Raw genomic sequence first — 57061 nt, forward strand, 5'->3', positions numbered from 1 at the left:
GTGACGAGAGCGGGCAGAAGCCGACCGACACGGCTCGCGTTCGCTACTGGACGAGCCCGAGTGACACGTCGGTCTCGACAGTCACGTCCTCGTCACCGGGCTGGGCGAACCCCGCGGTCGTGTTGTCGAACACGAGCCAGTATTCCGTATCCGGCTCCAACGTCACGGTGGCCGCGTCGCTCTGCGATAGATACGCCTCCCAGATGTCCGGGCTCCCGAACTCACCGTCACGCTCGTACCGCTCGAATCCTTCCGCGCCGAAGACGCACGCATCGATTGGCGTGCCAGACCGCGTCTCGAAACTGATCTCGAGGTCGGTGTAGACGCCCGTCTCGATGCGATATCCGCCATAATATCCGGAAGGCAGCCGGAACGTTTCGGTCCGCTGCTCGTCGCTCAGCATCGACTCGATTCGCTTCCGGCGATAGTATCGCTTCCCGGCCCTCGCCAGGTCGTCGATTCCCGACGCCGACGACCCACCTTCGTCACCGGACCGCGCGCCTCTGGCGAGCAACTCGTCGGCGCCTCTGGCGAGCAGCCGCGCCGCTTCGTCACTTCCCTTCACTGCGACCACGCCCACCCCGGCGAGGAGCGTCAGGATTCCGCGTCGTTTCGACCCCATACGGTCACGATTCGCACCGTCGGTATAATAGTCGCGTTACATTTCCGCGGTCGGTCTCAGCCGTCGGCGCCCGGTGCCAGCACGACGAGGGCTCGAGCGTCCGTGAGCGCGGTAGGTGCGACCTCGCGTTCGCCGTCGAACCGGAGGACGTCGCCGGCCGCCACCGTGGTCGACTCGTCGTCGAGTGCGACCTCCATCTCGCCGTCGAGGACGTGGAAGAGCACGTCCTTCCCGGGGTGCGTGTGGGCGGCGACGCCGTCGCCGGCGTCGAGCACGAGGCGGACCGTCTTCGGTCCGGATTCGAACACCGCTGCGTGCGGTCGTCCGTCCAGGTCGTCGAGTGTGACTTGCTCCATGGTCGACGAGACGAGACCGGCGTCCGTGGACGTTCCGACGAACATGTTCGGGGGTGTCCTCTCGGTGCTCTGGCACCTCGGTTCGACCATGAGCGACGCACACACCGTCGACGACCCCGATTCGAAGAGCGACCGCGGTGCCGACGACCCCGACTCGAAGAGCGACCGCGGTGCCGACGACGTCGAACCCGTCACCGACCGCGACCACGACGGATCGTGGTCCGCGAACCTCGAACGCGACCAGTACGCCGACGACCCCGACCTCGTCGTCGCCCACGCGCTCGACGCCATCGACCACACCGCGAGCGGGACCCACGTCAACCTCGTCACGCACCGCGCGCACGGCCACCCCGAGACGTACCTCTACCCCGCGCTCGACGACGCCAGGGGCGACGCGCTCGACCGACCCGTCGACTACGAGTACGTGAAGCAGTGCGGGTGCGGCGGGCACGTCACGCGTGTTCACCGGCCGTAGCGTCGTCGAGGAACCCGCGGTAGCGGTCGCGGACTCTCGCGACCCCGGCGCTCCGAGGTCGACCGCGCGGGTTCGGACCGGTGCGGTCGGTCAGGACGCCGGTGGGTTCCGGACGACCACCACCGGGACGGGCGACTGCCGCATCACCGCCTCGGCGGTCTCGCCCGGTAGCACCTCGACGAACCGCGACCGGCCGTGGAGGCCGACGACGACGAGGTCCGCGTCGAACGCGTCGACGGCGTCGAGTATCTCCGCGACGACGCGACCGACACCGACGCCCGTCTCCAGGGTCGCGTCGTCGTTCACGACGTCACGGGCGTCGGCGAACAGCGCTCGGGCGTGGTCGTCGCGATCCGCGAGCCACTCCTCCCACTCGCCGGGGTGGTCGCCCCATCCCTCCGACGCCGTCGGGTCCGTCTGTTGGTCGATGACGTAGAACGCTATCGCCGTCGCGTCCGGGAACGCCGTCGTCGCCCATTCCAGTGCGCGCCGAGACAGCGGCGATCCGTCGAACGGAACGAGTATGCGGTTCACGATAGGTCACGTCTGGTGCGTCGAGTGGATTGGTATAGGGACCGTACGCTATCCGTATCCTGACTCGAACGCGACGAGCAATCAACGCGCCGATGGATCCGTGGAGCGGGCGAGGGTCGACTGTTCGGTGCCACTGTCGCCACGTTCGGGTGCGTTCCAGCGTCGTGGGAACGACCGAGACGTAAGTGGGGGTGGCGTCCCGAGTCGGCGGTATGGAAGCGCCAGCCGAGCGCGTGACGGTCGCGGAGCGGCCGCGCGCCGACGAGGGAACCGCATTCGAGGTGTTCGTGCGCGACGACTCCGAGGACCCGCTCCGGCACGTCGGGAGCGTCACCGCGGAGGACGCCGAGGGCGCCTACGAGCGTGCGACGCGGTTGTTCGCGTGGTACGCCGACGACGTCTGGGTGTGTCCCGCGGGCGAGTTCTCGCGGTTCTCGACGCACGACCTCGACGCCGAGGGCGAACCGGCGCCGGGGGACGTCTCGGGGTTCGATGGGGGCGAGGACTACGAGGAACCGCGGCAGCGGGAGTTATAGATGATATCGGTCAGCAAACTCCTCTGCGGGCTCGACGCCGAGGGGGACGGCCTGCGGTACGACGCCGCCGACGAGGCCGACGAACCCCAGATATCGGAGGAGAAGCAGCGGCGCCCCGTCGTGGTGTGGAACACGACCAAGCAGTGCAACCTGTACTGCGAGCACTGCTACGCGGGCGCTGACGACGGCTGCGCGCCCGCCGAGCTCTCCACCGAGGAAGGCGAACGACTCCTCGAGGACCTCGCGGAGTTCGGCGTCCCAGTCGTGCTGTTCTCGGGTGGTGAACCGCTCGCGCGACCGGACCTCGAGCACCTCGTCGCGTACGCCGACGACCTCGGTATCCGACCCGTGCTGTCGACGAACGGGACGCTCGTCACCGAGGAGCGCGCCGAAGCGCTCCGCGACGCCGGCCTGAAGTACGCCGGCGTGAGCGTCGACGGGACGCGCGAGGTCAACGACGCGTTCCGCGGCCAGGAAGGCGCCTTCGACGCTGCCATCCGCGGCATCCACTGCTTCAAGGACGCCGGCGTGAAGACCGGACTCCGGTACACGATAACGGAGCGCACCGCGCCCGTCCTCGAGGACGTCGTCGACCTCCTGTACGACGAGGGCGTCGACCGCTTCTGCTTCTATCACCTCGACTACGGCGGCCGCGGCATCCCGGACGCGGACCTCGACCCCGCCGACAAGCGAGAGGCCGTCCGCAGGGTCTGCGACCTCACCCGCGAGTACCACGCCGACGGCGAAGACATCGAGACGCTCCTCGTCGGGAACTACGCCGACGCCGGCTTCCTCGTCGAGTACGCTCGCGACGAACTCGGCGACGCTCACGCGAGCATGGTCCGCGAGTACCTCCGGCGGAACGGCGGCGACCCCGCGGGCGAACGCGTCGCCGACGTCGACTACCAGGGGAACGTCCACCTCACGCAGTTCTGGCAGGACTACAGCCTCGGGAACGTCCGCGACCGCGCGTTCGGCGACATCTGGAGCGACGACACGAACCCGCTCCTCGGCGCGCTCCGCGAGCGCGAGCAACACCTCCCCGAACGCTGCCAGTCCTGCGACTACGTCGACGTCTGTCGCGGCGGCTCTCGGCTGCGCGCGCTCGGCGCAACCGGCGACCTCTGGGGCGAAGACCCCCAGTGTTACCTCACCGACGAGGAGATCGACGTGAACGCCTCCGGAACGCCGGGCGCGATGGACGCGGACTGATCGAAGCCCAGCCGGGAGCCCCGGATTCGTCTGACCGAACTGAAAGTCGCCCAGACCGACACACTTTATCCAGTTGGATGCGCGACAATATCCAGAGCGAGCCAGCATGAAAGACGAACGGAGCACGCGTCGACGGATTCTCGCGGCCGTCGGCGTCACGGGGACGATAGGGGTTTCGGGTTGCCTGCGACTCACCGGGAGCGAGGAGCCGACGAGCACGGCGACGTCGATCAAGGACTCGGACGGCGACGGCGTCATCGACAGCGAGGACTACGCGCCGCGCGACCCGGACGTCCAGGAGGAATCGGACGTCGAGAACGACGACGCGACCACTGCAGACGCGGACCCCACGGAGACGGAGACGGAGACGGAGACGCGGACCGAGGAGACAGCCGGCGCCGCCAGTTTCGGCGACGACTTCGAGGACGGGACGTACGACGACACGTGGGCGGTGACGCGATACCACGAGGAGGAAGAGTTGGAGGAGTCCGGCGGCGTGCTCCGGTACAACTCGCCGGTTGCGGCGACCCAGTACGCCTCGGACATGGCGGTTCGGACGAAGGCGACCATCGAAGCCACGGGCACGCACCGGTTCGAGGCGACGCATCGCGTCACGCACACGGAGTACGACGGCATCCCCATCTTCCGGGTGTTCGCGACCGGGACCGATTCGCTCGTCGAGATCCGCGAGCACCGGTGGAGCAGCAAGGACCGCTTCTACGTCCGCGGGCCGGACACGGGGAAGGTCAGACTCGACGAGTCGGTCGACGACACCGGGTGGATGGAGTACGCGATGACCGTCGACTTCGACGAGAACGTCGTCCGGTCGGTCAGTCGCGACGGTACCGAGTACGACGTCGACGTCTCGTTCGCGCCGGCGTTCGAGTCGTACACGCTCGGTATCGGGGACGGCGGCGGCGAGGACGAGTACGAGGCCATCAGCGTCGAGCGGGTCTGAGCGCGCTGGCTCGGGGAACCCGCGCTGTCGGTCGACGACCGGTTCGCCGCGGTCGAGGGTATTTTCCCGACGCATCGGCTACGAATCCAATATCTCAGAGAACGACGACGACCGACGTCTGCTGACGCGCCGACGCCTCCTCGCCGGCGTCGGCGGGACGCTCGGACTGGCCGGTGCAGGTGCCTTGTACGTCCAGCAATCGCTCCGGGGCGACGACGGCGACCTCGTCGCTCCCGAGGACTATCCGCGGCTCTCGACGCGCGGCGTCTTCGACGACGAGGGCAACGTCAACGCGGGCGTCGACGACCCGACGGTGACGCGGGAGGGCGCGTGGTCGACCGAGGACGCCGATGCGCTCGTCGTGTACGTCCACGGGCTCGGTGCAGCCGAATCCGAGGCGCTGAACCAGGCGTACACGACACGGACCGCGCTCCGCGACCAGAACGTCCCACATCCCGTGGTGTCGTACACGTGGGACTCCGACCGGGACTGGGCGCCCGCGAAGCGGACCGCGGACGCGAACGGGCCCGCGCTCGCCGACTGGCTCGCTCGCTGGGCCGACGATGACGGCCGCCCCGTCCACCTCGTCGCACACTCCCTGGGGGCGCGCGTCGTCTGCGAGTGCCTCCGGTCGCTCGCCGACGCCGGGCGCGAGAACGCCGTCGCGACCGCGTCGCTCCTCGGCGGCGCGATACCGAAGGAGAGCGTCGAGACCGACGGCCGGTACGGCGACGCTATCGAGGCCGCCACCCCGAGCCTCGTGAACTTCCACAGCGGTCGTGACGAGGTCCTCGGGTGGCTCTACCGGTTCTCGGACGGCACGAACGCGGTCGGTCACGGCGGCATCTGCGACCCGGCCGACGCCCCCGCGACGTACCGGGACGTCGACGTCACGGACCAGGTCGCGGACCACTACTCGTACTACGAGCCGGACGCGGGCTGTGCGCCCCGGATAGCGGACGTCGTCCGCTGACTCACCCGAGTTCGGCGACGCGGAAGCGCGCGTAGCTCGCGGCGAGCGCGACGACGCCCCACGCGGTCATCGTCGCGTAGTTGAACCAGTTCTCCTGATAGATCTCTCTGGACCCTTCGACGGCGTAGTTCCGGGTGACGCGCGGGTAGTCGCCGCTCCCGATGACGCCGTCGTACACGGGTTCGAGCCCGGAGAGGTACGCGGTCGTCGGGGAGGCGGCCGTGATCCATCCTCGCGTCGACTCCGAGACGGTCGCGCCGAACAGGTCCGCGACGGTCGTGACGACAGTCTGGAGGCTGACGACGGGGAGGAACCCGAGCCAGAACGGCCCGAGGAGGAAGTACAGGCCGATGACGCCGAACATCGCGCGGGAACGGCGGCTGGTGAGCGTCGAGCACGCGACGAAGATCGCGGTCATCGACGCGACGAACAGGCCGGTGATGGCGGCGAACGTCGCGAACCGCGCGACGTCGACGCTCCCGTCGTACATCCCCAGCCCGATGAGGAGCGCCGCGAGGACGGACGCGAGCACCGCGCCGAGCGCGACCGCGGTCCGGGAGACGTACTTCCCGAGGACGTACTCGGCGCGCGTGTTCGGGAGGCCGAGCGTGTGCTTTATCGACCCGTGCTCGCGGTCGCCGGCGACCGAGAGGTACGTGAGCGGCACGAGGATGAGCGGGAACACGAGGAAGAAGAAGAACGAGACGTCGAACAGCGCGCGGAACGCGTCGTCGTGGAACTCGGCGACCGAGTACGTGATGAGGGAGACGAACCCGGTGAGGGTCGCGATGACGCCGAGGACGACGTACGAGCGCCGCGTGTTCTTGAAGTCGTCGCGGAAGACGGTCGCGAAGCTCACGCGGACTCACCTCCGTCGGCGGCGGCCCGTTGCTCGGCGGCCGGCGCCGACTCCGTCGTGGTCTCGTTCGCGCTCCCGTGCCCGGTGTACTCGTCGAAGAGCGCTTCGAGCGACGCGTCGTCGATGCGGACGTCCTCGACGGTCGCGCGGTCGTCGAGGTACCGGAGGGCGTCCATCTTCGCCGCCGACGACGACACCTCGACGTCGACGGTGCTGTCGGTCACGCTCGCCGTCCGGACGCCGTCGACGCTCGCCACGTCCAGCGGTTCGGGGACGGCGTCGAGTTGCGCCGAGACGGTCGCGCCCGTCTGGAGTTCGCTCCGGAGGTTGTCGATGGTGTCGAGCGCGACGAGTTCGCCCTGGTTGAGGATGCCGACGCGGTCGCAGACCTTCTCGACCTCCTCGAGGATGTGACTGCAGAAGAAGATGGCCGCGCCGCGCTCGGTCTCCTCCTGGATGATGCTCCGGAGGAGCGCGACGCCGTCCGGGTCCAGTCCCGTCGACGGCTCGTCGAGGATGATGAGTTCGGGTTCGCCGACGAGCGCGACGGCGAGACTCATCCGCTTCGCCATCCCCGTGGAGTACTCGCTGGCGGCGCGACGCGCGTCGTCGGGGGCCAGGCCGACGCGCTCCAGCAGTTCGTCCGGGTCGTCGTCGGCGGCCTTCGCGTGGATGGCCGACTGGACGTGCTCGCGTCCGGTGAGGTTCTCGTAGGGCTCGTATCCCTCGGGGAGCAGGCCGATGCGCTGGCGGATGGCGAGTGACTCGCGGGTCACGTCCATCCCGAGGACGGAGACGGAGCCGGACGTGGGCTGGAGGAACCCGAGTATCATGTTGATCGTCGTGGACTTCCCGGCGCCGTTCGGGCCGAGGAATCCGAACACTTCGCCCTCGCGTACTTCGAGGTCGAGGCCGTCGACGGCGAGGACGTCCTCGCCGAAGCGCTTGGTCAGGGCGTCCGTTTGAATCGCTGTCATCAACGTAGTCGTCACCTGCCACTCGTATTAAATCAAGGGGGTGATTGCAGAGCCAGCAACCGTGGCTACCTCCCGCGAAGCCGTCGAGGCGTATGGCGATTTCCAACCGCAACGGACTGCCGTGCGGGCGCGTTCCCCGTCACACCTCGGTCGCTTCGAGCGCACTCGCCGGTCGAGCTCGTTCACTGCATCGGCGAGCCACGGGATTTTACTCGCCGGGGGGCGACTGTCGCAGCACGTGCCCGTACTCGAAGCGCGAGCCCGCATCCTCGGCGGGCTCGCAGTCGCTCTCGCCGCAGTGACCTTCACGGTGGCGACGCTCGCCGGGACGGACGTCTTCGTCGGCGTTCCGAACGTCGCCGCGTTCGTCGCCGTCGTCGCCCTCCCCGGATTCCTCCTCGGTCGAACGGGCGTCCCCGAGCGACTCGGCCCCGTGCTCTACGAACTCGTTATCGCGTACGTCACCGCTGGCATCGTCGCCGTCGGCATCCTCGTCACCGGTACGTACGTGCTCGCGACCGCCGGCGGGCTGTCGGCCGCACTGGTGGCGTTCGTCGCGACGCTCGCATCGTCGTGGGCGCCCTGGGGGCTCGCTGGATACGTCCTCGGGCTCGCATCCACGCTCGTCGAGTGACACCACTGTCCCCATCCCTTCCCCGCCCCCGCGACCACGACCGCGAGTGCAACGGCCAGCGATGGTTGGTCAGTCCCAGCCACGGCGTCGCAGCGCCAGTTCGAGGTGCGTGCTGTCGCGCGCCATCGGCCCCGCGTAGGTGCCGACGCGTTCGCGCCGCCACCAGTCGCCGGTCTCGCGTCGCTCCGCGGGCGTCGCGTACCGGTACTCGTAGCGGAGCGCGCGAACGTGCTCGGGCGGGTCGCCGTCGAACGGGTCGGTGCGGACGAGCGACAGCGTCCCCTCGTCGGCGTCGAGGAGTTTCGCGAGGAAGTGCAGGAATCACGGGTTCCGCGAGAGCGGCTGCATCGCGGCGAACCAGAGCTGCCAGTCGAGCCGCAGGTGGTACGGCGCCCACTGCGGCGGCCGCCGGGAGACGTCCGTTGGTTTGCCGTGGAACTCGTAGGTCTCCCACTCGGTGTCGTCATCCACGACCTCGTCGGTGGTGCCCTGGACGACGAGCTCGTAGCGCGTCTTCGTAACGTGGCCGAACGCGCCGTACGTGTTCACGAGGTTCAACGGGTCGAAGCTCGTGTTCATCCGCTGGCCCGTAGAGAGCATGTTCCGAACCGGATGGTAGCTGAGCGCGAGCACGACGACGGCGTACGCCCACGCTATCGCCGTGAACCAGTTCGAGGGCGCGGCCACCGGGACTCCCGCGATGACGTCGACGCCGGCGAGAACGGTCGCGACGGCGGCGAGCGACTCGGCGACCGCGGCGAGCTGGGGGTCGGCGAACAGCGAGAGCGCGAGCACGACGGTGAGCGCGTTCAGCCACGAGAAGTTCCCCGTCAGGAGCAGCCAGCCCATGAACGCGACCGTTACCGCGCCGGCTATCGACGCGAACGGCTGCGGTGCGAAGTACAGCAGCGGGACGGCGAGTTCGACGACGTGATTCCCGGCGACCTCGACGCGATGGAAGCGCTCGGGGAGGTGGTGCGCGAACCAGCTCGCGGGGTTCGGCATCGGCTGGGTCTCGTAGTGGTAGTCCATGCAGGTGAGGTCGCGCCAGCAGTCGTCGCCGCGGAGCTTGATGAGGCCGGCGCCGAGCATATTCCGGAAGAGCAGCCACCGGAACAGCCAGACGGTGACGGCTGGCGTGGCGACGTCCCAGCCGCCGAGGAAGACGGCGAGCGCGCCGGCCTCGCAGAGCATCGACTCCCAGCCGTACCCGTAGAAGAGCTGTCCGGCGTTCGCGAACGACAGGTACAGCGCCCAGAGCGCGAGCCAGACCGCGACGGCGACGGGCGTGCCGAGCATCGATGGGACGCCCAGGAGTGCGAGCGCGCTCAGCGCGATACCGGCGCGTGCGAGCCACGCCGCGGTTCGGTCCGTCGGCGAGAGGTAGAGGAGGCTCGGGCGCTCCCGGAACGCGAAGCGGTCCACGTAGTCCGCGATGGGGAGCAGCCCGTCCTCGCCGCAGAGCGGGCGGAACTGGCGGAGCGCGACGACGAACGCGACGAGGTAGATCGCTGCGACCCCGCGCTGGAGCGCGAACCGCGTCAGCCAGTACGTCCCCGGGTCGTAGAACGGGACGTCGACGCCGAAGACCATCGCAGCGGGGTCGACGGCCCCTCGCCAGAAAACGGTTCCGTCGAGACGGTCGCAGGCGGGTGATACGGCTCGCGCATACCCTTTTTCCGTCGTCGCGTCGTCAGAGTCGTCATGGAACCCATACCAGTGGTCGTCTCGACGGTCCTCCAGGTCGGTCGGCCGTTCGACCCCGTCGGCGTCGACCCGACAGTCGGGCTCGGGGGTGGTGCCGTCGGGACCTTCCTCTCGACGCTCGTCGTCGGCGCGCTCCTGCTCGTGCTCGCGCCCGACTGGACGCGCTCGCGCATGCGTGACGTCGCTCGGAATCCCATCGGCTCGTTCGCGTACGGGGTCGTGGCGCTCCTCGTCGTCATCTTCGTCGTCGTCGTCCTGTTCGTTACCATCCTCGGCATCCCGTTCGCGCTCCTCCTCGCCTTCTTCCTCTACCTGGCCTGGGTCGTCGGCGCCGTCATCGCGTACCTCGCCATCGCCGACCGGTTCGTCGACGTGGACGACGACTGGGTGGTCGCGCTCGTCGTCGCCGCCGCCCTCAACGGCGTCCTCACGCTCACCGGAATCGGCGCGCTCCTCTCGTTCTGCATCGGGGCAGCCGGGTTCGGGACGCTCCTCCGCGGTTGACCGCCGCACGCACGGCCCACCGGGTGTCTCGCGACCGGTGCTCGGCGACGGAACGCGGACGGCACCGATGCGTCGCCCGCGTCGATCCCCGGTACGACTATCCCTCGTCCACACAATTGCTACCGTATGGCACACGTTCCGGAGTCAGTCACGATGTACGTCTGCGAGAACTGCCAGGTCGCGCACGCGGGCACCCCGATTCACGTCGACACCGCCCAGCACACCTTCGAGGCGCCCGACGAGTGCGGGTGCTGCGGTGAGACCGCGTTCGTCGACCTCACGAACTGGGTGCACCACCACGACTGACCGGACCGCGCACGCAGGCACCGCACCGGCCGGCCAGCCGAGCCCACCCGAACGTGCCGCAACCTGTTTAACTCGCTCCGCTCGTACGTTTCGTCGAACGTGCAACTCGGGCTCGTCGTCGCGTGGACGTCCGTCGTCGTCGGCGCGGCGAACCTCGGCCTGCTCGCGTACCTCCGGCGGCTCTCCGAGCGACCGGGCTTGACGTGGTTCCAGGGCGTCATCGCCGCACAGACCGTCTTCTGCGCCGCCTACGGCGTCGGACTCCTCCTCGGCGAAAGCCCGCTCCGCGACCCGCTCCTCGTCCTCTACTGGGTCGCCGCCATCTGGATCGGCGTCGCGTACCTCGGGTTCGCACTCGTCTACACGGGTCGGGCCAGGTACGTCCACTCCCGTCCCTTCCAGGGTATCGTCGGCTTCCAGTCCCTCGGCACGCTCGTCGTCCTCACCTACCCGTTCCACGACTACGGCCCGACGAACGTCGAACTCGTCGAGTACGGCGGCGTCCGCGTCCTCGAGTACACGCACAACGCGTTCGTCGTCTTCGAGTTCCTCACCGTCGTCTCGCTCGCCACCCTCGGCGTCGTCCTCCTCATCGACACCGTCGTCAGCTACGGGCCGCTCTACCGCAAGCACGCGCTCGCCATCGCCGTCACGCCACTCCCGCCGACGGTCGCGTTCAGCGCGTGGCTCCTCGAAATCGGGCCGTTCTACCCGCTGAACCTCACCGCCATCGCGTTCTTCCCGCACCTCGTCCTCGACCTGTACGCGCTGTTCGGCGAGGACATGTTCGAGTTCCCGCCCGCGACCCGTCGACGCGCGGAACGCGCCGCGGTCGAGGACCTCGGGAATCCCGTCGTCGTCGTCGACCCGGACGACCGCATCGTCCGCCTGAACGCCGCCGCCGTCGACGCGCTCGGCGTCGACGAGACCGTCGTCCTGGCGACCGACATCTCGAGGTACCTCGAACCGGTCGACGACGGGTTCGACGGCGACCACGTCCGCATCGCCGACGACACGCGAGCGCGGACGTACGCTCGAACCCGGAACCCGCTCGACGACGGCGCCGGCGGCGTCGTCGGGTACACCGTCGTCCTCCAGGACGTCACCGCCGAACGGCGCCGCGAGCAACGCGTCGGCGTCCTCAACCGCGTCCTCCGACACAACCTCCGGAACGACCTCACCGTCGTCCTCGGGAGCGTCACCGCGGCCGCCGAAGCCAGCGACGACCCGGCGGTCGTCGACCTCCTCGAGACCGCGGCCGACCAGACCCGCGAGCTGTCCGCGCTCGGCGAACGCGCTCGCGAGGTCGAAGCCACGATGTCCGGGTCGGTCGTCGCCGACGAGGTCGTCGACGCACACGCCGTCCTCGAAGCCGTCCGCGACGACGTCACGGGCCGACATCCTGCGGCGACCGTCGACGTCGACGTCCCCCATGACTGCCGCGTGACCGCGGACCCGGACGTCCTCCGCGTCGTCTTCGAGAACCTCGTCGAGAACGGCGTCGTGCACGACGACGGCGACCCGCGCGTGTCCGTCGCCGTCACCAACTCCGGAGACGCTGTCGCCGATGGAGTGGACGGGAACGGAACCGTCGCCTCCGCTGCCGACGGTGGCACGGTCACGTTCGCCATCACGGACACGGGCCCGGGCATCCCCGGCCACGAACTCGACGTGCTGGACGCTCGCGAATCGGCGCTCGAACACGGCAGCGGCCTCGGCCTCTTCGTCGTGAACTGGGGCGTCAGCACCCTCGGTGGCGACGTCACGTTCGACGCCACCGACGACGGGACGCGCGTCCTCGTCACGCTCCCCGGCGCCTGACGCCGTCGGCCCCGACGCCGGGCGAGCCAAGCGCGGCGTTCGCGCCGGTACCCCTTTCGTGGCGCGCGCCATAGGACGCGCAATGTCATCGCCACGCGTCGTCGTCTGTCGGAACGAGGTCGACCCAGCGCACGCGTACCACTGCGACGCGCTCGCCGCGTCCATCCCCGATGCGGTCGAACTCGACTACGCCGCCGGGGAACGCCCCGACCTCGGGGAACTGGACGCGGTCGTCCTCACCGGAAGCACCGCGGGCGTCTACGAGGCCGACGAGTACCCGTGGATGCACTCGCAGATGGCGCTCGTCGAGACGCTCGTCGAACACGAGATTCCGACGCTCGCGGTCTGCTTCGGCCACCAGCTCGTGAACGCCGCCCTCGGCGGTCGCGTGGAGGCCGACGAGACGACGGCGCGTCTCGTCGACGTCGACTTCGCGGACGACCCGCTCTTCGACGGCGTCTCGCCGGTCGTCCCCGCGGTCCACGGCGACAAGGTCGTCGAGCCCGCGCCCGAGATGGAGGTCATCGCGACCACGGACTACTACGACGCGTTCGCGACCAGGCACCGGTCGGCGCCGCTGTGGAGCACGCAGTTCCACCCCGAGTTCACCGCCGCGCACCGCGACCGACTCGACGCCGACTACGGCTGGAGCGACGGCGAGTACTCGTTCGCCGACGTGAACGCCGGTCGCGTCTACGCGAACTTCACGCGCATCGTCGCCGACGGCGACTGTTGACGCACCGTCCCAGTCCGGAACTCCGCGCTCGTGTCGTCCAGCGGCCCTGAGAAACCGAACTGACTGGCTGGTGTTACCGACGAGTTACACCGGCTCGACGAAGCCGTCGGGGATGCCCGAGGTCCGGCCCTGCTCGAACAGCGCGACGACCGCCTCGTACTGGTCGTCGCCCTGCGCGAGCAGGTGCCGGCGGTCGACCGCGGGGAACTCGTCGCTCCCCAGGACGTAGGTGTTCGTCCCGACGACGTAGTCCCGGTTTCCATCGATGGGCTCGCCGTCGACGCGAACCGACTCGACGGTCCCGTCGTCCGCCACCCCGAGCGTCGCACCGGCGACCTGCAGCCAGCACGCGTACGCGCCCGGTCCTCGTGCCGCGCGGTCGTCGGTCACCACGCTCTCCCGAAGCAGTCGCGAGAGCGTTCGCCCCGACACCTCGATGCGACAGAGCGGCGCCGCGAACGGAACGAGGCCGACGACGTCACCGCGCGACACCGTCCCCGACAACCGCGGGCCCTCGCGGATCGCGAGCGTGTCGAGGACGCCGACGTCCGCGCTCGCCCCCTCCCGGTACGCGGTCGCGACCAGCGACCCCGCGCGCTCCCGGCCCACGAGTCGCTTCGCCGTGTCGCGGACGAGCGGCTCCTCGAGGTAGCCGACCGTGTCCTCCAGCCCGACGCGGTACCGCTCGGCCTGCAGTATCTCCGCGACCGACTCGTCGACGACCGCACGCTCGACGTCGTGGTCGTCGGTCGTCACGCGCTCCCCGTCGAAGTCGAGCTCCCACACCACCTCGCCGTTCACGCCCGGTCGGACGATGGGCGTCCCCGACACGCGCTCGCGGCCGACGCGATGCACGTGCCCGGCGGCGATGGCGTCCACGCCCTGCTGGCGCGCGACCGTCCGAACGACGTCGTCGCCGGCGTGCGCCAGCACGAGCACCGCGCGAACGCCGTGGTCGCGCAGCTCCGAGACCGCCGTCCGCACCGCTCGAATCGGGTCCTCGACCGCGAGCGAATCGGGGACCGACGCGTCCGGGTCCGTGATACCGACCACGCCGAGCGCACCGTCCGCGCGGTCCACGATCGTCCACGGCGCCGCGTCCCCGAACGGCTGCCCGCCCTCCATGACGTTCCCCGTCACGTACCGCGCCGGCGACTCCCACGTCACCTCCCGAGCGGCCGTCCGCCCGTGGTCGAAGTCGTGATTCCCGAACGTCGCGACCGCCGGCGACACCGCGTCCTGGAACGCCAGCGCGTGCTTGCCCTTCGTCGACAACCCCAGCACGCCCGGCGCGAGCGTGTCCCCACCGTCGGTGACGACCGGGTCGTCGCCGCCCTCCTCCCGGAGGACGGTCGCGAGCCGGCCCGCGCGCTCCGGGCTATCCAGTCCGGCCTCCACGTCAGCGTAATGCAGCACTCGCACGAGTTCGTCTCAGCGACTCGTACCCGGCGGGGGGCCGTAAGCCGTGCGGTCGCGCACGTAATTCGCCGCACGCTCTGGACCCCCGGCTCGCGGCCGGCCCTCGGTCGCGACTGAGCGCGTCGACGCAGGCTCGCATCGCCGGACCGAAAAGGACGGAATGTTGGTATGAACTATGAACAGACATACTCCAGCTTTGATGAACGCGGCCGCACTCTCGTTGATGATTACAGCATGGCTCGTAGTTCCCAGAATAACAGATGATGGTTTGTTCGGTGATGTGTTATTCCTCGGTGCGGCTATGATCGGCATAACTGGTTCGACGCTGGCTCTCCGAAACATACGCGCTGACTGAGGTCGGTACGTTCGCGAGCCACGATACGGACGAGGACGGCGTCGAGGTCCTCCTCCCCCGCGTCGTTCAGGTTTCGTCGTCGAAAACGATTCTGACGACGAACTCGCCGTCGTGCCGCTTCGAGGAGTAGACTGGACTGCGGCCGATGGCGGTCAGGCCTCGGGAGCGTCCTCGCGCGGTCGCTTCCCGACGACCTCGAGGTCGTCGCCGACGGCGAGTTCGCCGCCGTCCTCGCTCTCGTGGACGCGACTGAGCGCCATCACCTGGTAGTAGTGGTCGAGCGCGTCCGCGTCCGCCCAGTCGGGCATCGTCGCCTCGCGGCGCTCGACGAACCGCGCTTGGAAGTCCTCGATGACGTCGCCGGTGTCGGGGTCGCGGCTCGGGACGACGCAGCGCGCGCAGCACCCGGCGCCCTCGAACTCGACGTCGCCGATGCGGAACGCGACGACCTCGTCCTCGCCCGTCCAGAGGCGGTCCTCCCAGAACGGCTCCGCGTCGACGACGACGTTCGCCCGGAACCGCCGCCGGACGTTCACGGGGTCGAGGTCGAACCAGTCGCCGATGGCCTCGAGCGTCCCCGTCGAGATGACCGCGGGCCCCTTCGCGTAGTCGCGGTCGACGAACCCGCCGCCGGCGTCGCGGACGAGCGCGACCGGATAGTCCAGGAACTCGCTGAACCACGCGTTCGCGTCGCCGCGCTCGCTGTCGAGCGCGAACGACACCGCCTCGTCCGCGGGTTCGTCGTGCTCGCGGACGGTGAGCGTGCGCGTCTCCGGGTCGTAGGAACTGCGGACGCGGTGGAGGGCGGGTTCGCGCGTCGCGTTCACGAGCTCGCGGTCGTCGTCGAACAGCGCGAACTCGCGGTCGTACCGCAGGCGGCCGCCGACGAGGTCGGCCGTCTCGACCGGCATCGGGTCCAGGGACTTCACGGGATGGGTCACGAGCGCGTCGACGGTCGGCATACCAGCACTCCCGGGCGCCGACGGCGTGAACGCTTCGGTCCCGGACCCCGAGCCCGCGTTTTCTCGATAACTCACTCCGTACCGTGTGCGTTCGCTTCGAGCGTCTCCAGCGACACCTCGTCGAGCACGGACTCGTTCGTCGCTTCGAGCACGACCGGCGGCGCAGCACGCGCGTCCAACGCCTCCAGCCAGCGCGGCAGACACACGCACCACCGGTCACCCGGCTCCAACCCCGGGAACGATAGCTCTGGGCGTGGCGTCCGCAGGTCGTTCCCCATCACGTCCGTGAACTCGAGGAACCGCTCGGTCATCACCGCACACACCTCGTGGCGGCCCGGGTCCCGCTCCGGGAGCGCGTGACAGACGCCGTCGCGCTGCACGCCCGTCTCCGGGTCCGTCCCGCACGACGCGAGCGGTTCGCCGTTCACGTTCGACTCCGCGGTCGTCTCGTCCGGCGCGTTCATATCACGTCGTTGCGACCGCTCACGGAAAACCCTCCGCGGTCCGGAAGACATGTCGGGGTCGGGGCTCAGCACTTCGAGTACGACTGCGACCCAGCGATACCGGTCGGCTGTAGTCGCACCTTCGTCACCGCACCCTGGGGCGTCGCCACCGTGATGGTCGCTTCACCGCCGTTCTCCAGCGGTGCTCGCGTTCCGTTCAGTCGCGCACCACGTATCTCCGCGACGTCGAACGTCATCCGGACCATCCGCGACGTGTTCGTCAACTCGCGGACGTGCTCGCCGTCGTCGACGAGCGTGTACCGCGACGCGTTCGCGGTCTCGTTGTCCAGGCTGAGTTCCGCGTGCACGTCCCCGTCGGTGTACAGGACCGTCGTGTTCGACATGTTCACCATCGTTCCTCCCGGGCGCAGTCGGACGTGCACCCAGGCCTCGTCGACGCCTGGCGGGTTCGCGCTGACAGTACAGGTGCGGTCTTGGACCTGGACGCCGCCGACGACCTGCCCGACCGCTTCCTCCCCGGCGTCGGTCGCACGATCGCCCATCATGCCCGCCATGTTCACGATGACGCCCGCCGCGATCGCGGAGACGATGATCATCGCGACGAACATCACGATGATACCGATACCGACCTGCCCGCGGTCGTCCACGACGGCGAGCGTCCCCAGTTCCCGGCCGCTGTCGTCGAACTCGGCGCGGCCTCGCCCGCGGTCGTCGTCCCCATCGACGCTCGCGGACCGGGTAATCATGCAGACCCCTTACGATTGCACCACGAAAAGCGTTCTTGCCGCGACGACCCGTCAACACCCGACGTAGGACTGGTCCTCGCTGAGTCCGTTCGGTGCGCGAACGCTCGCCGCGTCGACCGTGCCGCCGTCGACCACGAGTTCCAGGGATGCACGCATTCCGGATTCGAGCGGCGCACCACGAATCGTCTCGACGGGAACGACGAGCGTCAGCGTCTCGCCTTCGACGATGCTCGCGTCGAACGCACCGGTGTCGTTCACGAGGCGAGCGGTCGTCTCGGACGCGTCGACGCCGACGTCGAGGGTGGCGGTCGTCGTCTCGTCGCCGTACCGGACCGTGGCGTCCGAGAGGTCGACGCTCCCGTTCCCCGTGTACCGGATCGACGCCGTCACGGTCCCGATGCCGGTCGTCCCATCGTCCGCGGAGACCGTGCAGCGACTTGCCGAGAGGCCGACCTCCGCCGGGTCACCCGTCTCCCCGCCTTCGGTCGCGACCACCCAGAACGAGCCAGCGAGGAGCGCGGTGACGATCGCGAGCCCGAGGAATACGATGCCGACGGTGACGGCGCTCGCGCGGGTTCCAGCGACCGCGCCGTCACCGTTTCGCGCCTCGTCTCGTCGCGGCATTCGTCAGGACGAACGCTGTCGCACCCCCTAAACTCACGCTTCGGTTCAGCGCTCGAAACGAACGCCGAACCCGAAGCATGCGCCACGTTGACATCCATCCCATAGTTTTTTGTCATTCGGCGATTTTTGTTGGACTACCCTGCGACGCCGACCCCTCAGTCGGCGTCCAGAGCGAACCCAACCATGTACATCGACCACATGAAGTCGGCGACCACTCGCGGTGTGAGTGGCAACGCCGTCACCGGGGAAGGTGACTATGCCTCCCCGGTCGACGGCGCCGACGAGCAGTGGTCCGATGTGCGGGCGAACCAACGGGGTCGCTCCTTCGCTCGGTCCGTTCTCGTCGGCGCCACGTGACACCGATCGTGACGTGAGCCCGGCTCGACGCTGACACCGTCGAGGCGACGCCACGTCCGTCGCCGACGCCCGGACCGAGAATCCTTCTCGGCCACTCGTCGTCGACGGCCAGGCTCCGTCACTGGTCGTCCTCACGTTCCGACTCACCACCGAGCACGGAGTCCGCCGTCCATCGCAGCGCGCGACGGCAGACCCCCTGGACGAACGCGACCGCGTCGACGCTGGATGCGGACGCGACCGCCCCGGCCTCGAACCGGGGTCGAACAGTCGCATCGCTCCCCACCGACCAGCCCCAGCGCCGTCCACCCACCGGACGCCCCGACGGCCCGCAAGCCCCCACCCACGCACGGAGGAACCGGCGGCCCAGTGGCCGCCGGATGCTCGTGCACGCCGCACCGCTGACGCAAGCCCCCACCCACGCACGGAGGAACCGGCGGCCCAGTGGCCGCCGGATGCTCGTGCACGCCGCACCGCTGACGCAAGCCCCCACCCACGCACGGAGGAACCGGCGGCCCAGTGGCCGCCGGATGCTCGTGCACGCCGCACCGCTGACGCAAGCCCCCAACACGCCGCGACCGTGGATGAAACGGCATCCCGCGACCCCGCTCGGGTCGTGCGCGTTCGACTCGCGACGGGCGCCTATGGTAGCCCAAACCATCAGGCACCGATTCGAGACGACAGCTCACCTCACCGTCCGCGTCCCCCACGGCGCCGACGGCGACATGACCACCGGTGCGCGCACCGTCCTCCGACGCCTCGACGCGCTCGACGGCGTCGAGATCGAGCGCGTCACCGGCATCACGCCCGGCCTGAACGCGCTCGAGGTCGACGTCGAGGTCACCGCGACGCTCGTCGTCACCGAGGCCGTCGACGACGACGAAGCCCGTGCCACGCTCGAAGACGGCACCGGTATCGAGGCCGTCCACGACGTCGCCATCGAACCAGCAGCGAGCGCGTAACGATGTAGGAACCACCCGCGACGGACCGAGACCGGTCCGTCACGAACCACAGTCAGTCCCGCTCCGTGGGCAACAGACAGCCGCGCCGAGCCGTCGACAGTCGACTACAGCGACCTGAACGGTAGCGTCGCGAGCGACCCGGCGTCGTACGCGAGCGCGTCGCGCTGCGTCGTCCCCGTCGGCGTGACGAGGTCGACGACGCGCGGCGCGTCGTCGGCCGCCCCGCTCTTCGCACCGCCGAACTGCCACTGGGTCGCGTTCTCCTGCACGTTCCGGAACGCACCGTAGTCCTCGGAGCCGACGACCGGTACCACCTCGCCGTTCGGAACGTCGACGTCGCTCAACGTCGCCTTGTCCACGGACACCGTCGCGGTGTTCGCGGCGCGGTCCACGACGAGCGTCGGCGCGCCGACCTCGTTCCCCGACGCGTCCGTGACGTGCTGGTCGTAGCCGCTCGCGGCGATCCGGTACTGCCAGGCAGCAACGAACTGGGCGGTCACGGAGAGGTCGCCGAGTTCCGTCGTTCGGCCGCCGGACGCCGCCGGGTCTCGCAGCCAGACCGCCAAGAAGTGCGGGCTGAAGTTCCCGGAGTCGTACGCGTCGTAGAGGTTCGCGACCTCGAACGTGAAGTCGTACGTCGACGCGGTCTCGCTCACCTCGAACCCGCGGAGGTCGAACGCGCCGTCCTGGAACGACGCGTCCGTCGGATACGTGTACGCGCCAGGGCCGTCGTCGTCACCGGCGACGTCGTCGAAACTCGCTATCGTCACGCCACTGCTATCCGCGGGCCGCAGACGCATCGCTGCGCCGCCGCTCGCGCCCAGCGAGAGCGTCCGCGAATCCCCGGCTTCGACGCGGTAGTCGGAGATGGCGACCTCGGTCGGGTTCGACTCGACGCCGGTCCCCTCGGCGTCCACGTACTCCGTGACCGCCCACCCGTCAGCCTGCGCGGAGAGGAAGTCGAGGTTCACGGTGACGTCGCGCGCCGTCCCGTTCGTCATCGCACCGAGGAACCACTCGCTCCCCGAGCGCTTCGCGGTGACGACGTACTCGCCGATGCTCGAATCCAGCACGCGCGTCTCGTCCCAGTCCGCCACCGGGAGGTTCTCGATGAAGTCGAACTCGGGCACCGTGTCGTGGTTCTCCTTCGCGGGGTCGACGTTCCCGTACTCCGCGGCGACCGGCGAACTCCCGCCTTGCTCGCTGACCGCTATCGTGTTCAGGTTGAACCCGCCGACGTCGTCGGCCCCGAGCTTCACGGTCACCGTGTTCTCGCCCGCTTGCAGTTCGACGGGCTCCGTGTGAACCGCCCAGTCGTCCCAGTAGTCCGTGTACGCCGGCTGGATGGTGCGCTCGCTCCCGTTCACGACGAGCGTCGCCTCCGGGCCACCGTTGTCGACGACCGCTTGTGCGTTCTCCTCCGCGTCGCTCGCGTACCGCAGGTGGATGTCGTACGTGCCCGCGCTCTCGACGTTCTTCACCGTGAACGAGGCCGTCGCGCCGTCGGGTTCGCGGTTCGGGTCCACCGGGACGTAGTGCGCGCCGTACGCGTTCCGCCACTCGTCCGCCGTGATCATCCCGTCGAGCTCGCCCGATTGGGCTTGCACGAACTCGCCGACCTCCAGCGTCGGGTCGACGTACGCCTCGATGCGGTCCGCGGCCATCTGGATGCCGCCGAGGTACGTCGGGTACATCGCGAGTTGCTTCGCGCGCGTCGTCTGGATGCGGCCCGAGTCGTCGTCGTTGAACGTCACGTCGAAGATACCGGGCTGGTAGCTCGTCGGCCCGGCGAGCATCCGCGTGAACGGCAGGAGGACGTGGTGGTCGCGGCCGACGTCCGCGCCGAGTTCACCGAACCCGTCGTACTCCTGGGCCTTCACGACCTCCCGGGCCGCGACGTTCGGGTACGTCCGTATCTCGCCGGTCGGCTTGATGCCCTCGTGTATCTCGAGGAGCTGGCGGTTCGCCGCCGCCCGCCTGATGGCGAGTCGATGATGGTTCACGGCGGTCTGGCAGTGCTGGTTGTGCGTCGCGTACGACCCGTCGCCCTCGAACCCGAGCCCCGGGTCGGAGACGTACCCGTTCTTGATGGAACGGACGCCCTCGGCCTCGTATTCGTCGAAGACGCCGGCGTTCTCTATCTCGTCCTCGTAGTTCACGATATTCCCGGCGGTTTCGTTGTGGATCGTCATCTCCACCGGTGTCGGGAGGTTCGCGCCGTAGTCGGTGACCGTCGGGACGTCGAAGTCCGGGTACGAGTCCGCGACGCCCATCTCGAGGCCGGTGCCGTCGCCGGGGTACGTGTCCCAGCCCTCGTTCCACCCTTCGACGAGGACGCTGTCGATGCCGTGCTCGCTCGCGAACCGCATGTACCGCTGCATGCGTTCGGTGCGCGCGCCGTGGACGTACGACGCGGGGTCGTTCCCGTTGCTCTCTATCTCGCTGTCTGACTTGTACTCCCAGTTCGCGCTCCCTGCAATCATCGTCCACCAGATTCCGACGTAGGATTTCCCGGTTATCCAGTCGGTGTCGACGCCCCCGCTCCCGTCGCCGGGAAGCACCGAGTCGTCGCGGGCGTCCGCGAGCAGCGGGACGAGTTCGGACTCGACGAGGTCGCCCGGTCGGTCGCCGACCTGGAACGTCCGCCACGGCGTCACGTGCGGCGCGCTCGCCTGGACCTTCGTGCCGTCCGGGAGCGGCGCGAGTTCGACCGCGAGTTCGTTCCCGCCCGCGTCGTTCTTCGCGGCGAGACTCATCGTCGCGTAGTCGTCGAGGTTCGACTCGTGCACGGAGAGGTACGTCCCGTCGTCGGCGCGCATCGTCAACGGCGTGTGGACGCCCTTCCGGACCGTGTTGTCGTTCGGCCGGATGGTCTTCGACCCCGCGGGGACGTCGCTGAGCGCCGTCTCGCGGTACTCCTGTTCGAACCGCGGGTTCACGAACTCGTTCGCGATCCACCACGACGTGTAGTCGCCCGCGACGTTCACCTCGGTGTTCTCCGAGGTGATGGTGAACTCGCCGAAGTCGTCGTCGAACGCGACGCGGAACCCGACGCCGTCGTCGAACGCGCGCACCTGGAGGTTCGCCGACCGCGAGGGCGCACTCGTCTCCGCGAGGCCGATGGTCCGGTACGCGTAGTCCTCGCTGACGACGTCGTAGTTCCCCCACTCGGGCTCCCAGGTCTCGGTGGCTGTCCCGCTCTCGCTCCCGGTGACGGTGACGTCCGGCCCCGAGCCCGCGATGCCGGTACCGAACGTCGCCTGATTCGCGAAGTTGAACCCGATGGGTGAGGCGTCGACGTGCGTGGTGTCGTCGTAGCTGATACTGTACGTCGGGACGCCCGTGGAGACGTCGACGGTGACCTCGACGCGACCGTCGGGGGAGGTGACCGTCTGGACGTCGGACGCGTCGCCGCTCGTCACCTGCGCCGTCGCGTCCGTCGGGACGGTGGCGCTGTACGCGGATGCGGCGATGAGGCCCGTGAGCCCGCCGAGCAACCCACGTCGGCTGTGTAAGTTCTTACTCGCACGCGAGTTATCCTCTGTCATGCCATCAAGCGTGATGACCGTGTTCGTAATAAATTTTCATCCAGTCCGTAGCTGGATGACACGAACTCCACCGGGACTGGACGGTTCCCGGGCACCGCGACGGTCGGGCGAGCGGTAGATGCTTCACGATGGCCCGAGACTACCCGGGCACCACTGGGGCCGGAGCGAGATGCGGCCCCGCCGCCGCAACCAACTACCCAAAGATTTACTATTTATCCCCGTGAAGGTGGAGTCGTTATGGCAGACGAGCAAGACCTTCGCGAACAGATGGAAGATGCATTCGGTGGCGCCGACTACCCGATCTCGAGCCCGATGGACCTCGTCCCGGCGCTCCCCAACGGCCCGGGCACCCGCTTCGAGTCCGGCGACTTCTCCATGACAGCCATGGAGCTCCAGACGAAGCTTCCCGGCGGCGACTTCCCCTACGACGACGTCGAATCCTTCGTCGACGACGTCATCGAGAACCTCAAGGACGAAGGCCACATCTGAGGGCCCGCTAGCGTCCACCGCGACGGGCGCACACCACGCACCTTCTCTCGAAGTCACCCAGTAGCGACCGCTCAGCCACGACCCGTCGTCGGAAACCGGGACGTGGTTGCGAGCTCGGATGCGCTCGCGAACCCGAGCGTTCAAGCGCACGACGAGCCAAGGACGGCCCAGCACCGTGGCCTCTGACACGCTCCCTGCCGTCACCGTCGTCGACACCGAACTGCTGGGGACGCCCGGCGCGCACTCCGCGTTCCTCCTCGAAGCGCCAGCGCCTGTGCTCGTCGACGCCGGCGCAGCACCCGCCGCGGACGTCGTCGAAGCCGCACTCCACGACCGCGGCGTCGGCGCGCACGACCTCGCCGCCATCGTCCCGACGCACGTCCACCTCGACCACGCCGGCGCCGTCGGCGACCTCGCAGCGCGATTTCCGGACGCGACCGTTTACGTCCACGAACGCGGCCTGCCCTATCTCACCGACCCCGACCGCCTGGAGCGACTCGCGGCGAGCGCACGACGCGCGGTCGGCGACGAGATCGCCGACCAGTACGGCTCCCCGGTCGTCGTCGACGACGACCGCACGGTCGCGCTCACCGACGGCGATACAATTCCGGCCGGCGACCGCGACCTCGACGTCGTCCACGCCCCCGGCCACGCCCCCCACCAGGTCGCGCTCTCCGACCCCGAATCGGGCGCGCTGTTCGTCGGCGACGCCGCGGGCATGCACTACGGTGGGGCACTCCTCCCGACGACGCCCGCGCCCGACTTCGACCTCGACGAGTCGCTCGACACCATCGCTCGCCTCCGTGACCGCGAACCGTCCGCGCTCTGCTACGGGCACTTCGGCGTCCGCGAGGACGCCACCGACGCGCTCGACGCGTACGCCGAACTGCTCCCCGAGTGGGTCGCGGCCGTCGAGGCCGCGCTCGCGTCGAACGAATCCGCGGACCGAGCGGAGTTGGTCTCGGCGCTCCGCGAGGACTGGGCGAGTCCGACGCTCGAACGCGACGTCCAGGGCGTCGTCCACGCGCTCGACGCGGACCGCTGACCGACGGCGGTTGCCGCGACCCGACAACCGTCACACACCTTTATCGGTCCGACGAGCGCACTGTCACGCATGCACGTCCTCGTCCCGTACGACGACTCGGAAGGCTCCGAGCACGCGCTCGAACACGCGCTCGACCAGTACCCCGACGCCACCGTCACGCTCCTGCACGTCATCGACCTCGTCGACGCCGGGTACGCCAGCCCCGTCGACGGCACCCTCCCCGGGTTCTGGGAGGAGTGGTTCGAGAACGAGCAGGCCGCCTCCGAGCAACTCTTCGAGAGCGCTCGCGAGAAAGCCGGTGACGCGGGCGCGGACCTCCGGACCGAGTCCGTCGTCGGCCGGCCGACGCGCGCCATCAACGACTACGCCGAGGACAACGACGTCGACCACATCGTCATGGGGAGTCACGGTCGCTCGGGCGTGACGCGCGTCCTCCTCGGGAGCGTCGCCGAGGGCGTCGTCCGCCGCGCCCCCGTCCCCGTCACCATCGTCCGATGACGCTCAAACTACGGGGCGACCCCGACCGCGACTGGACGGACGCGTTCCTCGACGACAACCCCATCCCCGTCCGCGTCGCCACGCGGACTCCCAGCGGCGGCCTCTGGATGCTCTCGCTGTGGTACGGGTACGACGCGGACGACGCCACCCTCCACCTCGCGACGTCGGCGTCCGCGCGCGTCGTCGAGTACCTCGAAGCCGACCCCGAGGTCGCGTTCGAGGTGTCGACGAACCACCCGCCGTACCGCGGCGTCCGCGGGCAGGGGACCGCGACGCTCGAACCCGACGACGACAAGGCGCTCCTGCGGACGCTCGTCGACGACTACCTCGGCGACCGCGACTCCGACCTCGCCCAGTGGTTACTGCGCGACGACCGCGACGAGGTGCACGTCACCGTCGACGTCGAACGAGCGTACGCGTGGGACTACGGCGACCGGATGCGCGACGTCGATGCTCGCCGACCAGAGTGAGGTGGCTCCGGGAGTACCCCGACCGGTGCCGTTAGGGCGGTTCGGTCCGCACGTCGAGGCATGCCCGAGCTGCCGGACGCCGGTTCGCTGCCCGCGCGATTGACGCCCCGGGACTTCGACCACTGGAACGACCTCGTCACCGCGAGCGACGACGCCGCCGACCGCGAGGTCGTCGCACCCTACACCGGCGACGCCTTCTGCACAGCACCGGAATCGACGCCCGACGACGTCGCGACCGCCGTCGCGGACGCGGACGCCGCCCAGTCGCGGTGGGCCGACCGCGGGTTCGACGCCCGCACCGACGTCCTCGAACGCTTCCACGACCTCGTCCTTGACCGCCGCGAGGAACTCCTCGACCTCATGCAACTCGAGACCGGGAAGGCGCGCGGCGACGCCTACGAGGAGGTCATGGACGTCGCGATGACGTCGCGGTACTACGCGACCCGCGTCGCCGACCAGCTCGCGAGCGAACGCCGTCGCGGCGCCCTTCCCTTGCTCTCGACCGCGCGCGTCCACTACGACCCGGTCGGCGTCGTCGGCATCATCGCCCCCTGGAACTACCCCCTCACCCTCGCGGTCGGCGACGCCCTCCCCGCGCTCCTGGCCGGGAACAGCGTCGTCCTCAAACCCGCAGAGGAGACACCGTACACGGCGCTCGCCACGGTCGAACTGCTCCGCGAAGCCGGGCTCCCACACGACGCGTTCCAGGTCGTCACCGGCGATGGCGCGACGCTCGGCGACCCGCTCATCGAGCGCGTCGACTACGTCTCGTTCACCGGAAGCACCGCCGTCGGGCGGAAGATAGCCGCGAAAGCGGGCGAGGAACTCGTCGACTGCTCGCTCGAACTCGGCGGGAAGAACCCCGTCTACGTCCGCCCGGACGTCGACGTCGACACCGCTGTCGACCGCGCCATCGGCGCGTGCTACACGAACGCCGGCCAGCTCTGCATCAGCGCGGAACGGCTCTACGTCCACGAGGACGTCTACGACGAGTTCTCCCGGCGGTTCGTCGACGCCGTCGCCGACCTCGAACCCGGCACCGAGTACGCGTACGGCGTCCCCGTCGGCTCGCTCATCTCCGAGTCGCAACTGGAGCGCGTCGAGGCGCACGTCGAGGACGCCCGCGACCACGGTGCGACCGTTGAGACCGGTGGCCGCGTCCGCGACGACGTCGGCCCGTACTTCTACGCACCGACCGTGCTCACGGACCTCCCCAGGGACGCGACCGCTGCCTGCGAGGAGACGTTCGGGCCCGTCGTCAACATGGAACCGGTCGCGAGCGACGCCGAAGCCGTCCGGAAGGCCAACGACACCGACTACGGCCTGCACGCGTGCATCCTCTCCGGCGACGTCGACGTCGCTCGCGCCATCGCTCGCGACATCGACGCGGGCACCATCTCGATCAACGACGGCTACGTCACTTCGTGGGCCGCCCACGACGCCCCGATGGGTGGCATGAAGGACTCCGGACTCGGCCGCCGGCACGGCGAGGACGGCGTCGTCCGATTCACCGAGAAGAAGGCGGTGTCGACCTCCCGCGGCCTCCCCTTCGACCCCGTCACCGGCCCGACCGACCTCGAAGCGAAGGTCCTCGCAGCAGGGCTCAAGCTCTGGCGGCACGTCCCCTTCCTGCGATAGACTCCGGACAGCGGGAGTCACTGGTTCTATTACCCCTCCCGCCGTGGTCGCTGGCAAGTCACAGCGTCGGCGCGGCCGTGGCTCCCGACCCACACCATCCATGACAGATTCCACGTACGAAGCGGACGACACGGGCTCGACGACGGTCGCGGGCGAGACCGCCGAGGAGACGCGCGAGGAGTGGACGGAGTTCGAGTTCGAGGGCGACGCGAAGTTGAGCGTCGAGGACCTGAACGTGTGGTACGGCGACGACCACGCCTTGAAGGACGTCTCCATGGACATCCCGGAGAATTCCGTCACCGCCCTCATCGGGCCGTCTGGGTGTGGGAAGTCGACGTACCTGCGGTGTCTGAACCGGATGAACGACCGCATCAAGGCCGCCCGCATCGAGGGCAGCGTGAAGCTGGGCGGGACGGAGATCTACGACGCGAACGCGAACCTCGTCGAACTCCGCAAACGCATCGGGATGGTGTTCCAGGCGCCGAACCCGTTCCCGAAGAGCATCAAGGAGAACATCAGCTACGGGCCGCGCAAGCACGGCGACATCGACACGGGACTCCTGGCACGCCTGTTCGGCCGCGACGACACCGAGCGCGAGCTCGAACTCGTCGAGCGCGCGCTCAGGCAGGCGGCGCTCTGGGACGAGGTCTCGGACCGACTCGACGACAACGCGCTCGGCCTGTCTGGTGGGCAACAGCAGCGGCTCTGCATCGCTCGCGCGCTCGCCGTCGACCCGGAGGTCATCCTCATGGACGAACCAGCGTCCGCGCTGGACCCCATCGCCACCTCGAAGATCGAGGACCTCGTCGACGAACTCTCGAAGGAGTACACGGTCGTCATCGTCACCCACAACATGCAGCAGGCCGCCCGCATCTCGGACCAGACCGCGGTCTTCCTCACCGGCGGCGAACTCGTCGAGTACGACGACACCGACAAGATCTTCGAGAACCCCGAGAGTCAGCGCGTCGAGGACTACATCACCGGCAAGTTCGGGTGATGTCGGTCGAATCCCGCATCGAGGCCCTCCACGGGAGCGTCCGCACGATGAGCGAGGTCGCTCGCGAACAGCTAGACCTCGCGCTCGCCGCGTACCGGAGCGCCGACGGCGCACTCGCCCGGACCGTCGTCGACGGCGACGAAGCCCTCGACGCCCTCCACCGCGAGGTCGAACGGGACTGCATCAACCTCATCGCGCGCCACCACCCGGTCGCGACCGACCTCCGGTTCGTCGTCGCGACGTTCAAGGTCGCGACCGACCTCGAACGCGTCGGCGACCTCGCGGTGAAGATCGCGAAACGCGCGCTCGTCGAGGACTGGGCGCCGACGCTCGGCGACGACCTCGACGACGTCGGCGACCTCGCCGCGGACCTCGTCGAGGACGCCGTGCACGCGTACCTCGACCGGGACGCGGACGCGGCCCGCGAGGTCGCCGCGCGCGACGACGAACTCGACGCCGCGTGCGAAGCCCGCACCGAAGCGCTGTTCCGCGACCTCGTCGGGTCCGGCGGGCCGACGATGACCGACGTCTCCTCGTACCTCCTGACGGTCCGCGACCTGGAACGCGTCGGCGACCACGGCGAGAACGTCGCCGCACGAACCGTGTACGCCGTCGAGAACGACGCCGCACTCCTCTACTGACCGCCGGCACCGCCCGCCTTAGGATTCGTCCGCGCCGTCGCTCCCGGTGTCCGCGAGGTACGCGAACCCGACGAGCGCCACTGCGAGCAGCGCGAGCGCCGTCATCGCGCGGTCCTGCGGGACCGCCGTCATGAGCGGGACGAAGAAGTGCGTCGCGAGCGACGCGACGAGGACCGCCGCCAGGCCGACGGCGACGGTCGCGATGACGTGCACCGCTTCGACCGAGCGCGTCGACGCCGCCTGCCCGACCTCCGCGCCGAACTCGACGGCGTACTCGCCGACGTCCCAGACCGCGATCGCGGCCGCCATCGCGACGAACACCGCGGGCGCGGGTGCGCCGGCGAACGCGCCAGCGACCGCCGCGACGAACAGCATCGCCGCGCCGAACACGAACCCGCTCGCGTGCTCGGGGACGAACGGCAGTCCGAACGCCGCCATGTAGAAGAACAACCCGATACCCATCACGACGAGCACGCCGGAGACGCCCCCGAGGACGGCCGGCCCGAACCCGTAGAGGTCGACGATAGCGGTCACCGTGCTCTCGCTGCCGGCCAGCCACGTCACGAACCCGTCGAACCCGGGGATGCTCGAGACGAGGACGACGACGATTGAGAGCGCGACGCCGCCGGTCGCGAACGCGAGCGTCTTCGGCGCTCGATTCCCGAAGACCGCGACCGCGGACCGACGGACGGCCGCGACGACCGGGAGGACGGCGAGGACGGCGAGCACCACGAGCAGCGCTCCGTGGAGGTAGAGGTTCGAGAGCGCCATCGCGGCGATGTCGCCGGCGGGGCCAGCGACCTGGATCAGGTACTCGAACGGCCCGGACCCGCCGGGGAACGCGAGGAGGACGACCTCGATACCGAGCAGGACCCAGAGGGCCGCTGGGACGTCCCGGATTCCGACGACGTCGACGTCCTCGGGGTTCCCGGACGGTTCGAGCGTCGCCGCGGCCCGACCGGCACGTCCCGCGAGCAGCCCGAGGAGCACGAACTCGAGTTGGAGCGCGACGAACCCAGCCATCGGCGTGCTCGCGAGCGCGAGCGTGAACAGCGTCCACGACCCGAACACGAGGTTCGAGAAGAGGTTCGCGTACAGCGCGCCAGCGAGGAGCGTCCCGAGTATCGTCGCGACGAACGACCGACCGAGCGCCGCGAACACCGGCCGTACCGCCTCGTCGGGGTCCATGCGTGCGGCGAGCGTCGTCACGCCCATCGTCGCCGCGATGGCACCGACGAGGACGGCGTCGACCGCGTTCGCCTTCTCGAGCGCGAGCGCCGCGACCACGAACACGGACGCGACCATGAGCAGCGAACTCCCGCGGATGCGAGCGCGAAGCTCCTCCTGCGCGACGTCCCGCGCCGCGTACCCGAACGCGATACCGCCGATGACACCGAGCAGCGTCTGGAGTGCGTACCCCGCGCTCACGCCGAGGACCGTCGCCGCGACCGTCGCGATGACGACCGCCGTCTTCGACCCGAACGCCGTCCGCGACCCGTCGAACTCGTAGGCGTCCGTCACTTCGACCACCTCCGGCGTGCACGGTCGAACGCCGACCGTAACGGCTCGTCGGGCGACCACGCCACCACCTTCACGCCGGCTTCCCGAACGTTCCCGATGCGTTCGAGCCACTGGATGCGGTCGACCGTCGACCCCGGCGTCTCCGTGCTCGTCACGTCGGGCGCGAGCATCCGGACCTGGTGACCCGAGGCCTGGAGGCGCCGCGCGGTCTCCGCGGGCTCGTCGTCGGGTACCGCGGACACGAACATGACCTGCGCGCCGTCCGGGAGCCGTCGACGCAGCCAGTCGACGCGCCGGTCGTCGTCGTACGTCCGGAACCCGCCGTCGGTCACCACCGGGAACGACGATTCGGTGCTCGTGTCCAGAGCGTTCCGGATGCGGATGGCGTGCCCGTCGCCGACGCCCGGCGGCACGTACTCGCTGTCGTACCCGTAGAACGCCAACCCGACCTGGTTGCCTTCGTCGAGGAGGTGCGAGACGAGCCGCGCCGCCGCGAACTTCGACAAGGTCACCGCGTCCGGTTCGTCCTCGCGTCGAGCGACCCGACATTCGTCGCGGACGTCCACGAGCACGACGACGTTCGCCGCGCGTTCCTCGCGGAACTCGACGGTCGTCAGCTCTCGCGTCCGCGCGTACCGCTTCCAGTCCACGCGATTCATCGGGTCGCTGTGATGGTAGTCCCGCGACTGATAGAACTCCACGCCCTCACCGCCGACGTCCGTCGGCACCATCCCCGTCTGCGGGATGGTCTGCTGGGCGAGCGGGACGTCACCGACGTCCGCGCTCACCGAGAGCGTCGTCTCCGCGCTCGCCGTCGACCGCGCCTCCGCGTCGCCGCTGACGTTCCGAGCGACGACCGTCGCATCGTCGAACTCGTGGCGGCCGCGGCGCGCCCGCACCACGTACGAGTACGTCGTCGACCCGCCCGCCTGGAGCGTCGCGGAGTGCCGCGGCGACCCGTCGACGACGCCGATGCGGTCCGGGACGCCGTCGACGACCCGCACGTCCGGGACGAGCGAGTCGCTCGCGTTCCGTACCGTCACCGTCACCTCGACGTCCTGCCCCGCGGTCGGCGTGTCGTCGGAGAGCGTCCGCGACACCGCGAACGACGGGTCGTTCGGCGACGTCGCGAACCCGTACGCGGCGTACGTGAGACCCACCACCGCGGCCATGAACAGCACGGTGTTGTTCCCGACGATGCCGAGCGCGCCCGCGACGAGCGCGACGAGCAACCCAACCTGCCAGCGGTCGTTCAGTATCACTTCGTTCATCAGTCCTCACCTCCGCGCTCCGCGGCGAGCTCCATGCTCGCATCGTCGCCCGCGGACGGCGTACCGTCCGAGGGACTCGTCTCCGATCCCGTCCCAGTCGATGCCGCGTCCGCGGTGGCTGCTGTCGTCGACGCGTCGTCCCCTTCAGGAGGTGCGTCGAGTCGCACGTCCGCCATCGACGTGGGGCCGTCGTCGCTGCTCGACGACGCGTCCGGTGCGAGCTCTGCGGCGGCCGCCCTGATGCGTTCGGTCTCGGACGCGGTATGCACCGGGAGCGCCGACCCGGTCGCCGTCCGTCCCTGCCCGTCGGCGCCCTCGCCCGTCGCGACGCCCGCGTGCCGAGCGATCGCCTCGACGGTCGCCTCCACGCGCCGCTGGTAGGCCTCGCCACTCAACCAGTCGAAGAACTGGAGTTTGAGCGGGAGGTCCGGCGTGTCCGTACCGAGGAACGCGCTCGCTCGCGGGTCGTCCGTCCACTCGCCCGTCTCCACGAGTCGCGTCGCCGCGTCAGCGCTGACGTCGTGTTCGCTTGCGAGGACGCGCGTCGCGACGCCCTCGAGCGACGACTGCACGTCGTTCTTCTCCCGGTACGTCCACCAGTCCTTCGCGTTGGACTCGGGGAGTTCCCCGCCGACCGCTTCGACGGACTTGTCGATGTCGTCGCCGGAGATGGCGTTCTCGTCGTAGTGCGCGCGCTCTGGGTTCAACCCGACGAGCGGGTTCGGTTCCGGTTCGCTGGTGCCCGTCCGGTAGAGCTGAAGGATACCGTACGCACCGCCGCCGAGCGCGACGAGGACGACGAGCACGGGGCTGCCGACGAAGACGCCGACGGTGCTCGCGACGACGCCCCCGATACCGGGCACGAGCGCGGCGACCAGCCCGAGGACGAGCGCGGCGACCGCCACCGTCGCGACGATCGGTCGAAGTGCGCTCTCGTTCCCCTCCTGTCGGAGGAACGACGGTCGGCTCACGACGACTCACCCTCCAGCGCTCGACGAACCCGCTCGTAGGCGTCGCGCGCGACGCTCACTCGTTCACCTTCGTCGGGACGGCCGCCGTATCGGACGTCGCGGAACGCGGTCGTCAGCGACCGGATGGCGTCCGTGGGGAGGCCGCGGTCGATGGCGCGACGAGCGATCTCGCCGGGCGTCTCGCCGTCCTCGCCGGAGACGCCGAGGTCCTCCTGGAGTCGGTCGAACGCTTCGCGTACCGACGCGGGCGGGTCGGGCGGTTCCGGCTCGGGTTCCGCGTCCGGCGTCGCGCTCGCGCCGTCGCGCGGGTCGTCGTCGGGTCGGTCGTCGCTCCGGCCGAGGAAGCTCCCGGACCCGATGGACGAGAGCGCGCCGAACCCGAGCGTGATGGAGCCGAGGCCGCGACCGAGGCTTCCGATGCCCTTCAGGACGCCACCGGGGACGGTCGCGAGGCCGCGACCGAGGCTCGCGCCGAGCGTCCCGAGACCGGTGGTCAATGCGCCGACGCCGGACGTCGCGTTCCCGACGCCGTCGGCGAGTCCGTCGAGGATGCCGGGGGCGTTCGACCCGGCGAACATCACGAACGACAGCGACGTCTGCGGGATGCGTCGGAGGTACTCGACGACCCGGAGGTGCGGGGCCGACGGGAGGTCCCATTCGCCGGGGTACCGACGTCGATGGTGCCGTCCCAGGCCGACGCTGGCCAGGATGACGGTCGCGCCGGCACCGAAGAGGATGGTGACGAACGCGAGCAGCGCGCCCTGGAGGCCGCCGTCAGCGGCCGCATCGCTCCCGGGAGCCTCGGTCGTCGTCGTCGTGGTCGTCTCGGTCGATGCGTCTGACCCGCCCGAGTCTTTGGCGGCGGTGGTCGTCGTCGATTCGTCCGCGGACGTGCTTGCGTCGGTCGTGGACGACGTGCTCGTCGTCTCGTCGGCCGTCGTCTCCGCGACGGTGGCGGTCCCCTGGTCGCTGGGGCCACCGCCGCCGCCGGAGCCGGGCGCGCTCCCGTTGGCGATGCCGCCGGCGGGCACGGGGTTCGTGCCGAAGCCGGTGGCGGGGAACAGGCTGGCTCCGAGGACGACGGCGAACACGCACGCGATGGCGAGTGCCGCTCGGTACAGGTCGTGGTCCACATCTTGGCCTACACACGAACGGTTAAATATATTACCTTTGATACGTGTTCGGAGGGAACGAAAGCACGGCCGGATGGCGTGTCAGGACGGAAACCCTTTTGGTGCGCAACTTCATTTCCACGACGTACGGCATGGAACGCGACAGGAACCTCATGCGGGACATCCTCCTCACGCTCGCCCTGATACTCGCCATCGACGCCGTCGTCGTCGGCGTGTTCGCACTCCTCGCGTACCCCTGGCTGACGTTCGTCCACGCCCCCATCGCCGCCGTGGTCGGCACGACCGCCGCACCCGTCGCCCGATGGCTCGTCGTCTTCCTCCCCGTCCTCGCACTCTTCGTGTGGGCGCAACTCCGATTCACGCGCCAGGAACTCCTCGCCGACGTCCCGGCCGGCGACGCGACGCGCGACACCCACCCGGACCTCCACGCGCGATTCGTGCGCCTCTGCAAGCAAGCTGACATGCAACCGCCCGACCTCGCGGTCGTCGACAGAGACGTCCCGAACAGTTTCGCCGTCGGCGGCGTCACGAACGCCACCGTCGTCGTCTCCGAAGGCCTCCGAGACGCGCTCTCGGACGACGAACTCGACGCAGTCCTCGCCCACGAACTCGCGCACGTCAAGAACCGCGACGCGACCGTCATGACGCTCGCGAGCTTCCTTCCCGCGCTCGTCAGCGACGACCGCAAGATACTGAACGTCGACGGCGGCGCGAACCTCCTCGTCTGGTTCGTCCTCACGTTCGTCCTCTACCTGCTCGCGTCCCCCTCGCTCCCCGGCGCGCTCTTCTCGGTGTCCTCCGTCGTCGGATTCGTCACGCTCGTCGCCATCAGCGTCCTCGGCGGCGGCATCATCCTCGGCGTCCTCACCGCACCGGTCGTCCTGCTCTCCCGGCGGCTCTCAGAGAGCCGCGAGTTCGTCGCGGACCGCGCCGGCGCCGTCCTCGTCGGCGATCCGAGCGCGCTCGTCACCGCGCTCGAGAAGCTCAGCGACCGCGGGTTCGAACTCCCCGACACGGACGCTCGAACGCACTACACGGGCGTCGACGGCCTCTGCTTCCTTCCCTACGGCCTCGACGACACCGACGCCAGCACGGACGAGGACACGTTCACCGTCGAGACGCGGTCGCATCCGCCGACCCACGAACGCGTCGCGAACCTCCGCGCGCTCGTCGACGAACTCTGAGACCGCGTTCCTGCCGGAACGCCTCGCGGAACACCAGCCAGCATCGTTAACTCGCCCGCCGAGCTAGCCTCGTCCGTGCGAAGCATCCTCGTCCTCCTCGCTGCCCTCCTCGTCGTCCTCCCGGCCGCGAGCGCCACCGGTGGGGCCGCGTCGACACCAGCCTCCGGGGTCACGACGGCGACCGCCGATTCGCTGTCTCGCGTCGACGCCGCGAGCGACCGCGGTGACTCGCTCGCGGCCGCGGGCAACGCCAGCGACGACCCGGTTATCGTCGAACGCATCACGGTGAACCGGACGCCCGACAGAGCCGGGTCCGTCCGCGTCGACGTCGCGTACGACCTCCCCGAGAACGTCGTCTCTTTTACCGTGGAGTCCACCCGCCTCCAGCGTGACGCGGTGTCCCTCGCCGCCGCGACCGGGTTCGACCGTCGATCCGACGGGTCGTTCGCGTGGGACGAACGCACGGCCGCACCGACGCTCTCGTTCACGTACGACGTCGCCGAGACGTACTCGCGGACCGTACTCGGCGTCGAGGGCGACGACTGGGCGTTCGTCTCCCTCCCGAACCCGTACGTCTCCTGGCGGTATCGCGGCACCGCGCCGACGTTCGAGACCGAACGCCGAACCGCCGGCACCGGTCACGCGAGCGGCTCGTACGCGCTCGACGGCGCGGACTCGACGACGTCGCGGACGGTCGGCGACGTGAACCTCACCGTGGTGGTCGCGCCGACCGCACGCCCCGAAGCGACCGCGGACGCGTACGCCGCGCTGTACAGGGTTGGACTCCGCGAACTCGACGCCGGGTTCGAGTACGACGCGAGCGGGCTGTTCGTGCTCCCGACGGCTAGCGTCAGCGACGACGTCGCGCTCGGGACGTCGACGCGCTACAGCTTCTGGGTGCAGGACGAGTACTCGTCGGTCGCCGGCGTCGAGAACACGCCCGCTCACGAGTTCGTTCACACGCGGATGGGGTCGTTCGGGGCCGGGTCCTCGCGCTGGTTGACGGAGGCGACCGCGGAGTACTACGGGCACGTGCTCGCGACGAACACCGGGGCCGGGTCCTGGAGCGAGTTCCGCGACGCGGTGACCGTCGAGCGCGAGGCGTTCCGGGACGCGACGCTCGCGGACGCGTCGACGTGGCGCGACGAACTCGTCCCCTACGAGAAGGGCGCGCTCGTCCTCGCCGCGCTCGACGCCGAGATCGCCGCGCGCACCGGCGGCGTCCGCTCGCTCGAGGACGTCCTCGCGTACCGGTTCAGCGACGACGACCCGTACGGCGACCTGGAGACGTACGAGAACTTCTCGGCGGCGGTGGTCGCGACGACGAACGACGAGTCGATGCGCGAGTGGCTCGACCGGTACGTCGCCGGCGGTGAGACGCCATCGGTTCCGTCGGACCCGGACGCGTTCGTCCTGAACGACTCGATGGATTCCGACGACGACGGCGTGCCGAACGGCGACGAGGTGCGGACGAACCCGTTCGACGCGGACACCGACGACGACGGGTTCGACGACGCTGCGGACCCGTACCCCACCGACGACACGCGTCCGGCGGATACGACGACGTCGACCACGACCGACGGTTCGTCATCCATGGGGGCGGAGACGACGACGGAGTCCTCGACGTCCACGACGCGCGCGCCGACCGCGACGTCGACCGCATCGGGCGACGCCGGCTCCACGACGGAGCAGGGTTCGGTCGTGGATTCGATTCCCGGGTTCGGACCGGCGCTCGCCGGGTTCGCGGTCCTGGCCGTCGCGCTCGCGGTCGCGCGCCGGGAGTGACCGCGGTCCCGAGCCCCGCCCAATCGAGTTCTCCACACCACGACGTCCGCTGTAATCTTGCTCGAAAGCCACTCAGGATACGGTTTCGTCCACCAACGCGACGACGTTCGACCCCACCGTGTCCGGAGTAACCGGCAGTGCTTGCCGACGCACGTGCCGGGACAGCCCCGAGTCGCGTTCAGTACGAGAAGAGGTCCGCACCACCGGTGACGCCGATGACCTGCCCGGTCACGTACCGCGCCTGCTCGCTCGCCAGGTAGCACACGAGCGGCGCGACGTCGTCCTCGCGACCGAGCTCCTTCATCGGCGTCGCCTGCCGGATGCGCTCGAACTGCGGGTTGAACGCCTCCAGTTGCTCGGGTTCCATCTCCGCGAGGTCCTCGATGACGATGTTCGGCGTCAGCACGTTCGACGTCACGCCGTACTTCGCGCCCTCCAACGCCAGCGTCTTCCCGAACCCGATGAGGCCCGACTTCGTCGTCGAGTACGAGATCTGCGCGAAGCTCCCGCGCCACCCCGCGATGCTCGCCATCGTCACGATACGTCCCCACCCGCGCTCCTTCATCCCCGGATACACCGCCTTGGTGACGTTGTACGCACCGGTGAGGTTCAGTTCGACGTCGCGGTCCCAGAGCGCGTCGTCGAAGTCCTCGAGCTTCGCGACCGCGTCCACGAACCCCGCGTTGTTCACGAGGACGTCGATACCGCCGGTCTCCTCCTCGACCGCCTCGATGGTCGCGGCGACGTCCTCGCGGTCCGTGAGGTCGCATTCGACCGCCATCCCCTCGCCGGACGCCTCGGGGTCGTCCGCGATCTCCTCGACGACGCGCTCCGCGCCGTCGCGGTCGACGTCCAGCACGACGACGTCCGCGCCCTCTCGGGCGAGGTGCTTGCAGTCTTCGCTCCCGAGTCGACCCGCACCACCCGTGACGAGGGCGGTCCTGTCGTCCAGTCCGAAGTCCATGCTAGCAGGCCACGAACCCGCCGTTCATAGTTGTTGGCGTCGCGGCACGGAGGTGGACGGGCTCTCGTCGCCGCAACAGGCTGGCGGGCCCGGCCCGTTCCCCTCACGTATCACGAGAGGTGGACGAGGCCGTGTGTGCGAGTGTACTGAACACCGATTCCACGCTCAGTTGAACGCATGTTTCGAGTCACACGCATATGGCAGGCGTACGTGCACTCTATACGCTCCCTACTCGACGGTATGTGGAAGGAATACTAGGAGTAATGGGTGATATGGGCATCAATACTAAGTAAGAGTCCGTGGTCTCCCGTGACATACCTCGGTCCGGTCGACGACGCCCCCGCTCGGACCGCGGCGCTCGAACCGGCCGTCGGGAACCACGACCCGCGACGTCGAGTCGAGGCCCCGACCACGCGCCGCGGACCGACACCACCAGCGACCGCCGACGTTACACGAACCACCCTCATGTCACAGCGCAACCATCCGCTCCCGTCCACCGATGCCGTCTCGCTCGACGACCCACCGCTGGCCGCCTCCACGGTCACGCCGCGACCGACGGTCCCGGCGAGCACACCGACTGTCAACCCCGAGGCGACGACGTCCTCGCGGAAGGTCTGTGCGTACGTGACGCGGAACGACTCCGAGCTCCTCGTCTTCGAGGGCCCCGGTCACGAGGGACTCCAGATACCGAAGGGTACCGTCGAGGGCTCGGAACGGCTCGACAGCGCGCTCCTCAGGGAAGTCCACGAGGAGAGTGGCCTCCACCCTCGTGGAGCGCCCACGCGGCTGGCGAGCGACGTCTGGATGCGCCGGAACCACCCGCCCCGGTACTACGTCCGACACTTCTACCACGTCTCGGTCGACGAACCACGCGACGCGTGGACCCACACCGTCACCGGCACCGGCGAAGAGGCCGGCGTCGAGTTCACGTACTCGTGGGTCCCCATCGACGCCGCGGCCGACTTCGCGCTCGATCTCGACGACTACGTCCCGCTCCTCCGGGATCGCCTCTGAAACGAGCGCCGTCGACCGCTACTCGCACCAGGTCGACGGAGCGGTCAGATTCGATTCCTTCGAGTCATCCGAGGTCGCTCCGCGCGAACGTCGCGTACCCACCGAGGAGCGGGAGTGCCGTCCAGAGCGCGAGCACGACGACGAACACCGCCCAGTGGAGGTACGCCGGGGTCGGGCCGGCGACCGCACCCGCGATTCCGGGGAACGACGGTTCGGTCGCGTGGACGACCGCCTGAACGAGTGCGCTGTAGGCTCCGGACGGACTCAGGCCCTGCAGGAGGACGAACCACCCGGGGACGGTCCCGGCCGGTGCGGCACCTTCGACGACGAGGTGCGCGCCCTGCGGGACGAGGTCCCAGAGGAGTGCGAGCGCGAGGTACGCGCCGATGCCGAGCGTCATCGCTCGCCCGCGCGTCGCGGCCGCCGCGGACACGCCGACCGCGAGCCCGACGAACGCGACGCCGAGCGCGCACGTCAGCACGACGATACCAGCGAACGCGACGACGGGGAGGCCGCCGTACGCGACCGCCGTCGGGACCGCAGCGAGCGCGAACCCCGCGGTGAGGCCGACGACGACGACGGCCGCACGGCCGAGGAACTTCCCGAGGACGACGGTGCCGCGTCGCGGCTCGAGGCCGAGGAGCACGCGGATGCTCCCGGACTCGCGCTCCCCGGCGATGGCGAGGTACGCCGCGACGAGCGCGACCACCGGAACGAGCATCGCGGCGAACTCGGTCGCCGCCCCGAGCCCCGAGAGCACGTTCGCCTCGAACTGCGGGATGGCGAGGGGCACGAGGGACGTGACCGCGACCATCACGGCGACGAGCGCGACGACGGCCCAGACGACGCGTGACTGCACGGCGTCGCGGTACTCGCGTCGCGCGATGACGCGCCAGCTCATGCCGTCACCTCGCGACCGCGGCCCGCCACCTGGTTCATGCTTCCACCTCGCGACCGCGGCCCGCCACCTGGTTCATGCTTCCACCTCGCGTCGCGTCTCTCCGACGTCGCGGTGCGTGTACGCGGCGAAGAGTTCCTCGAGCGACGGGTCGTCGATCCCGATGTCGAGGACGGTGCAGCCGGCGTCGCGGACGCGGTCGACGAACGCCAGTTTCGCCGTCGGTTCGACGCACGTCCCGACGACGGCGTCGTCGGTGACTGTGACGTCGACGAGTCCCGGGACGTCGTCGACGGTCAGGTCGCGTGGCGGGTGGTCGACGGTGACGGTGACCGTCGCGCCCGTCCCGACGGCGTCGCGGAGGCCGTCGATGGTGTCGACGGTGACGAGCCGGCCGTCGTCGAGGATGGCGACGCGGTCGCAGACGGCTTCGACCTGCGAGAGGACGTGACTGGAGAAGAAGACGGTGCCGCCGTCGGCGGCGTGGTCGCGAGCGATGGCTCGGAGGTCCCGGATGCCCTCCGGGTCGAGGCCGCTGGACGGTTCGTCGAGCACGAGGACGTCGGGGTCGCCGACGAGCGCCATCGCGAGTGCGAGCCGCTGGGTCATGCCCTTCGAGTACCCGCCGGCCGTGCGGTCGGCGGCGTCGAGGATGCCGACGCGGTCGAGGAGCGCCTCGGGATCGTCGTCGGCTCCCTTGAGGTCGTTCGCGAACTCGACGTGCTCGCGTCCGGTGAGGCGGTCGTAGAGGCTGTAGCCGTCGGGGAGGATGCCGACGCGGTCGTGGACCTCGGACGCGGAATCCTGGGCGTCGTACCCGAGGACGCTCGCGCTCCCGGCGGTCGGCCGCACGTAGTCCATGAGGACGTCGATGGTCGTGGACTTCCCCGCGCCGTTCGGCCCGAGGAACCCGAACACCTCGCCCTCTCGTACCTGGAAGGAGACGTCGTCGACGGCGTAGACGTCGTCGCCGTAGCGCTTGGTGAGGTTCTGGACGTCGATGGCCGTCATCGTCGTCCCCGACTCCGGGGTCGGTTGTCCTGGCTTGCTGGTGGTCGTTCCATACTGGGACGTGGTCACCGACCGGTGAAATAACTTGTTGAATAAGTGATAACTTGTCGGTCTGATAACTCAAACATTCTTGAGAACCGAACGACACCGCCGACCCACCACGACCACGCCATTCGACGCCGCCACGACACACGACGCAGTCAGCGACGTCACCACCTACTCCGCGCCAGTCGACGCGACGACCGCCACCGACAGGTCAGCATCCATCGACAACGCGAGCGACTCGCCAGCGTACCTGACCGTCACCGACACCGACGGCTCCCCCGACTCCAACCCCGTCACCTCGACGTCCCACGCGTCCAGATACCGACCGATGTCCCAGAACGGAATCGCCGTCGAATCCACGCCGTGACGCCAGTAGAACGCGACCACAGCCGGATGGAACAGCACGTGCGCCGCCACCGGCGCGAACACCCTGTTGTTGCAGCGCTCGCAGTGCGCCACCGCATAGGCATCCGTCCGCCCCCGGGACTCGCGCTCCTCCACCCGGACGGCCGCCACCCCACCGCACTTCGCGCACGTCCCACCGACCGCCACCGCGTACTCGTGTCGAACGCGGCTATCGCAGGCCTCCAGCACCTGTCGCTCGCTCCGCCCGACGACCGCCGCCGGCGGCAGGTCGTACGTCACGATCCGCATCTCGCAATCGACGCACCGTACCGTCAACAACCCATCCTCGTACGTCGCCTCGAACGCCGTCCCCGGACACCCCGGGCACTCCCCGGACAGCGAGAGCGGCTCGAACGTCGGCGTCTCCGTGAACGACCCCGCCAGTACCGCCCGCATCACGTCCTCCCCAGCCCGATTCAGCGCGTACCCCTCCTCGGAGCGCCGCAGGAACACGCCCTCCAGGTGGTCGAGGTGATACGAGAGCTGGGACGTGCTGTCCAGTTCGAGCGCGTCGTATATCTCGGTGAACGAGAGCGTCCGGTCGCCGTCGCGCTCGGCGTCCGCGAACGCCCGCAGCACGGCGACGCGATGCTCGCTCGCGAGCGCCCCGAACGCGTCCGCTGGCTCCACGGGTGACTCGCCGCCGACGTCGGTCATAGCACGCCGTTCACGTCCGTCCGGGAAGTGCCTACTGCTCCACCCACTCGAACTCGTCGAGCGTCGCGTTCTCGCCGGCGTCTCCGTACCGGCCCTCGTCACCGCCAGATGCGTCGTCGCCGAGGTGCCTATCGAGCGCGTCCGGCGTCGGCGCGGGGAACTCGAGCGCCGGGAACGGACCCGTAGCCTGCTCGCGAACGCGCTCGACCTCGTCGAATATCGGGTCGTCGACGCCGGAGAGCGACGCCCACGCCTGCGTTCGCGTGAGTGCGACGAACAGCTCGTTCCGTCGCGTGACGAGGTCCGCACGCCGACCGTCGTCGGCGACGCGGTCGACGCCGGCGACGTGCACGGACGCGGCCTCGTTCCCCTTCGCGCGATTGATGCGCGAGACCGTGACCGCGCCGTCCTCGCGGAACGTGTCCACGTCGCCCTCCCAGACGAGGTTCGCGTCGACGCCGCGGTCCGCGAGCGCGTCCCGGACGCGCTCACCGAACCCGCGCGATTTCCCGAACCCACCGAGCGGCACGACGAGGACGTCCGCCGGCGCCAGGCCCTCCACGTCGACGTCCCGTTCGACGGCGTCGGCGACGTGCTGGACCTCGCCGGCGCGACTGTGCGCTCGCGACAGCGACAGGAACGGCCGCGCGGCCTCGCGGTCCCGGAGCGGATGCGGCGAGTGCTCGTCCGGCCGCACCACCTCCACCGGCTCCCCGTGTCGTCGGAAGTCACCTTTTTCGACCTCGTACCCGAGGGACTCCCAGCCGCGCTGGGTCGTCAACGCCTGCACGGCGCCGTCCTCGCGGAGGAGGCCCATCCCGAGCGCGTGCGCCGTCAACAGCACCGGACGGGGCGTCCGGTACGCCTTCCGCATCACGACGGACTTCCGGACGCCACCCTCGTACTGCCCGCGGAGGTTCACGACCGGGTCGCCGGCGTCGTCGGTCCCGAACACCGTCGTCGGACTCGGTGCTGAAAGCGTCTGCAACGACTGCGCCTCGTCGTACGCCCACACCAGTCGCTTGGGCGGTTTCAGGACCGCGTGACAGAGCCGCAGGAACCCAGGGTCGAAGTCCTGCGCCTCGTCCACGAGTATGGCGTCGTAGCGCTCTTGTGGTTGGCCGTCCTCCAGAACCTCCTCGCAGCAGTTCGCGAGGAGGCCACCGTCGGCGTCCCCGAACGCCGTCTTCGCGTCCGAGAGCGTCCGCGGCGCGACGCCCGCCGCCTGCGCCGCGTCGTAGTACAGGCCGCGACTCGTCTTCCCGCCCCACGCGTGCAGCACCTGGAGCCGCGACCAGTCCACGTCGTCGTCCGCGAAGTACGCGTAGTACCGCTCGACCGCGTCGCGCGCCGCGTCGTAGAGCGCTCGCGTCTGGAACGTCAACACGATCCGCCACTCCGGGTGCCGGGCGTGCATCTGCGCGGCCTTCTGCGCGAGCACGATGGACTTCCCCGACCCAGCGATACCCCGCACCTGCTGCGGGCCGTCCGGAACCTGCAACGCGAACCGCTCCTGGGCCTCGTCCAACCGCTTCAGCCCGGACTCGACCTCGGCGAACAGCTCCGAACGGGTCGGCCCGACCGGTTCGTCGCCGCCTGCGTCACCGGCGTCGTCCGCCGCTGGCGAACCTACGCTCTCGTCGCTCGCGTTCGCGCCCGGGAACCGCTCGCCGCTGATGGGTTGCCCGCCCGAGAGCACGGCTCTCGCGTCCGCGTACTCGCTCGCCGACAGGCGCTCGGTGTCCGGAAGCGCGTCGAAGCGCTCGCGGAGCGCGGCGGGCGTCAACTCGTCGCCGAGGACGACCCGCGGCGCTGCGGGGAGGTCGTCGAACCCGCGCGCCACCCACTCCTCGCGCGTCACGTTCGGGAGGACGACGACGGGGTGCATCGCGACGACGCAGTTCGCTCGCCGGTCCATCAGCGACGGCTCCTTCGTGAAGTGGCTCAGCAACCGGAACCCCTGCTCGCGGACCTGCGTGTACGGCGCCGCAGCGTCCTGACTGGTCCCCGAGAGCGCCCAGCGCTCGCCGTCGATGCGAGCGATCTGCTCGTTCGTGAATCCCTTCACCTCGAGGACCACGAGGCCGTGGTCGCGCGACAACACGAGCACGTCCAGCTCGCGGTCGAACCGTCCGTCGGCCTCGTCGACGACCGGATACCGACGGAACGCCACGCCCTCCGCGTCAGTTCCGAACGCGCCCTTCAGTGACTCCCACACCTCGTCCTCCGCGTCGACGCCAGCGTGCGTCGCCGCCACCCCGGACGCGACGAACTCCATACCCAGACGGAATCGTCCGCGTTCTGATAAACCCTCCGCCTGCACGCGATGTCCGAGGGCGACCGTGCCCACGAGCGTGCCCGTTCGGTCCCGAAGCGGGTGCGTGCCCGTCGGCGGCGAATCGGTGGTCTACTCGCTGTCGGTTACAGGCAGTCGGCGAGCGCCCTTCGGTGGAACGCCACCGCGGCGTCGCGCTCGCGCTCGGGGTACCCGGGGTTGGTGACGGTCCCGCGGGAGTCGACGGCGCTGTCGGCGATGGCGGCGATGCGGTGGGCGGCCCGGACGGTCGGGTACGGACGGATCCGTTCGTAGCCCGCGACGAACGCCTCGCGGAGCGGTTCGGGGTCGGCGACGTACCAGTCCGCGACGAGGTACGACGCCTTCGCCACCGAGAGCGCCGGGGCGGCGGCCAGCGGCGCCTCCCAATCGAGTACGGCGGCGAGGTCGCCGTCGGCGACGAGCGCGTTCCCCGGCCGGAAGTCCCACGGGAACAATCGAGCCGTCGGGGACCGGTCGGTCGCGCGCTCGCCGAGCACGGCGTCGAGTCGGTCGCGGAGGCCGTCGAACTCGGCTGGCAGTCGCCCGACGGCTCGGCGACCGTACGCGACGAACCAGTCGTGCCAGTCCGTCTCCCGGGCTTGGAGCGCGCCGTCCTCGACCGCGAGTTCCCCGTATCCCTCGAAGGAGAACGCCGCGTGGAGCGCGCCGAGGGACGCCCCGAACGCGCCCGCGACCGCTCGCTGGCGCGGTCTCGAGAGGTCGACGAACCGCTCGTGGAGGTCCGCTCCGGGGACGTACGCCGTCACGAGGAACGCGACCCCGTCCGTCTCGCCCGCGGCGAGCACCCGCGGAACGGGGACGTCGGTCCGCTCGCGGATCTCGCCCAGCAGGACCGACTCCGTCTCCAGCCAGCGTGGCTCCGGGCAGACCTGGACCACCACGGGGTCGCGCTCCTCGAACCGGGCGAGCGCCGTCCGCTTGCGGTTCCCGCGACCCAGCGAGTCGACGGTGCGCGGCCGCTCACTCGTCGCCGCCGCGAGCGCCGTTTCGCCGGCACGGCGGAACGCTGCCTCGGGGAACACGTCGTCGAACGCAGTCACGGGTCGCCCTCGAGGACGCCTCGGAGGTCGCCGAGCGCTTCGAGGACGTACTCCGGATCGTACCCGTTCAGGTCCCCGACGTCCGACCGGAGCCAGGCCGCCGCGAGCCCGGCGTTGTGTGCACCGGCGACGTCGTACGACAACGAGTCGCCGACGTACAGCGCCCGCTCGGGCAGGACGTCGAGCGCGTCGAGCGCGCGCTCGAACGGATCCGCGTGGGGCTTGCGCCGCGGGAGGTCGAACGCGTACACGTGCACGTCGAAGCGGTCGGTGATGCCGAGCGCGTCCAACTTCGGTCGCTGGCGGCGCTCCGGGCCGTTCGTCACCAACCCCACCGACCCGTTCGCGCGCGCAGCGGTGAGTGCCGCGTCAGCGCCGTCTGTCAGCGCCACCTGTCGGTCGTCGACGAGGTCCGTCAGGGCGGCGGCGAGCGCGAGCGGGTCGACCTCGGAGCGACCGTGGCGAGCGGCGAGCCTGGCGAACCCGGCACCGACGTAGCCGACCTGGTCGTCGTGGTCCGGTGGGCCGCGAAGCGACGCCCAGAGCTCGTCGGGTTCGCCGAACGGCACGACCCCGGCGTCTTCGAACGCTCCGCGATAGAGCGCGTCGGTGTCCTGCGTGCGCTCGCAGAGCGTTCCGTCGAGGTCGAACAGCACCGCGTCGAACGGCTTCACGACCGTACGTGGGCTGACGCGGACAAAAGTCCCCGCATCGCGGCGGTGCCGGGATGCGTTCGACGGGTCATTCGGCCGCGAACAGGCGCGTGAGGACCTCGTCCCCGAGGAGGACGAACGCCATCCAGCACGCGGCGAACGCCAGCCAGCCGAGCATGAACGTGTTCCCGACGACACCCCGGTAGAATGCGGCGACGGACGCGAACGACCCGACGACGAGCACGACGGCACCCGTCGTGCTGAGGAGCACCGCGATGGCGGTCGCTCGTTCCCGCGGGCTCCCGGACCGGACGAGGTGGAGTAGGTGGCCGAACACGGCTGTGTCTCGCCGTACACTCCCGCCCCCGTCGACTTAAACCGCCGGGTCGGCTCGACGCTCGAAGCCCGCGGGGTCGATTTCGGCTCGGTGCTGAGGGCGCACGAGCTCGCCACGGAACCGACCGCGGGCTCGACGCCCGAGTCGATGCGGAGGTTTTTATCCTTGCTCGCGGTACGACCGCCAGAGACGTGACTTCCGCGTACGCGAACTCCGTCCTCGACCTGCTACGACTCCTCGTCGTCCCCGTCTTCGCGTGGGCCGCCTACACCGACGTTCGCACCCGACGCATCCCGAACAAGGTGTGGCCGCCGCTGTTCCTCGGTGGCCTCGTCCTGTTCGCGCTCACCGTACAGCGCGCGCTCGAACCCGGGGTTCCGTTCGCGTCGAACGCCCTGCCCGCGGCCGTCGTGAGCCTCGGCGTGGTCGCGCCCGTCGCGTACCTCTTCTGGCTGTTCGGCGGGTTCGGCGGCGCGGACGCCAAGGCTCTGCTCGTGCTCTCGCTCCTCTTCCCCATCTACCCCGTCTACGAGGTCGCCGGCGTCGTCCTGCCGCTCCCCGGGAACGAGAACCCCCTGGGAAGTTTCGCGTTCACCATCCTGACGAACACGGTCCTCGCGGGCGTCCTCTACCCGCTCGCGTTGTCCGTGCGGAACGCCGTCAATGGCGAGTTCGCGCTCCCGATGTTCCTCGGGAAGCGCGTGGACGCCGCCAGTGTCGACGACCGGTACGGGACGCTCATGGGCCGCAACGACGGGATGACGGCGGGGAGTCTCGACCTGGACGCACTCCGGATGTACCTGCGCTGGCGAGGGGAATCCCTCGACGCGGTCCGCTCGCGCGCCGACGAGTTGCGCGACCCGGGGACGCTCCCAGCGAACCCGAACGACCCCACCGACGGGAACCTCGACGCTGTCGCTGGCACGGACGACCCCGATGGCGGCGATTCGACGGACGGCGCTGGAACGACCGACGACGAAACCGCCGACACGGCCGAGGCAGACGCTCCGGTTGCCGACGGCGAATCCGCCGCCGAGACGGCGGTGAACGGGACCGACGGCGACGACGCGTTCGAGGACGCCTGGGGGGCCGAGGCGTTCCTCGAGGACATCGACGGCGACGCGTACGGCACCTCGCCCGAGTCGCTACGCGACGGGTTGGACGTGCTCGCGGCGTCCGAGCGGGTCTGGGTGTCTCCGGGCATCCCGTTCGTCGTCCCGATGTTCGTCGGCCTCGTGCTCGCGCTCACCGTCGGCGACCTCGTCACCGCCGGCATCTCGCTGCTCTGACCCGCCGTCGCGCGGTCGCGCACTGCAAGCGTTATGTCGGTTCCCGCCCGCGATGTCGGTATGGACAAGGACGACCTCCGCGAGGCGGTGTGGGACGACCTGGAGGCGTCGGGCGTCGCTCGGTTCCCGTTCCCGCCGCACGGCCGCATCCCGAACTTCGCCGGCGCGGACGCGGCAGGTGACCGGCTCGCGGCGACGGACGCGTGGCGGGACGCCGACGTCGTGAAGGCGAACCCGGACGCCCCGCAGTTGTCGGTCCGTCGACGCGCGCTCCGCGAGGGGAAGACGGTGTACATGGCGGTGCCGCGGCTCGCGACCGAGGAGCCGTTCTACGAGCTCGACCCGGAGCGGCTCGACGCCGAGGACTACGACGCCGCGGCGACGGTGTCGAAGGTCGAGCGGTACGCCGACACCGTCGGCGTGGACGCGCTCGGGCACGTCGACCTCGTGCTCTCCGGGAGCGTCGCCGTCTCAGAGGCGGGCGCTCGCGTGGGTAAGGGCGAGGGGTACAGCGACCTCGAATGGGCGGTGCTGTCGGCGGCCGGCCTCGTCGACGACGCGACGACGGTCGCGACCACCGTCCACGAACGCCAGGTCCGGGAGACGCCACAGCCGGCCGCGCACGACGTCCCAATGGACCTCGTCTGTACGCCCGAGCGCCTCGTCGGGACCGACACCCAGTACGCTCGACCGGTCGGCGTCGACGCGTCGCTCCTCGACGACGACCGCGTCGACGAGATCCCCGTCCTCCAGGAGTACGTCTGACCGCGTTCGGATGCGACCGGCTGGGACGTAACGTCGGCTCGGTCAGAACTCGGTGACGACCTCGATACCGCTCGTCTCGTACTCGGTCATGGCGGCGAGGCGGTCGGAGACGTCCTCGAGCGCGACGCGGTTCGAGACGAGCGCACCCGGGTCGAGTCGGCCCGCGTCCAGCATCCGGAGGAGTTCGTCGTACCGCGTCGGCGGCATCCCGCGCGACCCGTGGAAGGAGACGTCCCAGCGCGTCATCGCGTCGACGGGCAGGGACACCTCGCCGCGTTCCGCCTCGGTCGTGAGTCCGAGCTGGACGTGCTCGCCGCGCGACCGCAGGCAGTCGACGCTGTTCCGGCACGTCTCCGCGCGACCGAGCGCGTCGATGGAGACGTGCGCGCCACCGTCGGTCAGGGCTTCGATAGCGCCCGGGACGTCGTCGGTGTCGCTCGCGTCCACCGTCTCGGTCGCGCCGACGTCGGCGGCGAACGCCAGTGGCGGTTCGCGGACGTCCACGGCGACGACGCCCGCGCCGAGCGCCGACGCCACCTGGACCGCCGCGAGCCCGAGCCCACCGCAGCCGTGGACGGCGACCCAGTCCCCGGCGTCCAGGTCGACGCGATGCGCGAGCGCGTGGAACGCCGTGACGTACCGGCAACCGAGCGCCGCCATCTCCTCGAAGGCGACGTCGTCAGGGAGCGAGACCGCGTTGTAGTCCGCGTGCGGGACGTGCACGGCCTCCGCGAACGCGCCCGGGGCCGCCTCCTCGAATCCGAGCGCGTACCCGTCCTCGCAGACGTTCCCGTGGCCGCTCACGCACTGCGAGCACGACCCGTCGCCGAGGTTGAACGGAACTGCGACGCGGTCCCCGACCGCGAGCGATTCGACGCGCTCGCCGACGTCGGCGACGACGCCGGCCGGTTCGTGCCCGAGCACCTGCCCGATGGGAACCTGGTCGTCCGCCCACTCGCCGTGGCCCATCCACGAGTGCCAGTCGCTCCGGCACACCCCGCACGCCTCGACGTCGACGACGACGCCGTGCGGGTCGGGGTCGGGGCGCGGAATCGACTCGATACGTAACGGTTCGCCGTAGGCTTCGAGAACAGCAGCGCGCATACCGGCCGAACGACCCGCGTCGTGATAGGGGTACGGCTCTCAACGGCCCCGTCGAAACCGGGGTCCCAGTCGACCAGGCGCGTTCCCCGGTGAGCGGAAGGCGTTTCACGTGACGGCGAGAACGCACGACCGATGGAGGCGTGTTGTTTCGACATGGACGGCGTCGTCGTCGACTCGGAACGCCACTGGGTCCCATTGGAGAACGAGCGCATCCTCCCCGACGTGGTCGACGCCCCAGAAGGTGAGGGCCCCGTCGCGAGCGAGATAACGGGGATGAACGTCCGGGACGCGTACGCGTACCTCGACCGCGAGTACGGGACGACCGTCGACGTCGACGGCTTCCTCGCGACCTACGACGACGCGGCCGCGGAGCTGTACGACGAGCGCGTCGCCCTCATGCCCGGATTCCGCTCGCTCGTCGACGACCTCCGCGACGCCGGGGTCGCGGTCGCGCTCGTCTCGTCGTCCCCGCACCGATGGATCGACCGCGTCCTCGACCGGTTCGACGTCCGCGGCGCGTTCGACGCCGTCGTCAGTGCCGACGACGTCGACGGCCCCGGGAAGCCCGCGCCAGACGTCTACGAGGCGGCCGCGGCGCGCCTCGACGTCGACCCGACCGCGTCCGTGGCCGTCGAGGACTCCGCGCACGGGCTCGCTGCCGCTCGAGCGGCCCGGATGACGGCCGTCGCGTACCGGACGACGGCGAACGCCGACTCGACGTTCGACGACGCCGACGTCGTCGCGGACGGCCCCGACGACCTCCGGGCCATCCTCGAAGCACGACGACGTCCGTGACCGTCGACGTCCGACTCCGCCACCGACGCTCGACGCGTCACACGCGACCCTGATCCTGCAAGCCCCGGCCGCGGTAATGGCGTCCATCGGCGCTACTGCATCCGGTTTCCACTTTCATCGTACGTGGTCACTACTTATCCCCAAGCCGTGAGTGAGGTGGCGTATGTTCGACCGCCTCCGCCGAGCGTTCGCGGGCACGACCCCCGAGTCCTCGTTCGTCGAGTGTCGCCGCTGTGGAACGCGACTCGGGAGCGGCGAGGGCGCCTGTGGCTGTTGCGGCTCGACGGACGTCGCGCACTACGACCTCTGAAGCGACGGGCCCAGGCGCGAGTGAGTCCACGCGCTCGCGGTACTCATCAGGGGTGCCAGTCGCTCCGGGGCCCGCAAACGTCGACGACAATATCGCGTGGAGGCGAACCTAATTAGACGGTGACTGTGTATGGCACTCACACGCATGAGCGATGCCTTCGGGGACTTCGTGGACGCGGCCGACGCCGTGGAGGTGGACGTCCACCGCGTCGACGCCGCGGAGTTCCAGGAATACCTGACTGAACTGCTCGAGACGCCTGCCGTCGGCGTCTCGCTCGACGACGCCTTCGACGCGGACGGCGTCGAACTGGCGGAGACGCCGGTCGCGGTCGACCCGACCCCGGCAGCGCTCGAGGCGGCGACGACTGGCGTCACGCCCGCCGCGCTCGGCGTCGCCGACTACGGGTCCGTCGTCCTCCGGACGTCCGCTGCAGGGAGCGAACTCGTGAGCCTGTTCGTGGAGCACCACGTCGCCGTGGTTCGCGCGACCGACATCCAGCCGTCGATGCGCGACGCACTGTCGGCGCTCGACGACGAGTTCGCGGAGACGCGTGGGAGTGCAATCGTCGCCACGGGCCCGAGTGCCACCGCGGACATGGGTGCGCTCGTCCGCGGCGCACACGGCCCACGAGACGTGGACGTCATCGTCGTCGAGGGGGAGTCAGCATGAGCGACGCCAACGTCATCGTCGTCGAGGGGGAGTCAGCATGAGCGACGCCAACGTCATCGTCGTCGAGGGGGAGTCAGCATGAGCGACGCCAACGTCCTCGTCGTCGAGGGGGAGTCAGCATGAGCGACGCCAACGTCCTCGTCGTCGAGGGGGAGTCAGCATGAGCGACGCCAACGTCCTCGTCGTCGAGGGGGAGTCAGCATGAGCGACGCCAACGTCCTCGTCGTCGAGGGGGAGTCAGCATGAGCGACGCCGACGAGATCCGGACGCTCATGCGGACGGAGGGCGCTGCAGTCGCGGAGAACACGCAGGGATTCAACCACGGCCGCTACGAGTCGGTCGCGGACCTCGAGGACTACGAGGGCCTCAAGGAGCGCGCTCGAGCCATCAAGGCCGACGCCATCGACCGGCTCCCGACGCTCATCGAGGAACTGACCGAGAGCGTCGAAGCGAACGGCGGCACCGTGTACGTCGCGGACGACGCCGCTGACGCCAACGAGTACATCCGGACCGTCGTCGACGACCGCGAGGCCGACCGAGTCGTCAAGAGCAAGTCGATGACGAGCGAGGAGATCGAGGTCAACGACGCGCTCGCCGCGGACGACGTCGACGTCGTCGAGACGGACCTCGGCGAGTGGGTGCTCCAGCTCGCCGACGAAGCGCCGTCGCACATCGTCGCGCCCGCCATCCACAAGTCCCGCGACGACATCGCGAGGCTGTTCAACGAGCTGTTCGACCCGGACACGGACCTGGAGACGGCCGCGGAACTCACGCAGTTCGCACGGGAGACGCTCCACGACCAGATCCTGGACGCGGAGGTCGCTATCACGGGCGCGAACTTCCTCACGGCGGACACGGGAACGATGGCGCTCGTCACGAGCGAAGGGAACGCCCGCAAGAGCGTCGCGGCGACGGACACCCACGTCGCAGTCAGTGGCGTCGAGAAAGTCATTCCCTCCGTCGACGACCTCCAGCCGTTCGTCGAACTCATCGGTCGCTCCGGGACCGGCCAGGACATCACGTCGTACGTCTCGCTACTCACCCCACCCGTCGACACGCCAGTCGTCGACTTCGCGGACGACTCCCAGCCGATCTCCGCGTTCGAGAACGACCGCGAGTTCCACCTCGTCCTCATCGACAACGGCCGGCTCGACATGCGCGAGGACGACCAGCTCCGCGAGACGCTGTACTGCATCCGGTGCTCGGCGTGCTCGAACTCGTGTGCGAACTTCCAGAGCGTCGGCGGCCACGCCTTCGGCGGGGAGACGTACTCGGGCGGCATCGCCACCGGGTGGGAAGCCGGCGTCGAAGGGCTCGATACCGCAGCCGAGTTCAACGACCTCTGCACGGGCTGCACGCGCTGCGTCGACGCCTGCCCGGTCGGTATCGACATCCCGTGGATCAACACGGTCGTCCGCGACCGAATCAACCGCGAGGGCGACACCGAACTCGACTGGCTCGTGGACGGACTGATGCCCGACGAGGAGACCGGCGGCACGCCGCTCCAGAAGCGGTTCTTCGGGAACTTCGAGACCGTTGCGAAACTCGCGAGTGCGACCGCCCCGGTCTCGAACTGGCTCGCCGGAACGACGGTCTCGAAACGGCTCGCGTCGCGTACCCTCGGTATCGACGCGCGCCGCGACCTGCCGGCGTTCGAGCGCGAGACCCTCGTCGACTGGGTCGCCGACCGCGACGTCACCGTCGAGAACCCAACAAGGCGCGTCGTCCTCTACCCGGACCTGTACACGAATCACGTGCAGACCGACCGCGGGAAGGCAGCCGTGAGACTCCTCGAAGCGTTAGACGTGGACGTCGTCGTCCCGGACGTCGCCTCCAGCGGCCGCGCCCCGCTCTCGCAGGGCATGATCGCGACGGCCACCGACCACGCCGAACGCGTCGCGCGGGGCCTCGACCCCTACCTCGACGACGGCCGCGACGTGGTCGTCATCGAACCGAGCGACGTCGCGATGTTCCAGCGCGCGTACGACAGACTCCTCGACGAGGACACCGCCGCGCGCCTCGACGCGAACAGCTACGAGGTCCTCGAGTACGTCTACGGCCTCCTGGAGAACGGCGGGGACGCCGCGACGCTGTCGGGCGCGACTATCGACGGCGAGGCGCTCGCGTACCACAGTCACTGCCAGCAGCGCACGCTCCACCTGGAAGCGCACACGGTCGAGGTCCTGGAACGAGCCGGCTACGACGTCACGACGACCGACGTGGAGTGCTGTGGGATGGCCGGGAGCTTCGGGTACAAGGAGGACTACTACGAACTCAGTATGGACGTCGGCGAGCGACTGCGGACGCAACTCGAGAGCGACGCGGTCGCGGAGGCGCCGGTCGTCGCGAGCGGGACGTCCTGTCTGGAGCAGATCGACGCGCTCCTGGAACGCAAACCACGGCATCCGGTCCAGTTGCTCGCACCGTAGGTCGACGAGCATCGCGTCGCCAGAAGAACGGATGGCCGCCTGGCGCAGGAACCCCCGCGTCAGGTCCCGAGGTAGAGTTCCGCGACCTCCTCCGATTCGAGGAGCTCCGCGCCGGTCCCCTGCATGCGGGACTCGCCCATGTCGAGGACGATCCCGCGGTCGGATTCGGCGAGCGCACGCCGCGCGTTCTGCTCGACCATCAGGATCGAGGTTCCCTTGTCGTTGATCTCGGTGATCTTCTCGAACATCTCGTCGACGAGGTCCGGCGCCAGGCCGGCCGACGGCTCGTCGAGTATCAGGAGGTCCGGGTCGAGCATGAGGCCAGCTCCCATCGCGACCATCTGCTGTTGGCCCCCGCTGAGGTTCCCGGCGAGCGTCTCCGTTCGATCCTCGAGTTCGGGGAAGCGCTCGTAGACTTGCGAGACGCGCTCCTCGAAGACGGCCTCGTCGTCGAGCGACCAGGCACCCATGCGGAGGTTCTCCATGACGGTGAGGTTCGGGAAGATGTTGTCGACCTGCGGGACGAAACAGAGGCCGTGGTCGATGGCGTCGTCCGCGGCGACGTCCGTGATGTCCTCGCCCTTGAAGCTGACGTGGCCGTCGCGGACCCGGAGCAGGCCGACGATCGTCTTCAGGAACGTCGACTTCCCCGCGCCGTTCGGGCCGATGATTGTCACCATCTCGCCTTCGGTCATCGAGAGGCTCGCGCCGTTGACGATGATGGCGTCCCCGTACCCGCTCACGAGGTCCTCCGCTTCGAGGAACATCAGACCTCACCTCCGAAGTACGCTTCCAGCAGCTCGTCGTCGTCCTGTACGACCGACGGCGGGCCGCTCGTCAGGACGCGACCCTGGTGCATCCCGATGACCTTGTCGCTGATGTTCATTATCATGTCGACGTCGTGTTCGACGATGAGGAACGTGATGCCGCGGTCGCTGAGGTCGTGGATCTTCTCGATGATGTCGTCGGTGAGGCTCGGATTGACGCCGGCCATCGGTTCGTCGAGCAGGAGGAGGTCCGGTTCGGCCATGAGGACGCGACCGAGCTCGAGGAGCTTGCGCTGACCGCCCGAGAGGTTCCCCGCGTACTCGTCGCGGAGCTCCCAGAGCTCGAGTTCCTTGAGCAGTTCCTCGGCGCGCTCGCCGATCTCGGCTTCGCGGTCGCTCGCGCTCCCGGCGAGTGCGTGGACCACCTTCTCTCCGTCGTGTGACTGTCCACCCAACCGCATGTTCTGGCCGACCTTCATGCCGGTGAGTTCGCGCGTTATCTGGAACGTCCGCACCATCCCGCGTTGTGCGCGTTCCTCCGGCGGTTCGTCGACGACCTCCTCACCGCGGAAGCGCACGGAGCCGTCGTCGGCGTCGTAGAACCCCGTGATGAGGTTGAACGTCGTCGACTTCCCGGCGCCGTTCGGCCCGATGAGGCCAACGACGCTGCCCTTCTCGACCTGGAAGGACGCACCGTCGACCGCGACGAGACCGCCGAAGGTCTTCTGCAGGTCCTCGACGGCGAGCAGCGGTTCGGTGCTCATCGCGTCGCCTCCCCGAACACGCCGTCCGGACGAACGAGCAGGCCGACGACGAGTAACGCCAGCCCGACGAGAGGCTTGTACTCGGTCGGGATCACGATCACGCTGACCTCCTGGAGGAGTCCGATCGCGTACCCGCCGACGACCGCGCCGACGGGGTCACCGATGCCGCCGAGGATGACGGCGGCGAAGATCGGGATGAGCGCGAGGAACCCCATCGTCGGCCGGAGCTGTCCGTCGAGCCCGAGCATCACGCCCGCGAGCCCGGCGATGATGCCGCCGACGAGCCAGACGTACGTGACGAGTCGTTCCGTGTCCACACCGCGGAGTTGCGCCAGGTCCGTGTCGTCGGACGCGGCCCGCATCGCCACCCCGATGTCGGTGCGTCGGAGCAACAGGAACGTCACGCCGAGTGCGACCAGACTCAGGGCGACGATGGCGACCTGGTCGGCGAGTATCTGCACGCCGAAGTACGTCGGTGCCGCCTCGATCGGGACGTCGAAGCGCTTGCTCCCGCTCCCCCAGATGACGCGGATGAGGTTCCGGAGGATGAACGCGAGTCCGATGGAGACGACGAGCAGGACGATCGACGAACGGTCGCGGAAGTGCTGGAAGACGAGTTTGTCCATCGCGACGGCGAGCGGTCCGGTCGCGAACAGGCCGACGACGGCGACGGCGTAGATCGGGAGTTCCGTGCTCGTGTTCAACCCGTACGCGATGAACGCGCCGAGCGCCATGTACTCGCCGTACGCGATGTTGATGAAGTCGAGGATACCGAAGATCAGCGTCAGACCGAGCGCGCCGAGCGCGATGAGGCTCCCGGAGACGAGCCCGAACCAGATGAATTGGGTTATCGCCGCCATCATTCGCCCTCCAGGCTCTGGCCGGCAGCCATGCGTTCTTCGTCACCGAGCAGTCCCTGCGGCCGATAGTAGAGGACGAGGATGAGCGCCGCCCCGATGAGCATCAGTCGGATGAACGGGAGCTCGGCGCTCAGTGGGATGTCGCTCGGCAGGAACCGCGTCACCTGTCGGATTCCGACGATGAAGACCGTGCCGAGGATGGCGCCGACGTAACTGCCTGCGCCGCCGATGATGACCGCCGCCCACACGCTGAACGTGAGCGACGGCAGGAACATCGTCGGCGTGATCGCGAAGAAGAAGTGCGCCCAGAGCGCACCCGCGAGGCCGGCGATACCGGCGCCGAGCCCGAACGACTTCAGTTTGAACAGTGGCGTTCGCTTCCCGAGCGCACGCGGCACGGCTTCGTCCTCGCGGATGGCGTGCAGGACGCGACCGAACGGACTCGCGGAGAGTCGTTCGAAGAACGCGTAACTCCCGCCGACGAGACCGAGGACGAGCACGAGGTAGAACAGGTCGTACCCGGCGACGAAGGCGCCGAGGTCGAGCGGGAACGCCCCGGACGCGGGACGCGGGATGTTCTTGATGCCCTGTGCGCCGCTCGTGAGCCACGACTCGTTCGTGATGAGGAGTCGAACGATCTCCGCGGCGCTCAGGGTCACCATCGCGAGGTAGTCCCCTTCGAGGCGGATGCTCGTCAGCGCGATGACCACGCCGACGACCGCGGCGAGTACGGTCGCCACGACGATGCCAGCGACGATCGGGAGGTCGAACCCGATGGTGCGTTCCGCGAGGAGCCCGTCCGCGGCGGGCGTCGTCAGTATCGTCGTCGTGTACGCACCGACGGCGAAGAACCCCGCGTGCGCGAAGTTCAACAGACCGGTGTCGCCCCAGTGCATGTTCATCCCGATCGCCAGCAGGGCGTAGATGCCGGCGATGATGCCGACGGTAACGAGCAGCGTCGCGTAACTCACGGCGACCCCTCTGGCGGAACGGCCTCTGTCTGTAGCCCCTCTGGTGGAACGGCCTCTGTCTGTAGCCCCTCTGGTGGAACGGCCTCTGTCTGTAGCCCCTCTGGTGGAACGGCCTCTGTCTGTAGCCCGATGCATCTGTGTCGGAGCGTGTGTCGTAGCATAGTGGATGACGTCGTGGGTCGCGGGGACCGGACGCTGCCGGCTCGATTCGTGTTCAGTCCTGCGCGAGTTCTTCGGCGGAGTACGTCAGCACCTTCTCCCAGGAGCCGTCCTTGGCGCGGAGCGCCGAGAACGGTCCGAGCGGGTCGCCCTCCTCGTCGAAGTTCTGCGGGTTCCCCGCACCGACGTAGTTGATCTCTTCGCCGTTCTCGAGCGCCTTCTTGCCCTCGGCGAACGACGAGACCTTCTTCCCGGGTGCGTTCCCGATGGTGCCGAGCTGATTCGGGACCGCCTCCCGGGTTGCTTCACCTTCTGCGACGAACGCGAGCCCGATGAGGGTCATCGCGTCGTACGCGGACGCGGCGAACGGCCCGGGTTCCTTGTCGTGGACGGCGTTGTGTTTCTCGCGGAACTGGTCGTACGCCGGGCCCGGCGCCGGCGCCTGCCCGACCATGCCCTCCATGACGTCCGCGCCCATCTCCTCGATGAAGTCCGGCGTCAGGACGTCGTTCCCGAGCGTCAACTGGTAG

56 protein-coding genes and 1 pseudogene (1 of these 57 cut by a window edge) are annotated in these 57061 nt (G+C 69.5%); 27 read left to right on the top strand and 30 right to left on the bottom strand.

Annotated elements, in window-relative coordinates; genetic code table 11:
- Window positions 1–43 precede the first annotated feature (43 nt).
- Together ACZ48X_RS02540 and ACZ48X_RS02545 are read right to left on the bottom strand one after the other, a co-directional pair.
- Window positions 44–622, bottom strand: a complete 579-nt coding sequence (locus ACZ48X_RS02540) for a hypothetical protein (RefSeq protein ID WP_336351143.1) — start codon at window positions 620–622, stop codon at window positions 44–46.
- Window positions 623–678: 56 nt separating this feature from the next.
- Window positions 679–978, bottom strand: a complete 300-nt coding sequence (locus ACZ48X_RS02545; protein WP_336351142.1) for a cupin domain-containing protein — start codon at window positions 976–978, stop codon at window positions 679–681.
- An 88-nt stretch (window positions 979–1066) separates the two neighbouring features.
- Here ACZ48X_RS02545 and ACZ48X_RS02550 point away from each other — a divergent pair, with 88 nt between their 5' ends.
- Complete coding sequence (locus ACZ48X_RS02550) at window positions 1067–1453, top strand: CGCGG family putative rSAM-modified RiPP protein (RefSeq protein ID WP_379762703.1); 387 nt, start codon at window positions 1067–1069, stop codon at window positions 1451–1453.
- 90 nt (window positions 1454–1543) lie between these two features.
- Here the strand turns inward: ACZ48X_RS02550 and ACZ48X_RS02555 are convergent, their stop codons facing one another.
- Window positions 1544–1987: a universal stress protein gene (locus ACZ48X_RS02555; protein WP_336351141.1), complete on the bottom strand. Its 444-nt coding sequence runs from the start codon at window positions 1985–1987 to the stop codon at window positions 1544–1546.
- 212 nt (window positions 1988–2199) lie between these two features.
- Here ACZ48X_RS02555 and ACZ48X_RS02560 point away from each other — a divergent pair, with 212 nt between their 5' ends.
- The 4 genes from ACZ48X_RS02560 to ACZ48X_RS02575 all read left to right on the top strand — a co-directional run bounded on the left by ACZ48X_RS02560 (window position 2200) and on the right by ACZ48X_RS02575 (window position 5666).
- Window positions 2200–2523: an Htur_1727 family rSAM-partnered candidate RiPP gene (locus ACZ48X_RS02560; protein WP_336351140.1), complete on the top strand. Its 324-nt coding sequence runs from the start codon at window positions 2200–2202 to the stop codon at window positions 2521–2523.
- Window positions 2524–3735 (top strand): TIGR04347 family pseudo-SAM/SPASM protein, encoded by a 1212-nt coding sequence (locus ACZ48X_RS02565; RefSeq protein WP_336351139.1) that lies wholly within the window; start codon window positions 2524–2526, stop codon window positions 3733–3735.
- A 106-nt stretch (window positions 3736–3841) separates the two neighbouring features.
- On the top strand, window positions 3842–4693 hold the full coding sequence (locus tag ACZ48X_RS02570) for a hypothetical protein (RefSeq protein ID WP_336351138.1): 852 nt from the start codon (window positions 3842–3844) through the stop codon (window positions 4691–4693).
- 184 nt (window positions 4694–4877) lie between these two features.
- Window positions 4878–5666: a DUF726 domain-containing protein gene (locus ACZ48X_RS02575; RefSeq protein ID WP_336351137.1), complete on the top strand. Its 789-nt coding sequence runs from the start codon at window positions 4878–4880 to the stop codon at window positions 5664–5666.
- A gap of 1 nt (window position 5667) precedes the next feature.
- On the opposite strand, the gene ACZ48X_RS02580 is transcribed toward ACZ48X_RS02575, so the two are convergent.
- Both ACZ48X_RS02580 and ACZ48X_RS02585 read right to left on the bottom strand, forming a co-directional pair.
- The gene (locus ACZ48X_RS02580) at window positions 5668–6525 is read right to left on the bottom strand and encodes an ABC transporter permease (protein WP_336351136.1); all 858 of its coding nucleotides are present in this window, start codon (window positions 6523–6525) and stop codon (window positions 5668–5670) included.
- Window positions 6522–7502: an ABC transporter ATP-binding protein gene (locus tag ACZ48X_RS02585; RefSeq protein WP_336351135.1), complete on the bottom strand. Its 981-nt coding sequence runs from the start codon at window positions 7500–7502 to the stop codon at window positions 6522–6524. The genes ACZ48X_RS02580 and ACZ48X_RS02585 overlap by 4 nt, the downstream gene beginning before the upstream one ends.
- A gap of 238 nt (window positions 7503–7740) precedes the next feature.
- Here ACZ48X_RS02585 and ACZ48X_RS02590 point away from each other — a divergent pair, with 238 nt between their 5' ends.
- Window positions 7741–8136, top strand: a complete 396-nt coding sequence (locus ACZ48X_RS02590) for a hypothetical protein (protein ID WP_336351134.1) — start codon at window positions 7741–7743, stop codon at window positions 8134–8136.
- A 69-nt stretch (window positions 8137–8205) separates the two neighbouring features.
- On the opposite strand, the pseudogene ACZ48X_RS02595 reads toward ACZ48X_RS02590, so the two are convergent.
- Window positions 8206–9729 (bottom strand): annotated as a pseudogene (locus tag ACZ48X_RS02595) (lipase maturation factor family protein).
- A 111-nt stretch (window positions 9730–9840) separates the two neighbouring features.
- On the opposite strand from ACZ48X_RS02595, the gene ACZ48X_RS02600 reads away from it, so the two are divergent.
- The 4 genes from ACZ48X_RS02600 (at window position 9841) to ACZ48X_RS02615 (ending at window position 13210) form a co-directional block, all read left to right on the top strand.
- Window positions 9841–10347: a DUF8173 domain-containing protein gene (locus tag ACZ48X_RS02600; protein WP_336351133.1), complete on the top strand. Its 507-nt coding sequence runs from the start codon at window positions 9841–9843 to the stop codon at window positions 10345–10347.
- Window positions 10348–10473: 126 nt separating this feature from the next.
- Window positions 10474–10653: a hypothetical protein gene (locus ACZ48X_RS02605; RefSeq protein WP_336351132.1), complete on the top strand. Its 180-nt coding sequence runs from the start codon at window positions 10474–10476 to the stop codon at window positions 10651–10653.
- 99 nt (window positions 10654–10752) lie between these two features.
- Window positions 10753–12474, top strand: coding sequence for a sensor histidine kinase (locus ACZ48X_RS02610; RefSeq protein WP_336351131.1), 1722 nt, complete (start codon window positions 10753–10755; stop codon window positions 12472–12474).
- An 82-nt stretch (window positions 12475–12556) separates the two neighbouring features.
- Window positions 12557–13210, top strand: a complete 654-nt coding sequence (locus ACZ48X_RS02615) for a type 1 glutamine amidotransferase (RefSeq protein WP_336351130.1) — start codon at window positions 12557–12559, stop codon at window positions 13208–13210.
- Between the two features lie 84 nt (window positions 13211–13294).
- Here the strand turns inward: ACZ48X_RS02615 and ACZ48X_RS02620 are convergent, their stop codons facing one another.
- The 5 genes from ACZ48X_RS02620 to ACZ48X_RS02640 form a co-directional block, all read right to left on the bottom strand.
- Complete coding sequence (locus tag ACZ48X_RS02620) at window positions 13295–14632, bottom strand: bifunctional metallophosphatase/5'-nucleotidase (protein ID WP_336351129.1); 1338 nt, start codon at window positions 14630–14632, stop codon at window positions 13295–13297.
- Window positions 14633–15136: 504 nt separating this feature from the next.
- A complete protein-coding gene (locus tag ACZ48X_RS02625; protein WP_336351128.1) occupies window positions 15137–15946 on the bottom strand; it encodes an MOSC domain-containing protein in 810 nt (269 codons plus the stop codon).
- Window positions 15947–16017: 71 nt separating this feature from the next.
- Window positions 16018–16410, bottom strand: a complete 393-nt coding sequence (locus ACZ48X_RS02630; RefSeq protein WP_336351127.1) for a DUF2237 family protein — start codon at window positions 16408–16410, stop codon at window positions 16018–16020.
- A gap of 65 nt (window positions 16411–16475) precedes the next feature.
- Window positions 16476–17156 (bottom strand): hypothetical protein, encoded by a 681-nt coding sequence (locus ACZ48X_RS02635; protein ID WP_336351126.1) that lies wholly within the window; start codon window positions 17154–17156, stop codon window positions 16476–16478.
- 51 nt (window positions 17157–17207) lie between these two features.
- The gene (locus tag ACZ48X_RS02640) at window positions 17208–17780 is read right to left on the bottom strand and encodes a hypothetical protein (protein ID WP_336351125.1); all 573 of its coding nucleotides are present in this window, start codon (window positions 17778–17780) and stop codon (window positions 17208–17210) included.
- 998 nt (window positions 17781–18778) lie between these two features.
- Here ACZ48X_RS02640 and ACZ48X_RS02645 point away from each other — a divergent pair.
- Window positions 18779–19096: a hypothetical protein gene (locus tag ACZ48X_RS02645; protein ID WP_336351124.1), complete on the top strand. Its 318-nt coding sequence runs from the start codon at window positions 18779–18781 to the stop codon at window positions 19094–19096.
- A gap of 104 nt (window positions 19097–19200) precedes the next feature.
- Here ACZ48X_RS02645 and ACZ48X_RS02650 read toward each other — a convergent pair whose 3' ends face one another.
- A complete protein-coding gene (locus ACZ48X_RS02650; protein ID WP_336351123.1) occupies window positions 19201–22644 on the bottom strand; it encodes a glycoside hydrolase family 97 N-terminal domain-containing protein in 3444 nt (1147 codons plus the stop codon).
- Between the two features lie 237 nt (window positions 22645–22881).
- Here ACZ48X_RS02650 and ACZ48X_RS02655 point away from each other — a divergent pair, with 237 nt between their 5' ends.
- From ACZ48X_RS02655 to phoU, 7 genes are all read left to right on the top strand, one after another.
- Entirely contained in the window at window positions 22882–23133 is a 252-nt protein-coding gene (locus ACZ48X_RS02655; RefSeq protein WP_166041777.1) for an MTH865 family protein, read from the top strand.
- 175 nt (window positions 23134–23308) lie between these two features.
- Window positions 23309–24178 (top strand): MBL fold metallo-hydrolase, encoded by an 870-nt coding sequence (locus tag ACZ48X_RS02660; RefSeq protein WP_336351122.1) that lies wholly within the window; start codon window positions 23309–23311, stop codon window positions 24176–24178.
- A 69-nt stretch (window positions 24179–24247) separates the two neighbouring features.
- Window positions 24248–24676 (top strand): universal stress protein, encoded by a 429-nt coding sequence (locus ACZ48X_RS02665; protein ID WP_336351121.1) that lies wholly within the window; start codon window positions 24248–24250, stop codon window positions 24674–24676.
- Complete coding sequence (locus tag ACZ48X_RS02670; protein ID WP_336351120.1) at window positions 24673–25146, top strand: pyridoxamine 5'-phosphate oxidase family protein; 474 nt, start codon at window positions 24673–24675, stop codon at window positions 25144–25146. Before ACZ48X_RS02665 ends, ACZ48X_RS02670 begins: the two co-directional genes overlap by 4 nt.
- A 60-nt stretch (window positions 25147–25206) precedes the next feature.
- On the top strand, window positions 25207–26784 hold the full coding sequence (locus tag ACZ48X_RS02675) for a succinic semialdehyde dehydrogenase (protein WP_336351119.1): 1578 nt from the start codon (window positions 25207–25209) through the stop codon (window positions 26782–26784).
- Between the two features lie 100 nt (window positions 26785–26884).
- Window positions 26885–27781: a phosphate ABC transporter ATP-binding protein PstB gene (pstB, locus tag ACZ48X_RS02680; RefSeq protein ID WP_464379797.1), complete on the top strand. Its 897-nt coding sequence runs from the start codon at window positions 26885–26887 to the stop codon at window positions 27779–27781.
- Window positions 27781–28422, top strand: coding sequence for a phosphate signaling complex protein PhoU (gene phoU, locus ACZ48X_RS02685; RefSeq protein ID WP_336351658.1), 642 nt, complete (start codon window positions 27781–27783; stop codon window positions 28420–28422). The genes pstB and phoU overlap by 1 nt, the downstream gene beginning before the upstream one ends.
- Window positions 28423–28440: 18 nt before the next feature.
- On the opposite strand, the gene ACZ48X_RS02690 is transcribed toward phoU, so the two are convergent.
- From ACZ48X_RS02690 to ACZ48X_RS02705, 4 genes are read right to left on the bottom strand one after another with little or no spacing between them, the layout of a single operon-like run.
- Window positions 28441–29952: a DUF7519 family protein gene (locus tag ACZ48X_RS02690; protein WP_464379798.1), complete on the bottom strand. Its 1512-nt coding sequence runs from the start codon at window positions 29950–29952 to the stop codon at window positions 28441–28443.
- Complete coding sequence (locus ACZ48X_RS02695) at window positions 29940–31214, bottom strand: DUF58 domain-containing protein (protein WP_336351656.1); 1275 nt, start codon at window positions 31212–31214, stop codon at window positions 29940–29942. The genes ACZ48X_RS02690 and ACZ48X_RS02695 overlap by 13 nt, the downstream gene beginning before the upstream one ends.
- Window positions 31214–32185, bottom strand: coding sequence for a DUF7269 family protein (locus ACZ48X_RS02700; protein ID WP_336351655.1), 972 nt, complete (start codon window positions 32183–32185; stop codon window positions 31214–31216). Before ACZ48X_RS02700 ends, ACZ48X_RS02695 begins: the two co-directional genes overlap by 1 nt.
- On the bottom strand, window positions 32182–33318 hold the full coding sequence (locus ACZ48X_RS02705) for a DUF4129 domain-containing protein (RefSeq protein WP_336351654.1): 1137 nt from the start codon (window positions 33316–33318) through the stop codon (window positions 32182–32184). The genes ACZ48X_RS02700 and ACZ48X_RS02705 overlap by 4 nt, the downstream gene beginning before the upstream one ends.
- Before the next feature lie 131 nt (window positions 33319–33449).
- Between ACZ48X_RS02705 and ACZ48X_RS02710 the strand changes: the two genes are divergently transcribed.
- Window positions 33450–34502, top strand: coding sequence for a M48 family metalloprotease (locus ACZ48X_RS02710; RefSeq protein ID WP_336351653.1), 1053 nt, complete (start codon window positions 33450–33452; stop codon window positions 34500–34502).
- A 75-nt stretch (window positions 34503–34577) separates the two neighbouring features.
- Window positions 34578–36287, top strand: coding sequence for a M61 metallopeptidase family protein (locus ACZ48X_RS02715; RefSeq protein ID WP_336351652.1), 1710 nt, complete (start codon window positions 34578–34580; stop codon window positions 36285–36287).
- A gap of 178 nt (window positions 36288–36465) precedes the next feature.
- On the opposite strand, the gene ACZ48X_RS02720 is transcribed toward ACZ48X_RS02715, so the two are convergent.
- A complete protein-coding gene (locus ACZ48X_RS02720) occupies window positions 36466–37251 on the bottom strand; it encodes an SDR family NAD(P)-dependent oxidoreductase (RefSeq protein ID WP_336351651.1) in 786 nt (261 codons plus the stop codon).
- A 624-nt stretch (window positions 37252–37875) separates the two neighbouring features.
- On the opposite strand from ACZ48X_RS02720, the gene ACZ48X_RS02725 reads away from it, so the two are divergent.
- On the top strand, window positions 37876–38265 hold the full coding sequence (locus tag ACZ48X_RS02725) for an NUDIX domain-containing protein (protein WP_464379804.1): 390 nt from the start codon (window positions 37876–37878) through the stop codon (window positions 38263–38265).
- A gap of 64 nt (window positions 38266–38329) precedes the next feature.
- Here ACZ48X_RS02725 and ACZ48X_RS02730 read toward each other — a convergent pair whose 3' ends face one another.
- The 7 genes from ACZ48X_RS02730 to ACZ48X_RS02760 form a co-directional block, all read right to left on the bottom strand.
- The gene (locus tag ACZ48X_RS02730; protein ID WP_336351649.1) at window positions 38330–39166 is read right to left on the bottom strand and encodes an ABC transporter permease subunit; all 837 of its coding nucleotides are present in this window, start codon (window positions 39164–39166) and stop codon (window positions 38330–38332) included.
- Between the two features lie 72 nt (window positions 39167–39238).
- Window positions 39239–40174 (bottom strand): ABC transporter ATP-binding protein, encoded by a 936-nt coding sequence (locus tag ACZ48X_RS02735; RefSeq protein WP_336351648.1) that lies wholly within the window; start codon window positions 40172–40174, stop codon window positions 39239–39241.
- A gap of 216 nt (window positions 40175–40390) precedes the next feature.
- Window positions 40391–41281 (bottom strand): ArsR/SmtB family transcription factor, encoded by an 891-nt coding sequence (locus tag ACZ48X_RS02740; RefSeq protein WP_336351647.1) that lies wholly within the window; start codon window positions 41279–41281, stop codon window positions 40391–40393.
- Window positions 41282–41312: 31 nt separating this feature from the next.
- Entirely contained in the window at window positions 41313–43559 is a 2247-nt protein-coding gene (locus ACZ48X_RS02745) for an ATP-binding domain-containing protein (protein ID WP_336351646.1), read from the bottom strand.
- 143 nt (window positions 43560–43702) lie between these two features.
- Window positions 43703–44659 carry a phosphotransferase family protein gene (locus tag ACZ48X_RS02750; protein WP_336351645.1) on the bottom strand — a complete coding sequence of 319 codons (957 nt, stop codon included), beginning with the start codon at window positions 44657–44659 and terminating at the stop codon, window positions 43703–43705.
- Complete coding sequence (locus ACZ48X_RS02755; protein WP_336351644.1) at window positions 44656–45333, bottom strand: HAD family hydrolase; 678 nt, start codon at window positions 45331–45333, stop codon at window positions 44656–44658. Before ACZ48X_RS02755 ends, ACZ48X_RS02750 begins: the two co-directional genes overlap by 4 nt.
- A 67-nt stretch (window positions 45334–45400) precedes the next feature.
- Entirely contained in the window at window positions 45401–45649 is a 249-nt protein-coding gene (locus ACZ48X_RS02760; protein ID WP_336351643.1) for a hypothetical protein, read from the bottom strand.
- Window positions 45650–45840: 191 nt separating this feature from the next.
- Between ACZ48X_RS02760 and ACZ48X_RS02765 the strand changes: the two genes are divergently transcribed.
- Complete coding sequence (locus ACZ48X_RS02765; protein WP_336351642.1) at window positions 45841–46938, top strand: A24 family peptidase; 1098 nt, start codon at window positions 45841–45843, stop codon at window positions 46936–46938.
- Between the two features lie 60 nt (window positions 46939–46998).
- On the top strand, window positions 46999–47703 hold the full coding sequence (locus ACZ48X_RS02770; protein ID WP_336351641.1) for a 5-formyltetrahydrofolate cyclo-ligase: 705 nt from the start codon (window positions 46999–47001) through the stop codon (window positions 47701–47703).
- Window positions 47704–47745: 42 nt separating this feature from the next.
- Here ACZ48X_RS02770 and ACZ48X_RS02775 read toward each other — a convergent pair whose 3' ends face one another.
- A complete protein-coding gene (locus ACZ48X_RS02775; RefSeq protein ID WP_336351640.1) occupies window positions 47746–48807 on the bottom strand; it encodes a zinc-dependent alcohol dehydrogenase family protein in 1062 nt (353 codons plus the stop codon).
- A 132-nt stretch (window positions 48808–48939) separates the two neighbouring features.
- Here ACZ48X_RS02775 and ACZ48X_RS02780 point away from each other — a divergent pair, with 132 nt between their 5' ends.
- The 4 genes from ACZ48X_RS02780 to ACZ48X_RS02795 all read left to right on the top strand — a co-directional run bounded on the left by ACZ48X_RS02780 (window position 48940) and on the right by ACZ48X_RS02795 (window position 53010).
- Window positions 48940–49602: an HAD family hydrolase gene (locus ACZ48X_RS02780; protein ID WP_336351639.1), complete on the top strand. Its 663-nt coding sequence runs from the start codon at window positions 48940–48942 to the stop codon at window positions 49600–49602.
- A 163-nt stretch (window positions 49603–49765) separates the two neighbouring features.
- On the top strand, window positions 49766–49912 hold the full coding sequence (locus ACZ48X_RS02785; RefSeq protein ID WP_336351638.1) for a hypothetical protein: 147 nt from the start codon (window positions 49766–49768) through the stop codon (window positions 49910–49912).
- 129 nt (window positions 49913–50041) lie between these two features.
- The gene (locus ACZ48X_RS02790; RefSeq protein ID WP_336351637.1) at window positions 50042–50581 is read left to right on the top strand and encodes an LUD domain-containing protein; all 540 of its coding nucleotides are present in this window, start codon (window positions 50042–50044) and stop codon (window positions 50579–50581) included.
- 242 nt (window positions 50582–50823) lie between these two features.
- Complete coding sequence (locus tag ACZ48X_RS02795) at window positions 50824–53010, top strand: LUD domain-containing protein (RefSeq protein ID WP_336351636.1); 2187 nt, start codon at window positions 50824–50826, stop codon at window positions 53008–53010.
- A gap of 59 nt (window positions 53011–53069) precedes the next feature.
- Here the strand turns inward: ACZ48X_RS02795 and ACZ48X_RS02800 are convergent, their stop codons facing one another.
- The 5 genes from ACZ48X_RS02800 to ACZ48X_RS02820 form a co-directional block, all read right to left on the bottom strand.
- Window positions 53070–53777: an ABC transporter ATP-binding protein gene (locus tag ACZ48X_RS02800; protein WP_336351635.1), complete on the bottom strand. Its 708-nt coding sequence runs from the start codon at window positions 53775–53777 to the stop codon at window positions 53070–53072.
- The gene (locus ACZ48X_RS02805; RefSeq protein WP_336351634.1) at window positions 53777–54541 is read right to left on the bottom strand and encodes an ABC transporter ATP-binding protein; all 765 of its coding nucleotides are present in this window, start codon (window positions 54539–54541) and stop codon (window positions 53777–53779) included. Before ACZ48X_RS02805 ends, ACZ48X_RS02800 begins: the two co-directional genes overlap by 1 nt.
- A complete protein-coding gene (locus ACZ48X_RS02810; RefSeq protein ID WP_336351633.1) occupies window positions 54538–55401 on the bottom strand; it encodes a branched-chain amino acid ABC transporter permease in 864 nt (287 codons plus the stop codon). The genes ACZ48X_RS02805 and ACZ48X_RS02810 overlap by 4 nt, the downstream gene beginning before the upstream one ends.
- Window positions 55401–56372, bottom strand: coding sequence for a branched-chain amino acid ABC transporter permease (locus ACZ48X_RS02815; RefSeq protein WP_336351632.1), 972 nt, complete (start codon window positions 56370–56372; stop codon window positions 55401–55403). The genes ACZ48X_RS02810 and ACZ48X_RS02815 overlap by 1 nt, the downstream gene beginning before the upstream one ends.
- Window positions 56373–56586: 214 nt before the next feature.
- Window positions 56587–57061, bottom strand: partial view of an ABC transporter substrate-binding protein gene (locus ACZ48X_RS02820; RefSeq protein WP_336351631.1) — the final stretch only. The gene runs 857 nt beyond the window's last position; the window shows 475 of its 1332 coding nt (coding positions 858–1332); the start codon falls outside the window, past its right edge; the stop codon is at window positions 56587–56589.

This window comes from Halorubellus litoreus (assembly GCF_055378595.1).

Coding starts and splice junctions, on each gene's coding strand:
- phoU (WP_336351658.1), top strand. CDS start 27,781: ATGTCGGTCGAATCCCGCATCGAGGCCCTCCACGGGAGCGTCCGCACG.
- ACZ48X_RS02560 (WP_336351140.1), top strand. CDS start 2,200: ATGGAAGCGCCAGCCGAGCGCGTGACGGTCGCGGAGCGGCCGCGCGCC.
- ACZ48X_RS02670 (WP_336351120.1), top strand. CDS start 24,673: ATGACGCTCAAACTACGGGGCGACCCCGACCGCGACTGGACGGACGCG.
- ACZ48X_RS02570 (WP_336351138.1), top strand. CDS start 3,842: ATGAAAGACGAACGGAGCACGCGTCGACGGATTCTCGCGGCCGTCGGC.
- ACZ48X_RS02695 (WP_336351656.1), bottom strand. CDS start 31,214: ATGAACGAAGTGATACTGAACGACCGCTGGCAGGTTGGGTTGCTCGTC.
- ACZ48X_RS02635 (WP_336351126.1), bottom strand. CDS start 17,156: ATGATTACCCGGTCCGCGAGCGTCGATGGGGACGACGACCGCGGGCGA.
- ACZ48X_RS02795 (WP_336351636.1), top strand. CDS start 50,824: ATGAGCGACGCCGACGAGATCCGGACGCTCATGCGGACGGAGGGCGCT.
- ACZ48X_RS02780 (WP_336351639.1), top strand. CDS start 48,940: ATGGAGGCGTGTTGTTTCGACATGGACGGCGTCGTCGTCGACTCGGAA.
- ACZ48X_RS02640 (WP_336351125.1), bottom strand. CDS start 17,780: ATGCCGCGACGAGACGAGGCGCGAAACGGTGACGGCGCGGTCGCTGGA.
- pstB (WP_464379797.1), top strand. CDS start 26,885: ATGACAGATTCCACGTACGAAGCGGACGACACGGGCTCGACGACGGTC.
- ACZ48X_RS02550 (WP_379762703.1), top strand. CDS start 1,067: ATGAGCGACGCACACACCGTCGACGACCCCGATTCGAAGAGCGACCGC.
- ACZ48X_RS02805 (WP_336351634.1), bottom strand. CDS start 54,541: ATGAGCACCGAACCGCTGCTCGCCGTCGAGGACCTGCAGAAGACCTTC.
- ACZ48X_RS02565 (WP_336351139.1), top strand. CDS start 2,524: ATGATATCGGTCAGCAAACTCCTCTGCGGGCTCGACGCCGAGGGGGAC.
- ACZ48X_RS02800 (WP_336351635.1), bottom strand. CDS start 53,777: ATGTTCCTCGAAGCGGAGGACCTCGTGAGCGGGTACGGGGACGCCATC.
- ACZ48X_RS02655 (WP_166041777.1), top strand. CDS start 22,882: ATGGCAGACGAGCAAGACCTTCGCGAACAGATGGAAGATGCATTCGGT.
- ACZ48X_RS02665 (WP_336351121.1), top strand. CDS start 24,248: ATGCACGTCCTCGTCCCGTACGACGACTCGGAAGGCTCCGAGCACGCG.
- ACZ48X_RS02740 (WP_336351647.1), bottom strand. CDS start 41,281: ATGACCGACGTCGGCGGCGAGTCACCCGTGGAGCCAGCGGACGCGTTC.
- ACZ48X_RS02630 (WP_336351127.1), bottom strand. CDS start 16,410: ATGAACGCGCCGGACGAGACGACCGCGGAGTCGAACGTGAACGGCGAA.
- ACZ48X_RS02730 (WP_336351649.1), bottom strand. CDS start 39,166: ATGAGCTGGCGCGTCATCGCGCGACGCGAGTACCGCGACGCCGTGCAG.
- ACZ48X_RS02790 (WP_336351637.1), top strand. CDS start 50,042: ATGGCACTCACACGCATGAGCGATGCCTTCGGGGACTTCGTGGACGCG.
- ACZ48X_RS02770 (WP_336351641.1), top strand. CDS start 46,999: ATGGACAAGGACGACCTCCGCGAGGCGGTGTGGGACGACCTGGAGGCG.
- ACZ48X_RS02645 (WP_336351124.1), top strand. CDS start 18,779: ATGGTAGCCCAAACCATCAGGCACCGATTCGAGACGACAGCTCACCTC.
- ACZ48X_RS02585 (WP_336351135.1), bottom strand. CDS start 7,502: ATGACAGCGATTCAAACGGACGCCCTGACCAAGCGCTTCGGCGAGGAC.
- ACZ48X_RS02605 (WP_336351132.1), top strand. CDS start 10,474: ATGGCACACGTTCCGGAGTCAGTCACGATGTACGTCTGCGAGAACTGC.
- ACZ48X_RS02600 (WP_336351133.1), top strand. CDS start 9,841: ATGGAACCCATACCAGTGGTCGTCTCGACGGTCCTCCAGGTCGGTCGG.
- ACZ48X_RS02720 (WP_336351651.1), bottom strand. CDS start 37,251: ATGGACTTCGGACTGGACGACAGGACCGCCCTCGTCACGGGTGGTGCG.
- ACZ48X_RS02545 (WP_336351142.1), bottom strand. CDS start 978: ATGGAGCAAGTCACACTCGACGACCTGGACGGACGACCGCACGCAGCG.
- ACZ48X_RS02785 (WP_336351638.1), top strand. CDS start 49,766: ATGTTCGACCGCCTCCGCCGAGCGTTCGCGGGCACGACCCCCGAGTCC.
- ACZ48X_RS02675 (WP_336351119.1), top strand. CDS start 25,207: ATGCCCGAGCTGCCGGACGCCGGTTCGCTGCCCGCGCGATTGACGCCC.
- ACZ48X_RS02625 (WP_336351128.1), bottom strand. CDS start 15,946: ATGCCGACCGTCGACGCGCTCGTGACCCATCCCGTGAAGTCCCTGGAC.
- ACZ48X_RS02650 (WP_336351123.1), bottom strand. CDS start 22,644: ATGACAGAGGATAACTCGCGTGCGAGTAAGAACTTACACAGCCGACGT.
- ACZ48X_RS02810 (WP_336351633.1), bottom strand. CDS start 55,401: ATGGCGGCGATAACCCAATTCATCTGGTTCGGGCTCGTCTCCGGGAGC.
- ACZ48X_RS02735 (WP_336351648.1), bottom strand. CDS start 40,174: ATGACGGCCATCGACGTCCAGAACCTCACCAAGCGCTACGGCGACGAC.
- ACZ48X_RS02745 (WP_336351646.1), bottom strand. CDS start 43,559: ATGGAGTTCGTCGCGTCCGGGGTGGCGGCGACGCACGCTGGCGTCGAC.
- ACZ48X_RS02710 (WP_336351653.1), top strand. CDS start 33,450: ATGGAACGCGACAGGAACCTCATGCGGGACATCCTCCTCACGCTCGCC.
- ACZ48X_RS02540 (WP_336351143.1), bottom strand. CDS start 622: ATGGGGTCGAAACGACGCGGAATCCTGACGCTCCTCGCCGGGGTGGGC.
- ACZ48X_RS02615 (WP_336351130.1), top strand. CDS start 12,557: ATGTCATCGCCACGCGTCGTCGTCTGTCGGAACGAGGTCGACCCAGCG.
- ACZ48X_RS02775 (WP_336351640.1), bottom strand. CDS start 48,807: ATGCGCGCTGCTGTTCTCGAAGCCTACGGCGAACCGTTACGTATCGAG.